The organism is Glutamicibacter sp. AGC84 (assembly GCF_053543575.1).
This window is the reverse complement of record NZ_JBLVOC010000018.1, coordinates 15,652-72,475: the sequence shown is the minus strand read 5'-3', so window position 1 is coordinate 72,475 and position 56,824 is coordinate 15,652. Positions and strand designations below refer to the sequence as shown.

The 56,824-nt window shown below is 62.4% G+C and carries 51 protein-coding genes and 4 pseudogenes; 21 read left to right on the top strand and 34 right to left on the bottom strand.

From position 1 onward, the window contains the following. Positions 1-330 precede the first annotated feature (330 nt). On the top strand, positions 331-534 hold the full coding sequence (locus tag ACNPN0_RS12265; RefSeq protein WP_105658961.1) for a cold-shock protein: 204 nt from the start codon (positions 331-333) through the stop codon (positions 532-534). 247 nt (positions 535-781) lie between these two features. Here the strand turns inward: ACNPN0_RS12265 and ACNPN0_RS12260 are convergent. Further along, positions 782-1,007: pseudogene (locus ACNPN0_RS12260) on the bottom strand (IS3-like element ISAar44 family transposase); the annotation flags it as partial. Positions 1,008-1,059: 52 nt separating this feature from the next. On the opposite strand from ACNPN0_RS12260, the pseudogene ACNPN0_RS12255 reads away from it, so the two are divergent. Then, positions 1,060-1,369, top strand: a pseudogene (locus tag ACNPN0_RS12255) (IS1380 family transposase); the annotation flags it as partial. 711 nt (positions 1,370-2,080) lie between these two features. On the opposite strand, the gene ACNPN0_RS12250 reads toward ACNPN0_RS12255, so the two are convergent. Next, the gene (locus ACNPN0_RS12250; RefSeq protein WP_448937171.1) at positions 2,081-2,392 is read right to left on the bottom strand and encodes a MerR family transcriptional regulator; all 312 of its coding nucleotides are present in this window, start codon (positions 2,390-2,392) and stop codon (positions 2,081-2,083) included. Positions 2,393-2,519: 127 nt separating this feature from the next. On the opposite strand from ACNPN0_RS12250, the gene ACNPN0_RS12245 reads away from it, so the two are divergent. Then, positions 2,520-2,954, top strand: coding sequence for an Hsp20/alpha crystallin family protein (locus ACNPN0_RS12245; protein ID WP_448937172.1), 435 nt, complete (start codon positions 2,520-2,522; stop codon positions 2,952-2,954). 426 nt (positions 2,955-3,380) lie between these two features. Further along, positions 3,381-3,620 (top strand): hypothetical protein, encoded by a 240-nt coding sequence (locus tag ACNPN0_RS12240; RefSeq protein WP_448937173.1) that lies wholly within the window; start codon positions 3,381-3,383, stop codon positions 3,618-3,620. 885 nt (positions 3,621-4,505) lie between these two features. Here the strand turns inward: ACNPN0_RS12240 and ACNPN0_RS12235 are convergent. Continuing rightward, positions 4,506-5,314, bottom strand: a pseudogene (locus ACNPN0_RS12235) (sortase). 314 nt (positions 5,315-5,628) lie between these two features. Further along, on the bottom strand, positions 5,629-5,874 hold the full coding sequence (locus tag ACNPN0_RS12230) for an LPXTG cell wall anchor domain-containing protein (protein WP_448937174.1): 246 nt from the start codon (positions 5,872-5,874) through the stop codon (positions 5,629-5,631). Between the two features lie 656 nt (positions 5,875-6,530). Here ACNPN0_RS12230 and ACNPN0_RS12225 point away from each other — a divergent pair. Further along, entirely contained in the window at positions 6,531-6,965 is a 435-nt protein-coding gene (locus tag ACNPN0_RS12225) for a hypothetical protein (protein ID WP_448937175.1), read from the top strand. Positions 6,966-7,087: 122 nt separating this feature from the next. Here the strand turns inward: ACNPN0_RS12225 and ACNPN0_RS12220 are convergent, their stop codons facing one another. Beyond that, positions 7,088-8,050 carry a cation diffusion facilitator family transporter gene (locus ACNPN0_RS12220; protein WP_332489439.1) on the bottom strand — a complete coding sequence of 321 codons (963 nt, stop codon included), beginning with the start codon at positions 8,048-8,050 and terminating at the stop codon, positions 7,088-7,090. Continuing rightward, positions 8,047-8,478, bottom strand: coding sequence for a transporter substrate-binding domain-containing protein (locus ACNPN0_RS12215; protein WP_332727624.1), 432 nt, complete (start codon positions 8,476-8,478; stop codon positions 8,047-8,049). Before ACNPN0_RS12215 ends, ACNPN0_RS12220 begins: the two co-directional genes overlap by 4 nt. A gap of 350 nt (positions 8,479-8,828) precedes the next feature. On the opposite strand from ACNPN0_RS12215, the gene ACNPN0_RS12210 reads away from it, so the two are divergent. Beyond that, the gene (locus tag ACNPN0_RS12210) at positions 8,829-10,058 is read left to right on the top strand and encodes an MFS transporter (RefSeq protein WP_448937176.1); all 1,230 of its coding nucleotides are present in this window, start codon (positions 8,829-8,831) and stop codon (positions 10,056-10,058) included. A 233-nt stretch (positions 10,059-10,291) separates the two neighbouring features. Here ACNPN0_RS12210 and ACNPN0_RS12205 read toward each other — a convergent pair whose 3' ends face one another. From ACNPN0_RS12205 to ACNPN0_RS12185, 5 genes are all read right to left on the bottom strand, one after another. Then, positions 10,292-11,179: an ABC transporter ATP-binding protein gene (locus ACNPN0_RS12205; RefSeq protein WP_448937177.1), complete on the bottom strand. Its 888-nt coding sequence runs from the start codon at positions 11,177-11,179 to the stop codon at positions 10,292-10,294. Then, entirely contained in the window at positions 11,176-12,276 is a 1,101-nt protein-coding gene (locus ACNPN0_RS12200; protein ID WP_448937178.1) for a FecCD family ABC transporter permease, read from the bottom strand. Before ACNPN0_RS12200 ends, ACNPN0_RS12205 begins: the two co-directional genes overlap by 4 nt. Next, on the bottom strand, positions 12,273-13,382 hold the full coding sequence (locus ACNPN0_RS12195) for a FecCD family ABC transporter permease (RefSeq protein ID WP_448937179.1): 1,110 nt from the start codon (positions 13,380-13,382) through the stop codon (positions 12,273-12,275). Before ACNPN0_RS12195 ends, ACNPN0_RS12200 begins: the two co-directional genes overlap by 4 nt. 5 nt (positions 13,383-13,387) lie before the next feature. Continuing rightward, positions 13,388-14,263 (bottom strand): siderophore-interacting protein, encoded by an 876-nt coding sequence (locus ACNPN0_RS12190; RefSeq protein WP_105658956.1) that lies wholly within the window; start codon positions 14,261-14,263, stop codon positions 13,388-13,390. Positions 14,264-14,406: 143 nt separating this feature from the next. Continuing rightward, on the bottom strand, positions 14,407-15,396 hold the full coding sequence (locus tag ACNPN0_RS12185) for an ABC transporter substrate-binding protein (RefSeq protein WP_133833967.1): 990 nt from the start codon (positions 15,394-15,396) through the stop codon (positions 14,407-14,409). A 133-nt stretch (positions 15,397-15,529) separates the two neighbouring features. On the opposite strand from ACNPN0_RS12185, the gene ACNPN0_RS12180 reads away from it, so the two are divergent. Together ACNPN0_RS12180 and ACNPN0_RS12175 are read left to right on the top strand one after the other, a co-directional pair. After that, positions 15,530-17,278 (top strand): ABC transporter transmembrane domain-containing protein, encoded by a 1,749-nt coding sequence (locus tag ACNPN0_RS12180; RefSeq protein WP_448937180.1) that lies wholly within the window; start codon positions 15,530-15,532, stop codon positions 17,276-17,278. Beyond that, positions 17,275-19,056: an ABC transporter ATP-binding protein gene (locus ACNPN0_RS12175; protein ID WP_448937181.1), complete on the top strand. Its 1,782-nt coding sequence runs from the start codon at positions 17,275-17,277 to the stop codon at positions 19,054-19,056. The genes ACNPN0_RS12180 and ACNPN0_RS12175 overlap by 4 nt, the downstream gene beginning before the upstream one ends. A 209-nt stretch (positions 19,057-19,265) precedes the next feature. Here the strand turns inward: ACNPN0_RS12175 and ACNPN0_RS12170 are convergent, their stop codons facing one another. The 3 genes from ACNPN0_RS12170 to ACNPN0_RS12160 form a co-directional block, all read right to left on the bottom strand. Continuing rightward, positions 19,266-20,309 carry a hemolysin family protein gene (locus ACNPN0_RS12170; RefSeq protein ID WP_448937182.1) on the bottom strand — a complete coding sequence of 348 codons (1,044 nt, stop codon included), beginning with the start codon at positions 20,307-20,309 and terminating at the stop codon, positions 19,266-19,268. Beyond that, positions 20,306-21,652 (bottom strand): hemolysin family protein, encoded by a 1,347-nt coding sequence (locus ACNPN0_RS12165; RefSeq protein WP_332502756.1) that lies wholly within the window; start codon positions 21,650-21,652, stop codon positions 20,306-20,308. The genes ACNPN0_RS12170 and ACNPN0_RS12165 overlap by 4 nt, the downstream gene beginning before the upstream one ends. Positions 21,653-22,313: 661 nt before the next feature. Next, positions 22,314-23,102, bottom strand: a complete 789-nt coding sequence (locus tag ACNPN0_RS12160; protein ID WP_105658950.1) for an SDR family NAD(P)-dependent oxidoreductase — start codon at positions 23,100-23,102, stop codon at positions 22,314-22,316. Positions 23,103-23,389: 287 nt separating this feature from the next. On the opposite strand from ACNPN0_RS12160, the gene ACNPN0_RS12155 reads away from it, so the two are divergent. After that, positions 23,390-23,968 (top strand): hypothetical protein, encoded by a 579-nt coding sequence (locus ACNPN0_RS12155; protein ID WP_105662355.1) that lies wholly within the window; start codon positions 23,390-23,392, stop codon positions 23,966-23,968. Further along, positions 23,965-25,551, top strand: coding sequence for a GMC family oxidoreductase (locus ACNPN0_RS12150; RefSeq protein WP_105658948.1), 1,587 nt, complete (start codon positions 23,965-23,967; stop codon positions 25,549-25,551). The genes ACNPN0_RS12155 and ACNPN0_RS12150 overlap by 4 nt, the downstream gene beginning before the upstream one ends. A 17-nt stretch (positions 25,552-25,568) precedes the next feature. On the opposite strand, the gene ACNPN0_RS12145 is transcribed toward ACNPN0_RS12150, so the two are convergent. From ACNPN0_RS12145 to ACNPN0_RS12135, 3 genes are all read right to left on the bottom strand, one after another. Beyond that, entirely contained in the window at positions 25,569-26,369 is an 801-nt protein-coding gene (locus tag ACNPN0_RS12145; RefSeq protein WP_448937183.1) for an IclR family transcriptional regulator, read from the bottom strand. A gap of 95 nt (positions 26,370-26,464) precedes the next feature. Further along, positions 26,465-26,785, bottom strand: coding sequence for a putative quinol monooxygenase (locus ACNPN0_RS12140; RefSeq protein ID WP_448937184.1), 321 nt, complete (start codon positions 26,783-26,785; stop codon positions 26,465-26,467). A 191-nt stretch (positions 26,786-26,976) separates the two neighbouring features. Continuing rightward, positions 26,977-27,321 (bottom strand): cold shock domain-containing protein, encoded by a 345-nt coding sequence (locus ACNPN0_RS12135; protein WP_448938917.1) that lies wholly within the window; start codon positions 27,319-27,321, stop codon positions 26,977-26,979. 97 nt (positions 27,322-27,418) lie between these two features. Between ACNPN0_RS12135 and ACNPN0_RS12130 the strand changes: the two genes are divergently transcribed. Further along, positions 27,419-28,651, top strand: coding sequence for a glutaminase (locus ACNPN0_RS12130; RefSeq protein WP_448937186.1), 1,233 nt, complete (start codon positions 27,419-27,421; stop codon positions 28,649-28,651). 10 nt (positions 28,652-28,661) lie between these two features. On the opposite strand, the gene ACNPN0_RS12125 is transcribed toward ACNPN0_RS12130, so the two are convergent. Continuing rightward, complete coding sequence (locus ACNPN0_RS12125) at positions 28,662-30,548, bottom strand: glycerophosphoryl diester phosphodiesterase membrane domain-containing protein (RefSeq protein WP_448937187.1); 1,887 nt, start codon at positions 30,546-30,548, stop codon at positions 28,662-28,664. A gap of 178 nt (positions 30,549-30,726) precedes the next feature. Here ACNPN0_RS12125 and ACNPN0_RS12120 point away from each other — a divergent pair, with 178 nt between their 5' ends. Next, a complete protein-coding gene (locus tag ACNPN0_RS12120) occupies positions 30,727-30,987 on the top strand; it encodes a GlsB/YeaQ/YmgE family stress response membrane protein (protein ID WP_448937188.1) in 261 nt (86 codons plus the stop codon). Between the two features lie 88 nt (positions 30,988-31,075). On the opposite strand, the gene ACNPN0_RS12115 is transcribed toward ACNPN0_RS12120, so the two are convergent. Together ACNPN0_RS12115 and ACNPN0_RS12110 are read right to left on the bottom strand one after the other, a co-directional pair. After that, positions 31,076-31,375, bottom strand: coding sequence for a hypothetical protein (locus ACNPN0_RS12115; protein ID WP_448937189.1), 300 nt, complete (start codon positions 31,373-31,375; stop codon positions 31,076-31,078). A 284-nt stretch (positions 31,376-31,659) separates the two neighbouring features. Beyond that, entirely contained in the window at positions 31,660-32,208 is a 549-nt protein-coding gene (locus tag ACNPN0_RS12110) for a MarR family winged helix-turn-helix transcriptional regulator (protein WP_448937190.1), read from the bottom strand. Between the two features lie 171 nt (positions 32,209-32,379). On the opposite strand from ACNPN0_RS12110, the gene ACNPN0_RS12105 reads away from it, so the two are divergent. Next, positions 32,380-32,859, top strand: a complete 480-nt coding sequence (locus ACNPN0_RS12105) for a hypothetical protein (RefSeq protein ID WP_448937191.1) — start codon at positions 32,380-32,382, stop codon at positions 32,857-32,859. A gap of 134 nt (positions 32,860-32,993) precedes the next feature. Then, positions 32,994-33,476, top strand: coding sequence for a hypothetical protein (locus tag ACNPN0_RS12100; RefSeq protein ID WP_448937192.1), 483 nt, complete (start codon positions 32,994-32,996; stop codon positions 33,474-33,476). A 645-nt stretch (positions 33,477-34,121) separates the two neighbouring features. Here ACNPN0_RS12100 and ACNPN0_RS12095 read toward each other — a convergent pair. Further along, positions 34,122-34,625 (bottom strand): DUF3253 domain-containing protein, encoded by a 504-nt coding sequence (locus ACNPN0_RS12095; RefSeq protein ID WP_448937193.1) that lies wholly within the window; start codon positions 34,623-34,625, stop codon positions 34,122-34,124. A 330-nt stretch (positions 34,626-34,955) separates the two neighbouring features. Then, a complete protein-coding gene (locus ACNPN0_RS12090) occupies positions 34,956-35,432 on the bottom strand; it encodes a hypothetical protein (RefSeq protein WP_448937194.1) in 477 nt (158 codons plus the stop codon). A gap of 279 nt (positions 35,433-35,711) precedes the next feature. Here ACNPN0_RS12090 and ACNPN0_RS12085 point away from each other — a divergent pair, with 279 nt between their 5' ends. Continuing rightward, a complete protein-coding gene (locus ACNPN0_RS12085) occupies positions 35,712-36,629 on the top strand; it encodes an LLM class flavin-dependent oxidoreductase (protein ID WP_448937195.1) in 918 nt (305 codons plus the stop codon). A gap of 125 nt (positions 36,630-36,754) precedes the next feature. Here the strand turns inward: ACNPN0_RS12085 and ACNPN0_RS12080 are convergent, their stop codons facing one another. Then, on the bottom strand, positions 36,755-37,456 hold the full coding sequence (locus ACNPN0_RS12080; RefSeq protein WP_448937196.1) for a FadR/GntR family transcriptional regulator: 702 nt from the start codon (positions 37,454-37,456) through the stop codon (positions 36,755-36,757). 168 nt (positions 37,457-37,624) lie between these two features. Here ACNPN0_RS12080 and ACNPN0_RS12075 point away from each other — a divergent pair, with 168 nt between their 5' ends. The 5 genes from ACNPN0_RS12075 to ACNPN0_RS12055 all read left to right on the top strand — a co-directional run bounded on the left by ACNPN0_RS12075 (position 37,625) and on the right by ACNPN0_RS12055 (position 42,484). Further along, the gene (locus ACNPN0_RS12075) at positions 37,625-39,073 is read left to right on the top strand and encodes a four-carbon acid sugar kinase family protein (RefSeq protein ID WP_448937197.1); all 1,449 of its coding nucleotides are present in this window, start codon (positions 37,625-37,627) and stop codon (positions 39,071-39,073) included. Positions 39,074-39,101: 28 nt separating this feature from the next. Beyond that, a complete protein-coding gene (locus ACNPN0_RS12070; RefSeq protein ID WP_448937198.1) occupies positions 39,102-39,995 on the top strand; it encodes an NAD(P)-dependent oxidoreductase in 894 nt (297 codons plus the stop codon). A gap of 58 nt (positions 39,996-40,053) precedes the next feature. Then, a complete protein-coding gene (locus ACNPN0_RS12065; protein ID WP_448937199.1) occupies positions 40,054-41,433 on the top strand; it encodes a GntP family transporter in 1,380 nt (459 codons plus the stop codon). A 20-nt stretch (positions 41,434-41,453) separates the two neighbouring features. After that, positions 41,454-42,281 (top strand): class II fructose-bisphosphate aldolase, encoded by an 828-nt coding sequence (locus ACNPN0_RS12060; protein WP_448937200.1) that lies wholly within the window; start codon positions 41,454-41,456, stop codon positions 42,279-42,281. Between the two features lie 65 nt (positions 42,282-42,346). Next, complete coding sequence (locus tag ACNPN0_RS12055; RefSeq protein WP_448937201.1) at positions 42,347-42,484, top strand: hypothetical protein; 138 nt, start codon at positions 42,347-42,349, stop codon at positions 42,482-42,484. Positions 42,485-43,020: 536 nt separating this feature from the next. Here the strand turns inward: ACNPN0_RS12055 and ACNPN0_RS12050 are convergent. From ACNPN0_RS12050 to purU, 10 genes and pseudogenes are all read right to left on the bottom strand, one after another. After that, positions 43,021-44,469, bottom strand: a complete 1,449-nt coding sequence (locus tag ACNPN0_RS12050) for a PepSY-associated TM helix domain-containing protein (protein WP_448937202.1) — start codon at positions 44,467-44,469, stop codon at positions 43,021-43,023. 39 nt (positions 44,470-44,508) lie between these two features. Further along, entirely contained in the window at positions 44,509-45,711 is a 1,203-nt protein-coding gene (locus tag ACNPN0_RS12045; RefSeq protein WP_448937203.1) for a Dyp-type peroxidase, read from the bottom strand. Then, a complete protein-coding gene (locus ACNPN0_RS12040) occupies positions 45,711-46,283 on the bottom strand; it encodes a copper chaperone PCu(A)C (protein ID WP_448937204.1) in 573 nt (190 codons plus the stop codon). Before ACNPN0_RS12040 ends, ACNPN0_RS12045 begins: the two co-directional genes overlap by 1 nt. A gap of 386 nt (positions 46,284-46,669) precedes the next feature. After that, complete coding sequence (locus tag ACNPN0_RS12035; RefSeq protein WP_448937205.1) at positions 46,670-47,578, bottom strand: hypothetical protein; 909 nt, start codon at positions 47,576-47,578, stop codon at positions 46,670-46,672. 238 nt (positions 47,579-47,816) lie between these two features. Continuing rightward, on the bottom strand, positions 47,817-49,040 hold the full coding sequence (locus ACNPN0_RS12030) for an amidohydrolase family protein (protein WP_448937206.1): 1,224 nt from the start codon (positions 49,038-49,040) through the stop codon (positions 47,817-47,819). A gap of 148 nt (positions 49,041-49,188) precedes the next feature. Beyond that, positions 49,189-50,231: pseudogene (locus ACNPN0_RS12025) on the bottom strand (M14 family zinc carboxypeptidase). A gap of 102 nt (positions 50,232-50,333) precedes the next feature. Continuing rightward, positions 50,334-50,828 carry a hypothetical protein gene (locus ACNPN0_RS12020; protein ID WP_448937207.1) on the bottom strand — a complete coding sequence of 165 codons (495 nt, stop codon included), beginning with the start codon at positions 50,826-50,828 and terminating at the stop codon, positions 50,334-50,336. Continuing rightward, a complete protein-coding gene (locus ACNPN0_RS12015) occupies positions 50,821-52,368 on the bottom strand; it encodes a sodium/proline symporter (protein WP_448937208.1) in 1,548 nt (515 codons plus the stop codon). Before ACNPN0_RS12015 ends, ACNPN0_RS12020 begins: the two co-directional genes overlap by 8 nt. After that, entirely contained in the window at positions 52,365-52,493 is a 129-nt protein-coding gene (locus ACNPN0_RS12010; protein WP_400341641.1) for a hypothetical protein, read from the bottom strand. Before ACNPN0_RS12010 ends, ACNPN0_RS12015 begins: the two co-directional genes overlap by 4 nt. A gap of 295 nt (positions 52,494-52,788) precedes the next feature. Next, positions 52,789-53,661, bottom strand: coding sequence for a formyltetrahydrofolate deformylase (gene purU, locus ACNPN0_RS12005; RefSeq protein WP_448937209.1), 873 nt, complete (start codon positions 53,659-53,661; stop codon positions 52,789-52,791). 450 nt (positions 53,662-54,111) lie between these two features. Here purU and ACNPN0_RS12000 point away from each other — a divergent pair, with 450 nt between their 5' ends. Further along, a complete protein-coding gene (locus tag ACNPN0_RS12000) occupies positions 54,112-54,780 on the top strand; it encodes a GntR family transcriptional regulator (RefSeq protein ID WP_448937210.1) in 669 nt (222 codons plus the stop codon). Positions 54,781-54,807: 27 nt separating this feature from the next. Here ACNPN0_RS12000 and ACNPN0_RS11995 read toward each other — a convergent pair whose 3' ends face one another. Beyond that, positions 54,808-56,679 (bottom strand): BCCT family transporter, encoded by a 1,872-nt coding sequence (locus ACNPN0_RS11995; protein WP_105662331.1) that lies wholly within the window; start codon positions 56,677-56,679, stop codon positions 54,808-54,810. Positions 56,680-56,824 lie beyond the last annotated feature (145 nt).

The window sequence follows — 56,824 nt, the reverse complement described above, 5'->3', positions numbered from 1 at the left end:
AAAATTCCTATTGTTTCTCCCTTGGATTTTTAATAAGCGCTTCCTCGGAATTTTCCCATGAGAGCGAATCGCGTCACTTGAAATATTCGTCCCCGCTTCCGTGGTGGGGCAGTCGGTTTGAAACTGCGTTTCTATAGAACCTCTTCGACCGCTATTACATGCGTCTCCAGTGAATTCTTACCCAGAACTCAGAATTCGATGTTCTGGATCTCCAAGCTATTCATGCTTGATTAAGTGTCACAAGATGTAACAAAAATAATGGCTTCAGTGTTGCTACGGTGGCACAAGCTCAAATCGCGGCATACCGCGAATTACGATTTAGGAATACACATGGCTACTGGCACTGTAAAGTGGTTCAACTCCGAAAAGGGCTTCGGTTTCATTGAGCCTTCTGATGGATCCGCTGACGTTTTCGCGCATTACAGCGCAATTCAGAGTTTCGGATTCAAGAATCTTGAAGAAGGACAATCGGTCGAATACAAGCTTGAATCCGGTCCAAAGGGCCCTCAGGCTGCGGACATCCAGGCACGCTAAGCGCCTCTAGGTCGATCATCCCAAAAGCGGGACAGGCGGTCGACGGATTCTAACGGTCGTTGCAACATCCTGAACAATCAGGCGTTGCAACGACCGTTCTTTTTACGCCAAAGATCAGCACCCAGCAACCCGACACGTTCCTGAAGAGCAAGACCAACACCGGGCTATACGTAACGCTTCGATCAGGAGCCGGACCAACGAAAGATTTCAAGCCAAGCGAGACCAAGGAGGATTATATAGCCTACAGTTATATTCCTTCCAAGCACTTGACCGGCTCATTGATACGCGCCGCTTCAGGTATCTGAAGCTTTTTCCCGGACCTGCGTGGTCCAAAACGCTCTGGATATTCCTCCCTGCCTTCTGCAATGCGGCTGATCTCCGGTCGTCAACAAGCCCAATCACGCGAAATGAACGTAAGCAGGCATACGGAACCCAACCCCCAAATGGCGATGGTGCCCGTTAGACGACCAAACCGGTTATCTAATAACGACCAGTAGTCATTGACTGACACTAAAAGATGAAAAGGTGAGCGGAACAGGCATCCCGACCCGACTCACCGGTCCATCTCTGGTCTTTCAGGCGGGACTTTCTGTTCTGACCAACCTCCTGAACGCGGGAGACTTCTGCAGGATTCTCGCAATTTGTACCAGCCACCGCGACGCACCGTCCAGGAATCATCCTCGGCTCATTGGCTCTGTCCTTGACGGCTGGCGGCGAGCAAGCCACAGACATCGACCAGCTACGAGCCGCGCCAGCGCTCTTTGGCTCAGTAGCGTCGGAGGCCACGTTCAGCCGATTCGTGGGCGGGATCAACGAACAGCCAGAAGCTTTATCCTAATTCTGGAGTCCTCACGTGCCCGGAAGAGGTCTCTGGCGGATTCCTCGACGAGCATCGGCACGCGCACTGCCACGAGTTCGTCGACTTTGAGCCGTCGTGCCAGTAGGAGAGCATTGCGGGCATCGGTTTTGGCTTTGTCCCCGGAGGGCGCAGGGGCTTCGACGGGGCCGCGACGGACACCGGGTAGTTGATGCCCGCGAGGGTACGGGCGAGGCTGAATCCGTTAGGGTCGGCTTCGTTGGTGACCGCGACGGGTCCGTGGTCGGCGATGATCCTGGCGATCCAGGTCGTAACGGCCTCGTTCCCGCCGGGTTTCGCTTCGAGGGTTTCACCCGCGTGGGTGTCGGGGGGCTGTTGCGCGGATGGATCGTGCGTGCGCATCCGGCCCGGTCGCAATACGCTGGGTAGACATTAGGGCCTCCGCTTCATGTCGGCATCCCCGAGCCGTTGTCGGGGACAATCCGCTAATCTGCACCGTGAGGCCCTGAACCGCAATACTACTGACGAAAAATCTCTTGCTCATGGGGTCTAGGCCACCGCGCAAATGCTGCGTTTGGTATCGATGACCAGCCAGGCGACTTCGCTACCGTGACCCTCGGTGAAGGAACAGCATTGCTTTTTCATATTGCGCATTAGCGACATTCTCGCAAATGCGGGATCCACTGATTCCGCTTATTCGGGTGTCCACTATGTCAGGATAGCCCCACTTTAGGTATCAACCCCATAGCTCGGCTGAGCTGCGAGTCTCTCACGTAAGACCCTGTTATCGGCTTCCAGCTCCAATATGATGCCAATGCCCGCCAAATTCACCCCCTGGTCGACCAGCTCAGAGATTCGCTGCAACCGCACAAATTCTTCGGCGCGATATCTGCGCGTGCCCCCGCTGGTTCGTGCCGGGGTGATCAAACCGCGCATTTCATAGAGCCTCACGGTTTGCACACTCACCCCCACACTCTGGGCAGCGGCAGCAATGGAATGCGACCCGGCGGCAAGACTGGATCGTGGCGAATTTTTTGTCATTTTTTACCTTGCGTAGCTTGCACATCCTCAGATTCTCATGCTATAAAATCTACATCGTCAGGCATAGATCTGGCGGGAAGTGATTTGCACCATCACATAGTGTCACACCAGAAAGGAATGAGTTAAGATGATGCAGACCGAGGTACTTCGCGATTTTGACCGCCTAGTGCAGCGAGCTTTCAACACCCAGCTCAGTTCCGAACCTGTGCATCCAATGCCGATGGAGGTTTGGAAGGACGACGTGGGATTTCATGCTGAGTTCGATCTGCCAGGGATCGACGCCCAGCAGATCGACATGGCAGTGGAAAAGAACATCCTGACCATTCGCGCTGAACGAGCCAAGCCCGAAGGCCGACAGCTCATCACCGGATCAGAACGACGCTGGGGCTACTTCACTCGGGAACTCGTGCTCGGGGAGCACTTGGATACCGAAAGCATCCAAGCTTCTTACGTAGATGGGGTACTGCGGCTGGATATCGCCGTCGCCGAAAGCGCCAAGCCACGCCGGATTCACGTCGCAGTCGGCCGAGGCAAGCAGAATCGCAAGGAAATCACCGGCTAACTTAAAAAATGCCCCGTCGGGGCGTGCGCGGAGATGATGCACTATGTCTGCCTTCATTGATTCGGTATGCAATCCGCTGGTCATCAATGACGAGTTGCTTCTGGCCATATACGAGCTCGAACTATCCAAAGCACCCCGCCAGCACCAGCCGCCTCGATCGCTTTTACTCACCGCGACCGTCGATGTTCCGCGGCCCAGTCGGCGGCGCCCGGAAGGATCGAGCGAAACCCGAACAACTCGCCGCACTGTGCGCCGGTCGGGACCCGTTTGGGTCTATTCGCGGTCACCACCGGGAAGCCCTTGAGGCCCCGGGAGGATCTCAAATAGCGGTGGATCAAGGGTGCGTCCGGACTATCCCGGACGCCCCCTGCCGGCACTAGCAAAGGCGTTCATTACAGATGCTGCACTCCAGAAAGGATTAGCACCTTGCGTGAATCATCGCTCAACTTCAATCTCAACGACGAGCAAATCGAAGATCTGACAACAGCACTGTGCACCTACCGGGACCACTTCGCCGAACTCCTGGAGCTGAACTCCGATGTGGAAGGGCCACAGGCCCGCGAGAACAACAAGTACTGGCAAAACAAGGTTCGCCATGTCCAGGAAGTGATCGACAAGGTCAGCCACTCCCTCTATGGGGCCCCGACCTTGGAGAACGACCACTAGATGGAGTTCCCCGTGATGCTGTAGACACGATCTGACGGATTAGGAGCATCGGTCCCGGGTAGGTTCGGTGATGATCATAGTAACGAAGCCAGGCGTCGCCTTCCTCCAGGAGCCAGTAGTGCTCGAGCGTGGGGCATAGACACTTCCGTGCAGAATGGTGGGTACGGAAACCCATATCCTGCCGGAGGTTTACGTCTAATTCGAGTGTTCTCAACGTCCCGATGCGCTGCATTCTAGGAATTCCCGCTGCGGACTTTAATCAGCGTCTGATCCAGTAGAAATCCCAGTTCCCTATTCTGGATATAGACTGGAAATATTGACTCCGTACTACTTGTCCTTCTGAGGCCTGGGCTATGGTCGAATCGTGAACTAGCGAGCTCACATAACTGAATAACCTTTTAGCAAGGTCAGAGAAGCGTTCCAGACAACCCCCGTCTGGGGCGCTTCTCGTATCTTGTGTACGCGAAAAGAGCCGAGCCAGAAAATATTTATCTTTGCGGGCCTCGGTACATTTCCATCTAGGAGAATCTTTGAGAACTATTGAGATCTGCGCACACGGTCGTAAATGGGAAGTCAGCTTCGACGGTTGGTACCAAGGCAGTTTCGGTTCCTTCCAGGAGGCGTTCGAAGCCGCTGTCCGGCTTCGAACAGAGAATGAGCACACAGAACTTGTCGTGCATGGTGAAGTGCCGCCCATCTAAGTACCGCAAAATAGCATCAGCAGGTACCCTCTTTGGAGCAATCCAATTCCGCGGAGAGATCTGCGGGCATATCGCAGTGCCAAATCTGAGATGGTCTGCTCCGGCAGGCCAAGAGCAGGTATCCATCGACTTCAGGGAAGAATATAGCCTGCATCCTCGCACCATGGACTAGGGCATTTAGTCCTCAGGAGCAACCGGACAGCGCCGCTAGTAAAGTCGAATTGATCCGCTCATGGGCTTCCGCCAGTGCCATACGTTGACGCTTAAGCTCCTCCGAATCCATCCCTGGCACGTAGGTTAGAGCAAGGTGGAACTTCATTGCTTCTTGCAGTGAGTTCTCATCAACGCAGTCGCCATTCCATTGATATGGGGCCACCGAAGGGTGTTGACCCGGATAATGCCCGTAATCAGGAACGACTACGGCAGCTCCGGTATCCAAAGCCGCTTCGAGCCACCCGGAATGCGTACCGAATCGATTAACCCACCAGTGGAATCCAATAGCGTCGACGCTCTTCCCGGCGTCCGCCGGAGTTGGCAGTACACGTTCGGCTGTGACGATAATCCGATGTGAGTTTACTCCGATTGGGGTACACGTCACCAGTGAAATCAAATCGCAGTCTGCCTGTGGCCTGAGTAGGACGGTTTCGGTGGAACGCACTACAGAACGATCAACTGCCCGGTAAACCAATGTCCGGCTATACAGATCTATTTTGATCTCATCCGTCAAGGCAACCTTATCGAGATAGGTAAACATGCCGCTTGTGGCAAACCACGATGCCCAGTTATCACTGAATGGGTTCCTTGACCGCCTGCCGGTAAGACAGTTCCTTCGAGATGTCCAGCGTCTTCCAAGAGGACATCTTCGGCAGTCCCGTGATAGGCCGGGATCTTGACGTCGATGCCCGGGAATCGTAGACGCTCTATCAGTCCATCGTCATTTGGATCAAATAGATCCCAAAATGGATCATTAATTCTGTGGGTCTTCTTCTGCACTGCAGCGAACGGATATGCAATTCTCGTGCCATCAGCGAACGCGGAGTTCTATTGCTGCGGTTCACGCAGCTGTTCTTCCTCTATATGGGGGCCAACGAATCGATAATTTCTACATGGCAGTCGGTATGCTTAGTCTGATCGAGGGCGGAGTACCACGAAGCCGCCGATGGATAAAAGGCCATACAGCGCCCCGAGAACGCTATGGAAGCAATAATCCCCGATAGTAGTGGCACATGCTTTTTGGCTGCATGCCTGCCAACGGGCTTTGACGCACTCTTGGGTCGCGTGGGTTGTCCTTTCATCGGGTAGAACGTCTAAGTCATAGGCTGAAAAGTTCCTCCACGAACAGTTGAATTGATAGGTGAGGCACCCTTCTGCGATAACGGCGGAATACTGCCACGCTGCTCACGACGCTTGCGATCTGTCGCCAGCAGAACATCTCCAACGACCAGCACCAGGCCGGCACCGATGAACGGTGTGGTTACGGAGCTACCAGTCAGGGGCAGCTGCAATGGCAGAACTTGATCGTTAGAGACCGATACTTGGGCGGCCTGTGCCACCGTCCTTTCATTTACCGTTACCGGAATAGAGGTCGCATGCAGCTTGTACCCATGGGGCGCTCTGTAAAATTCCCACGATGGATCAGTGGCCCGCCGGAGTTGAGGGGCGAATTCCCGAACATACCTCTAGACGATAGCGAAATACCCTTTCGCGCAGCTTATCGGTACATCACACAAGGCGCTAACGGCCGAGATCTGTGTACCGTGAGTTCGTCATCACCACCATCGACGATGTGCGCTATTTGCACGACGACTTACAGAAAGTTGGGAAATTGCTGCATATCGGACCTGATGTGAGTGCAGAATTACTTCGATCCACAGCTTTAAGAGGCGAAACAGGTAAGTGCCCATTCGCTGGTCATTCAATTCTTCGACTCTACTTATCCGGCCAATATCGTCCTGCCAAACGCATATTTCTACACAACGGTTTGCGCAGGGACATGCTCTTTGAAACCCTGCGAATTGCACCGCCTCGGGCATGTGCCAACATGAGGCTCCGCCCGGCGATTGGAAACGGGATGTATTATTTGAAGAACACTCCACGATGATCACCGAGCGCCAAAGGCGAAACCCGGGGAATTCCGCGGCACAACGCCGCAGGACTTCGTGGGCGGTCACCTTTCGGAGAGCTGCCATCAGCGGAGGATCACATGAACATGCCTGAACGACATATGCGCGCCATGCAACGCGTCGAAAAACTTTTGCATTGCCCCGAGGCCAGAACCCATCTCACTGCCTACGGCTGGATGGAAGGCATGCCCGTGGTCTTCGCGCAACGCACTGATCCAGTGGATGAAGTCATGGGCTTCGTATCGGTCCATGGCCGGGCTGTACTCATGGTCCTTGACGATGGCCAAACCGATGACCTGCAGCTATGGCACATCACGGTACCCAGCCCGCTGTTTCCCAAAGTTCCCCACTTGCCAGCTGGAACCACCATCAGCGAACTTTGCTCCCGGCAGCACACGGAGAAACTGATGCCCTTTCGCGTCGCTTTCTGGTCCCATAGCGCGGCAATCCATGAGATTCCCTGCTTTGTGCGCAGCGACTGGCCTGGCCAAGTAGCCACGTCGCCCACCGATATCGGCTAGTCCGGCGGGGTAGCCCAGGCGGGCTGCTGGCCCCAGCGCCAGCACCCTGCCGCGCCCCGGATTTCCTCGCCGGATCGCCGTGCTTCCACTGCGCTTCAGCCGAGGGGCCTGATCCTCGGTTTTCAGTCCTGCTTGAGGAACTCAGGCAGCTCGGGAACTATCGTCACCACCACGTCATATGCTTTCCAGTCGGTTCCCTCTAGCACTTTTCGCGCTTCCTCGGATTGGGCAAGCGTCACGGTATCGGATTCCGGAACGATGAACGCTTCCGTGTGCTGGACCTGGCCGAGTTCGCGGACCCTCAATCCCGCAGTGCGAACCCAATCCAGGGCATGGAGCTGTTCCTCCATGGCCGGGATCAGCGGGTGCGGATCCGTGCCGTCGACACCTTTGGAACGGCGATCCAGCAAATCCGAGGTTGCGGACTTCGTGCTGTCCCAGCCGTCCTTGAGAATGCCAGCAGCGATCACCAGCGCCGCGGTAGAATCCAGCCACCACAACCCAACGCCGATTCCGGCGACACCGACGATCGAAGCAGCATTGGTCTGCCAGTCGGCCTTGGCCATCTTGGAGTCGGCGTAGAGCAGCTTATTGTGCAGCGGTTGGGCAATCTTGATTTTCAACCGTCCCAGCACCACGGCCGGTGCCGCGATCAGTGCCATGACCGCCATCATGATCCATCCTTGCCATACCGTATGGCCAAACAGGTTCATGGTTCCGATGGTCGGGTGCTCCAGTTTAACCAGAGCCGATACCGATTCGTACGCGAGCATCGCGCCGACGACCAGCAACGCCACTCCTGCGACCAGATGCCCGGCTCCCATGGACCGGTGGTAGCCGTAGGGGTGCGAGCGCCGACGAGCCCTCCGGGTGAACTGCAGTGATGCCAAAAAGGCCAGCTGCGGCAGGACTGAGAGCATGTCTTCGATCCACGCTGTGCGCATGGCCTGCGAATTTCCCACCACTAGTGCCACAAGGGTAATGGTGAGCGCCGTGTATCCGATGCTGATCCACTCGAGCTTCGCAGCGCGCGCCATGAGTTCGCGTTGCTCGGGAGGCAAGTGCGTTCCGGCAGCGTTTTTCATGGCATCTCCTGCGTCTGGTCCAGGAAGTACTCCAGCTCGGACAGGAAAGCATTTTCGCCTGGAGGCACGAGCAGGACTATTTTCCTTTCCTTGCCCTTGGCGTCAATGGCGGTCGTGTAGGGACGAGTGACTCCAGCCTTTTCCGACCACGGCGTCTTGGAGGTGATGCCTCCCGCCACCAAATCCAGCTGGCCTGCTTCCAGCTGCTTCACTAGCTGTTCTTCGCCACCAATGGTCCATTGGATTTCGGCACCTGCATGCTGGGCAAAGTCTTCTATGAGCGCTGGTTCGGCGCCCTGGGGTACTCCATCCCGGATTTCCACGAAATCCGAAGCAGGAGATACTCCGGCCCGAAGTGTCCCGGAACGAACCGTGTCCAGGGTTCCTTCGGGGTCCACCGGCACCGCTGGGAAGCAGGCTGTCGCCATGAAGACGCATCCAAGAGCCGCTGCTGCCTTCACTTGCCGGGTGCGGGACGAACTGTGCCGGAACATCATTCCTCCTGAGCTTGATCGGCCGGGTTGGCCTCCAAACTACTCCGAGGACTCGTGCTGCAATGCAACGCCCGGGAAATATCGGCGAACTCTCAGCTCGCACCTGCAACCTGCCGAAGGAGAATTCGCCCTGGGCAAGTGGATCCAGCCCGGAGTGCGGCCGGCAGGGATTCCCGTTCAATGACACGAATGCCGGATCGCTGCCCGGCCCGTGCCACAATCCGAAGTGGACAGTAGCGCCGAGCACCAGTTGGCGCGTCCTATGCGAGGAGGCATCGGCGGCAGTGCAAGCCAAAATGGAACAGGTCCAGCAACGGACCAATGCGGCCTGGATCATCATCGTGGCCTCCGGCGTGGTGGCCGGCCTGCACATCTGGAAGCTCGCCCCCGCGCTGACCGTGATCCAGGACGAACTGGGCTTCTCGCTGATTTTCTCCGGCGTGCTGCTGGGCGTGGTGCAGGTAGCCGGCATGGCCGGCGGCCTGGCCGTTTCCCTGCTTTCGGAAGTCATCTCCCAGCGCCGCACGCTGATCCTCGGCTTGCTGCTGCTGGTGCTGGGCAGCACGCTGGGCGCTTTGTCCCCCAGCGCGCCGCTGCTGCTGGCCACCCGCGTCCTGGAAGGGGCGGGCGTGATCATGGCTACCGTCATGGGGCCGGGGCTGGTGCGCCTCCATGCCCCCATCCGGAACCTGAACATGGCTGTGGGGTGGTGGGCCGCCTACATGGGCATGGCCACCTTCATCGGGGTCTTCTCCACGGCGCTGGTGCTCCAGCACCTTTCGTGGCACCTGTGGTGGGGCATTCTCGCGTTCATCACCCTGCTGCCGATTCCGCTGATCTTCAAGTTCGTGGGTGCGGATGAACCCGCCGGATCGGCGGCCCTGCGCGAGGCCGCCCAGCGCATCGCCATCACCGCCCGGGCATCGCGCGTGTGGATCAGCGGACTGATTTTCGGGTGCTACACGGTGCAATGGATGGCAGTAGTGGGGTTCCTGCCCACCATCTACGAGGAATTCGGCTTGGATCCGGTGGCCGGTGGTTTGGCCTCGGCCGTAGTGGGCGGGCTGAACGCGGTGGGCGCGATCATCTGCGGAGGGCTGCTCCAGCGTGGGGCCAATGGGCGCACGCTGCTGCTAGCCGGTTTCGCGCTGATGTCCCTGGCATCGTTTTGCACCTTCGCCTTCGACTACCCGTCTGGGTTGCTGTGGATCCAGATGATCTGCGTTGGCTTCTTCTCGCTGGCCGGAGCAGCCATCCCGACCACCATGACCCGCGTGGTGGTCGACCTGGCTCCGCCCGGCGGTTCGGCCCCTGCCTCGATGGGCTTGACCCAGCAGATCTTCAACATCGGCAATTTCAGCGGTCCGATGCTGCTGGCATCCATGGCGACACTCACCGGCGGCTGGAATGCCACCTGGTTGCTGACCACAGGCTTCGCGCTGCTCGGGGCAATGCTGACCTTGCTGCTTTCGCGCAAGAACTCGCCCTTCGAGTCCGCTCGGCGATCACGGTAGCTGATGCCAGCCCGCGGCGCTTGACCACTGCACAAAAGGCTGCGGGAACTACCCCGTCAGCCAAACTTGCGCACCAAGAGCCCCGGCTATCCGGACCGGTTCCCAAGCAGTCAGGAAGCTCGTATCCAGCCCGGTTCATGGGATGGTCTCTAAACTCCCCCACCAAGGCTCAAGCGACCGGGTTCTTGCCCATGGCAGCATCTTGCGCCGTGGGCCATCCCGGATCCGAGCTATCAATCGACTGATTTCGGCGCGGACTCGTGACGCAGCCTGCCGGGGACGGTGACCATCATCGGACCGGATGTCACCGGATCGGGGTGAATCTCGCAGTGCACGCCAAATGCCTCGCCAAGGCTCTGCGCCGTAATGACATCTTCTGGTGCGCCGGAAGCCAGTATCTTTCCGCCACGCATCATCACCACGGTGTCGGCATATCGCATTGCCTGATTGATGTCGTGCAGCACCGCGACCACGGTTTTTCCCACATCGCGTTGCCGGGCGAACAAGTCCAGCAGCTCCACCTGATGGGCGACATCCAGGTAGGTTGTCGGTTCATCTAGCAGCAGAATAGGTGCTTGCTGGGCCAAGGTGGTTGCAGCCCAGATCCTCTGGCGCTGGCCTCCGGAAAGCTCGGCCAGCCGTCGGGTGGCCAAGGGAAGGGTTCCTGTCGCGGCCAAGGCAGCGTGAACCGCCGCTTCGTCCTGCTCGCTATGCTGGGCCAACAACCTCTGATGCGGGAAACGACCGCGGGATACCAGCTGGGCAACGGTAATCCCCGAGGGCGCAATCGCCTGCTGGCTCAGCAGCGATACTTCCCGCGCATAAGCTTTGGGCTTGTAGGATGCGATGGGGATGCCATCCAGCAGCACGTGGCCGGCCATGGGCTTCAGTAGTCTGGCCAGGGCGCTGAGAAGCGTGGACTTGCCGCAGCCGTTGGGGCCGATGATCGCGGTGAATTTGCCCGCTTCGAAGGACGCATCCAGGCAATCGATGACTGGCTCATGTCCATAGCCCAGTTGCAATCCATGCACCTCAAGCTGAGGCGCAGGTTTCCCCGCTTCCATGCCGGCGGTTTCAGCGTCGACTGCCTGCTGCTCGGGTTCGGTTCCCAGTGCGCTCATCCGCGACTCTCCCTTATCAATAGCCAAATCAAATACACCCCGCCAAGGCAGACAGTCACAATGCCGACCGGCAGCTGAATCGGCATGAAAGCTAAGCGGGCCGCTGTGTCCGCCGACACCAGCAGCAACGCTCCGAAGCATCCAGCCGGAACGAGGTCCAGCTCGGCACGGCCGGTCAGCCGGGCCGAGATCTGCGGGGCTACCAGCGCTACAAAGGCGATCGGCCCAGCCGCCGCGGTGGCCACCGCCACCAGTCCCACGCCCACGACAACCATCGACGCGCGCACCAGCTTGGCATTCACGCCTAGCGAGATGGCCAGCGGGTCCCCGCATTCCAGGATCCGGGCGTGGCGTTGCAAGAGAACCGCAGCAAGCGCGAAAATGCCGACGCCCAGCAGCGAAGGACCCACAACGGTATTGCTGACCGAGTTCAGCGAACCGGCACCCCACACCGCAGCAGACAAGGCCACCTGGCGTTGAGCGGCCAACAGCATGAACGTGTTAGCCGAGGCCAGCATGGCACCAACACCAATACCGACCACAATCAGCCGGAACCCAGTAGTCCCATTATGGCTGGCGATCATGAAAACCAATGCCGCCGCGGCCAAGCCGCCGGCAATGGAACCAACGGCAATCTGTGCGGCACTCGAGGTGGTGAAAAGCATCAGCGCCAGCGCCGCGGTATAGGCCCCTGAACTGAAGCCAATCACGTCCGGACTGCCCAAGGGGTTCCGGGTCAACGATTGAAAGAGCGCACCCGAGATTCCAAGCGCGAAACCGAAAACCAATGCCAGGAGCACCCTAGTCAGCCGCCAGTCTCGGACCACCACTTCATAACGGTGCTCGGAATATCCCAGCAGAGCCGGAATCACCTGGTCCATCGGCACGCGCACATCCCCGAGGGCCAGGGATATGAGCCCAACCAGCAGTCCTCCCAGAGCCAGTGCCGCGCCCACCAGCAGCGAGGCGCGATCCAGCCGCCAACGCCAACGGCCACCACCGACCTGCATTTCCCGTCGCCCGGTGGGTACCTGAGCAGCTTGCACAAGTGCACCGGCCGCCTTGGCCGGCGATGCGACCAGCGGCTTGGCGCTCATAGCGTACTCGCGTTCTTGCGCCGGGCCAGAACCAAAAGCACAGGTGCACCAGCAAAGGCGGTGACGATTCCCGCCGAGACCTCCGCATGGGGCAGGATCACCCGGCCCAGGATGTCAGAACCAAGCAGCAGCACAGGGGCCAGGACCGTGGTAAAAATCAAGATCCAGCCCTGTTGCACGCCAAACAGCCAGCGCACCACGTGAGGAATCATGAGTCCGACAAAACCAATCGGGCCTGCCAGCGCGGTAGCCGCGCCGCAGAGCAAAGTCACCGCGGCGATGACCGCGATCCGCACCGGGGCGATCCGCACGCCCAGCGCCTTCGCCGGAGCATCCCCCAGGGCAATCGCATTCAGCGATCCGGCGCAGCACAGCGAGATGACCAGGCCCATTGCCACGAAGGGAGCAACCAGCAGCACTGCGGGCAGCTCGTGGCCGTTGAGGTTTCCAGCGGTGTATACCCGCATCATGTCGAAAATCTGCGGGCGCAGCAGCACCAGCGCGGTGGTGATCCCCGAAAGCACCGCGCCGAAGGCCACACCGGCCAGCACCAAGGTGGATGGGTCGGCGGCGCGCCCACTTTTCGAGAGGGTTAATCCGTATACCGCCAAGGTTGCGGCGAGCGCACCGCCCAAGGCCCACCAGATGGCACCGAGCACACTCAGCGAACCGAAAGCAAAACTTGCCATCACCAAGGAGAATTGGGCTCCGGCGTTGACGCCCAGGATGCCTGGATCCGCCAGCGGGTTGCGGGTCAGCGCCTGGATCAGGGCCCCGGCTACACCCAATGCGACCCCGGCCAGAACTCCCAAGACCGTGCGCGGAACCCGCAACTGACGAATGACCTGCGCTTCATCGGTATTGAAGGAAGGACTGGTCATGGTCTGCCAGGCCACCGGCAGGTCGATATGGCGGCTGCCGAAGGCCAGCGAGCACAACACCATGAACGCCAAAAGCGCCACCAGACCAAGAAGCCAGACCAGTTTGGCTCCCGGCGAACCCACCAGCACCCGGCGAGGCTGGACGGCATCGGTACCGGCCGCGCTGCCCGGTGGTGCTGCACTGCGTGGAGCCGGCAAGAGCCCGGGGTCCCGTGTGGTTGCCACCGTGCTCAGAGCCCCAGGCGTGCAAGTTCGGACTCGTATGCGATCAATGCCTCGTCGTGGTCTTCGAAGCTGTCCCAGAGGGCATCAAGGGCCTCCTTTATACCGGCATCCAAGGCATCCCACTGGGCACGCCACTTCTCGGCTTGCTCGACCCAGTAGCCAATCACCTTGTATTGGGTGCTTGGCCACCGCAGTTCCCGGTGCAGCATCTTGCGGATCTCACGCAGCGCAGCGGATTGCCCGGCCACCCAGACGTACGGGCGGGTTTCCGATCCGGCCGCCGCCTCAACCGCCTTGCGTGCCACCTTGGGCAACACGCTGGGGGCCACGCCGTTTCCGGCCACAATCCACTGCACGCCCAGGTTCGGCAAACCCGACAGGTCCAGGCGCGAGGCCTCATCCGGGATCTCCACCACCAGCTCGGTGCGCACCTGTTCACCGGTCAGTTCCACCAGCCGTACCGCGGCCGGCAGCCCGGTCAGGTCGCAGATCAGCACCTGCGAGGTTGCTTCCGGCGGGCAATCGTACAGCCCGGTCGGTGAGTTCAAGCCGATCCGGTCTCCTGGTTCGGCGGCCAGTGCCCACGCGGCGGCAATGCCTCCGTCATGGACCACGAAATCGATATCGATCCACCCCTCGCCGCAGTCGCGGATGGTGTAGGTGCGCATTGGCGCGTCCGGCTGCCCCGGAGGCGTGCGCCAGGTATCCCCATCGGCTACCGGAAGGCACAGCAGGCTGCGGTCCTCGGTATGCGGGAAAAACAGGCGAACATATTCGTCGCCGACCCCCGTGCTGGTGAAGCCCTGCACCGCGAAGCGCAGCCGCTTCAGCGTAGGCGAGAGCAGGCGGGTGGATTGCACGGTTGCTTCAAAAATTTCCATGAAAGGATCCTGAATCTGGGGGCGTCGGCTGCTTGAAGTGCGAACGCAGGAGGGGTGGTTGAGCTGCGCTCAGGCGCAGGCAATGGCCGTATCCGTCCGGCCGGGAAACTTGACGGGGCCGGACGGATGCGGCCATGGCTGGATTATCCGGCGAGGTCGCTGCGGACCTGCTGCAGGAACGCTGTGGCGCCCGACGGCGAACCGTAGGCCATTTCCATGTTGTAGGTGTAGATCCGCTCATTCTTCACAAAGGGCAGATCCTTCCAGTAGGGCGACTTGGCCATGGAGGCGATGGACTTGTCCAGCTCGGCCTTCGCATCCTCGCCAACGCCGGTGGACATCCACACCGCGTCCACGTCCTTGAGCCGGTCCAGTTCCTCCAAGCTCAGCGACAGGCCTTTTTCGCGGCTCAACTCGGTGGTCTCCAGGCCAATGGTGTCAAAGACTCCGCATTCGAGGTAGGCGTAGCAGTCGACGTTGACCTTGCCATCCCAGTACCCCAGGGTGGCGACGGTCAGGTCGCCGTTTCCGGCTTCGTCGATAGCGGCTTTGGCTTCGGCACCCGCCTGCTGGTAGTCCTGCAGCCACCGGTCGTACTGGGCCTGCCGGTCGAGGTCCTTGGCGGTCCGCTCGAAGTGCGACTGCCACGTTTCGCCGTCAAAGGCGTTGGTCGTGTAGGTCGGGGCAATGGCCGCGAGCTTCTCATGCACCTCGGCGTCATACCCTAGGCCGTTGAGGATGAAGTCCGGGGCGGCGCCGAGGACGCGCTCGTAGTTGAATTCCGGGTAGTTGGCGAACGGGGTGACCCCCTCCAAGGCTTCCTGGTCGAAGTAGTCCGGGAAGGTAGTGAAGCCGGAGTCGCCGCGAATCGGCTGTTCAGCGGCCAGCGGCACCTCCAGGATGGTCAGGATATCCACGTCGGTGGTGTAGAAACCCAGGGCTGCGGCGGGTTGCTGCTCCAGCGAAACTTCGTGGCCTTGCGGGTCCACGGTCTTCAGCGGGGTTCCTTCGGCCGCCGGGGACGATGGCGCCTGGGAGGCCTCGGAGGACTGGCCGCAGCCGGTCAGGGCCAAGGCCGTGGCGGCAAGCAGCGCGGCTGGGGCCAACAAAGTGCGAGTGATCTTGCGGGTCATGCGGGTGATCCTTAAACGGTCGGCCGCCGGGTGCGTGGACTGCGAGGTCCCACGGAGCGCACCACAAATCGGCACTTAGCATAGGCTAAACTATGTGAGTTACGAAAATAATTAATAGCATATTATGGGTAGCATGTCCTCATCTATGCTCACCGGGCGCACTCTGCTGCGCGGCATGCTGCGAGCCGAACGCGGCCGCATCATCGGCGCCATCGCCCTCCTTTCCTGCTGGACAGCGGGCGAAGCGCTTGTCCCCGCGCTGGTCGGTGTCACCATCGACCACGCCATCGCCGGGCAGAGCTTGCCGCTGCTGGTGGTGTGGCTCGCCGCCCTCGGCCTGTGCTTCCTCATGCTGTCCTCCGGCTACCGCTTGGGTGCACGGCTGGGCAACTCCGGAATGAACCGCCAGGTGCACCTGATGCGAACCCGGATCGCCGAGCATGTCATGGACCCCGGCTATCGGCCTGCCACCGCACGGATGCCCGGGGAAATTGCTGCCATCACCTCGGTGGACACCACCGTCACCGCGACGATCATCCGCCAGGCTTCCCTGGGCTTCAGCGCCTTGGCGGGCCTGCTGGTCTGCGCCGGATACCTGCTCTGGGCCAACCTCTGGGTTGGCCTGGCGGTGCTGGCCATCACGCCACTGGGCATGGCCGCCCTGCGCTGGCTGACCCCCAGATTGAGCCGGGCCAGCGACCGGTTGCAGTCCGATATCGCCGCATCCGGCGCGGCGGCCGCCGATCTCATGGCAGGAGTCCAGGTACTGCGTGGCATCGGCGGCCAGGACCAGGCATCCGAGCGCTACCGTGCCGCCAGCCGCAGCGCCGCCACCGCGGGGGTGGCCTCCGCTTCGGCCACCGGACGGATCGAGGGCGCCCAGGTATTGATCTCGGGGCTGGTGCTGCTGTCCGCCGCCAGCCTGGGCGCCTGGCAGGTTGCTGAAGGAGCCATGGGCATCGGCACCTTGCTGGGTGTGCTGGGCGTGGCCCAGTTCTTGTCCACGCCGCTGGGCACCCTGGTCTCAACGGTGGAAGCCGGCACCCGGTCCATCGCCGCGGCGGATCGCGTTGCCGCATTGCTGGCCGACGGCGGGCGGCAACCCGGAACCCGGCGTCCGGCAGCTGAGCCGGATGCAGCACTTGCCTTGGATGTGCCCGGGCTTGGCGAACGCCCGCTGGTTTTCGTGCCCGGCAGGTTCACCGTGCTGGTCTGCGCCAACGACAGCATGCGCCACCGGCTGGCCAAGCTGCTCAGCGAAGGCTCGGAAAATCCTGGCACCGCGGCAGTCCGCGAAGGTACAGCGGCGGCGGCTGCCGCGCGGCTACTGGTTGATGGAATCGACGCCGCGCAGATCGATCCCGCCTACCTGCCGCAGCTGCTGCGCATGGCCCCGCATCAGGCGCACCTCATCGAGGGCAGCGTGAAGGAAAACATTGTGGGCGACGCAGCGCTGCCCGACCCGCAGACCCTGCAGCTGCTGCTGCGCGCCAGCGGCGTCGACGAGCTGCTGGGCACGCTGCCCGATGGGCTCGAACACCAGGTCCAGGGCCGTGGACATAACCTTTCCGGCGGCCAGCGTCAACGCATCGCACTGGCCCGCGCATTATCCGGCGGACCGTTGGCGCGCGTGCTGCACGATCCAACCAGCGCAGTGGATTCGGTCACCGAGGCGAACATCGCCCAGGGCCTGGTCCAGCTGCGCGCGCATGCCGCCAGCAATGGAGCCGGGGCAGGCACCTTGCTGGTGCTGAGCACATCCCCCACCCTGCTGCATGCCGCAGATGAGGTGCTTTTCCTCGCGGCCGATGGAAGCATCACGCGTTCCACCCACCGCGCACTTGCAGAAAATACGACCTATGAAAAGGTGGTCGGCCGATGAGCGCTGTTCACGACCGGGCAGAACCCTCTGCTCCCGCCCTGCCGACCGCCAGCGCCGCTGCGGCCTGGCGGGCACTGCAGCGAACGCTTCGCCCGCACCGCCTGCTGATCACCTGGGCATCCGTGATCACCCTGGCTGCCTCCGCAACGGCCATGGTCCCGCCGTTTGCCATTGGCATCCTGGTGGATGCGCTGGGCACCGGCGCACCGGGCTCCGCCCTGGTGTGGTGCCTGGCCTCCATTGCCGCCTCCTTGCTCGGCGGCGCGCTGCTGACCTGGTACGCCCGGGTGCTGTACGCGCGCATTGCTGAGCCGACGGTGGCCACGCTGCGCGAGGACGCGGTAGAGCACGCGCTCCACCTGGAGTCGGGAATCCTGGAGCGCGCCGGTGATGGCGAGCTTGTCTCGCGTGTCTCGGATGACTCGCGCCTGATCTCCCAGGCAGTAGCCTGGCTGCTGCCCGCGTTGTTGTCCGCCGGCACGCTGCTGGTGCTGTCGGTTCCAGGGCTGTTCACCCTGCACTGGGTGCTGGGGCTCACCGGGCTGATCGCTGTCCCGATGTACCTGCTCTCGCTGCGCTGGTACCTGCCACGCAGCGCACCGCTCTACCGCGAAGAACGCGAGATCCTCGCTCGACGCACCAATACCTTCTTGAACGCATTCCATGGCCGGGCTATGCTGCATTCGCAAGGCTGGGCGCAAACGCAAATCGATGCCCTTGAACACGCAAGCGACGATTCACGCCACGTCGCGGACCGGGTTTTCCGCATGCTGACCCGCTACTTCGCACGCAACAACCGGGCCGAATTCATCACCATGGCCGCGCTGCTGACCTCGGGGTTCTTCCTGGTCCAGGCCAATGCAGCGACGGTTGGCGCTGTCACCACCGCGGCTCTGCTCTACCATCGGCTGTTCGACCCGATCTCCGAGGTGGTCACCTTGTTCGACATGCTCCAGGAAGCGGGGATCGCGTTGCGCCGGGTGACCGGAGTGTTGCTGGCCGCTCGGCGCACCCCGCTGGCCAGATCCGCGGTTCCCTCAGCTTCTTCCCCTGCCGAGGGACTGATTCTAAGTGGTGTCAGCCACCGTTTTGAGACCGGCCCGCAGGTCCTGGGCAATCTCGACCTGCATCTGCGCGATGGCCAGTGCGTCGCCTTGGTTGGTTCGACCGGCGCCGGGAAATCCACAGCAGCCAAGATCTTGTCCGGCGTCATCGAGCCGAGCTCAGGCACCGCCGCGTTGGATGGAACCGCGCTGGCCGCCCTGGACACCGCGACCCTGCGCCGCAACATCGCATTAATTTCGCAGGAGACCCATGTCTTTGCGGGAACTGTCCGGGAGAACTTGCTGCTGGGATCCACGGCGCCGTGCACCGATGCCCGGATTCAGCAGGCGTTGGAAACCTGTCACGCTGGCTGGATTAATGCACTGCCCGAAGGCCTTGATACCCTGCTCGGCTCCGATGGGCATCAATTGACGGCCCACGAACAACAGCACCTGGCGTTGGTCCGCATTGCACTGCTCAACCCGCGCATCATTGTGATGGATGAGGCCACGGCCGAGTCCGGATCCAGCAATTCGCGGGTGCTGGATGCGGCTGCCGCCGCGCTGGCTGCCGGGCGCACCGCCTTGGTGATTGCCCACCGGCTTTCCCAAGCGCGTTTGGCCCACCGGATCATTGTGATGGAGCACGGTCAGATCATTGAGGATGGCAGCCATGAGGAATTGCTGGCAGCCGGTGGGCGCTATGCCCAGCTCTGGGCCGCGTGGGAAGGATAGTTCACGTTCTCCTGGCAGCCATGTTCAGTCCGACGTCGAATAGCTGCTAGCTACGGGCTTCGCACCGCTCGGGGCGGCGCTGGTGCTCTCGCGCAGGATTCCCCCTATGCCAAGGCGCCGTGATGCCCTGGACGAGCAGAGCTGGAGGCCCGAGATGTCCCATCCTGCCTCCAGCCCCTGCCCGGTGCTTTATTGTCCGGCTTGCGCGGCTAGCTTGCGCTGCGGTGCTCGTCCCTGATCTGGCCGACCAGCTCTGCGAGCATGTCTTCCAAGGTCACCATGCCGGTGACCTTGCCCGTTTCGCCATCACGCACCAGGGCCAAATGGGCTCCGGAGAGCTGCATTTCCTGCAGCGCGGTGCGCACGCTTTGCTGCTGCCCGAAGGACGGCAGCTCGCGGATGCCGCTGCGCTGCAGCGGCTGCGTCCGGGCTTGCGCGTCGGCGCCGAGCACGTCCTTGACGTGGACATAGCCCACCGGGGTGCCGGCGGCGTCCACCAGCGGGAAGCGCGAGAAGCCATGCGCGGCCGCCGCCTCGATCTGCTCTATCGTGGCGTCCACCGGCAAGGTCTGCACCTCCTCGAAGCTGATCGCCACGGACTCGATGCTCCGGGCATCGAAGTGCAAGGCTCCCAGCAGCAGCTGCTCGTCATGTGCATCGAGCAGGCCTCCCTCCCGGGATTCGGCCACCATGGAAGAGACCTCGTCGCGGGTAAAGGTGCTGGCCACTTCGTTCTTCGGAACGACGCCGAAGATCCGCAGCACCAGGTTGCCCATGGCATTCATCAGCCACAGCACCGGGCGCAGCACCTTGACCAGGATGACCATGCTCGGGCCCAGGATCAGCGCCATGCGCTCGGGTCCGGCCAAGGCCATGTTCTTGGGCACCATCTCGGCGAGCACCACGTGCAGGTAGGTCACCGCGATCAGCGCAATCGCGTAGGACAGCGCGTCGATCATGCCTGCCGGAACGCCGATGGCTTCGAAGGGCCCGGCCACCGCGTACTTCACCAGCGGCTTGGTGACATAGCCCAGCGCCAGCGAGCAGACGGTGATGCCCAGCTGGGCACCGGCCATGACCAGCGAGACGTTCTCGATGGCCCACAGCGTCATCTTGGCGCTGCGGCTGCCTTCCATGGCCTTGGGCTCGATGATGCTCCGGCGTGCGGAGATCAGCGCGAATTCGGCGCCGACAAAGTAGAAGTTCGCTGCCAGCAGCGCGACCGTCACCAGAATTCCCATAAGGTCGCTCATCGCGCGTCCTCCCCTTCTGCCTGCTCGGACACCGTCACATCGACACTGGCGATCCGCTGCCCATCGGTGGCGTGGATGGTGAATTCAAGTTCCTTATGCGGTCCACCGGGCTCGCCCGGGACCACGAGGCGCACGACATCGCCCACCTCGCCGAACTTGCCCAGCTGCACGGTCAGCAGTCCTGCCAAGGTCTCGTAGTCCGAGTCCTCGGGGATCTGGCAGCCCAGCAGCTCATTGGCCTCATCCGGCCGCAGTGCCGCATCCAGCCGCCAGGAGTTCCCGGAGAGCACCTGGATGGTGGAATCCTCCGGGTCGTGCTCATCGCGCACTTCGCCGACGATTTCCTCCACGAGGTCTTCCAGCGTGAGCATCCCGGCGACGTCGCCGGTCTCGTCGATCAGTACCGCCAGTTGCAGCCCGCCGTTGCGCATCTGGTCCATCAGCTCATCGAGCTCGATGGTATCCGGGACCAGGAAGGCATCTTCTGCACTGTCCCCGGCCGCGGACTGCTGCCGCTGCGCGTAGGGGATGGCGAGCAAGGCGCGGATGTGCACCATGCCCAGCACGCGGTGCCCGCCCTCGTCCACCAGCGGGAAGCGGGAATGCCCGGTCCGCGCGGCAAGCTCCAGCACTTCGTGCACCGTCTCCTGGGCGGTCACGGTGATCATCCGCGATCGGGCGGTCATCACATCATGGGCCCGGCGGTTGCCGAAGGCCACGGTCCGGCGCAGCATTTCGGCAGTTTCCGAGGGAAGCAGTCCCTCGCGGGCCGAGTGCCCCACCAAGGCCACCAGTTCCTCGGCCGAACGGGTCGAGGCCAGCTCTTCTTGCGGCTCGATGCCGAAGCGGCGGACAATCCAGTTGGCGTTGCCGTTGAAGAATGAAAGGAAGGGCTTGGTCACGACGCTGAAGCCGCGCTGGAACCCCACCACGGCCTTGGCAGTTTCGAAAGGCTTGGCAATGGCCAGGTTCTTGGGAACCAATTCGCCGAAGACCATGGTCAAGATGGTGGCCAGGATCAGCGCAATGGCAATGGAGACCGAGCGGGCCAGGGTTTCGTCGAGGCCGAAGTCCTGCAGCGGCCCGACGACCAGGGCCGCGATGGCCGGCTCGGCGAGGAAGCCGATGCCGAGGTTGGTCAGCGTGATGCCCAGCTGGGCGCCCGAAAGCTGGGTGGACAATGTTTCCATGCCCTTGAGGACACCGGAGGCACGGCGGTCGCCGTTCGCGGCGGCCTGCTTGACCTGATTCCGGTTAACCGTGATCAGCGCGAATTCAGCGGCAACGAATAATCCGCAACCGAGAATGAGGAGAAGCGCTATGAGTAGCGAGATCCATTCCAATTACATGCACCCCCTGACCTGCGGAGCCTGGCCGGCATGCCTTCCGGGCAGAGGGTTGGAACTATGAGATCTACTGTCGCCTGAAGCGTCCATCATTCCCTTCCGACCGGAGTATCTTCCTCCGGCCTGCTGTGTTCCATCAATTATCCGGCATGCTGCGCGCCAAATTGGTTGAACCGTACAATTGTTTGCCCAATCCCCTGCTCTTGCATAGAGATTTCACAAGATTACCGGCAGCCGAGCTGATCGGCCATGCCGGAGATTCAACAAACCTGTATCTTCGGTTCAGATCCATTGGCTTCTTTTAAGTCCGCGAAATACGCTGGTCCGGCGCATGGCGCCCAAGAAGGAGAAGCTCTATTTCCGGGCGCTACCGTCTTCGGCGGCTCCTGACGGGCGTGGCTCACTGGCGTATTGCTCTTAGCTTCTTCCAACGACCTGGACACGCAGTTCAACTAGGCCGAAGACCCGCAGAATTTCGTCATCGTCAGGCACGGATCCCAAGAATGCGGACGTCGAAGGGCTGACTACCGCTTGCTTGAAGATGCGCAAATGCCTGGGCGGTGGGCACTGAGCCGGCCGCTTGCCGGCTCACCCAACAGCGAAGAGGTTCGCCGCGGAGCTACAGTGCTCCATGACGAACCTCGTCAATGCCCATGCGTCAGGAGAAGTTGATGCCGCCATCGATCAAGACAGTCTGGCCAGTCATGTGGTCCGAGTCCGGCCCTGCCAAATAACTCACCAACTTGGCGACGTCCTCCGGCTCGGAAACACGGCCAGCCAGAATGTTGTCCACCTGCGCCTGCAGGGCACTGCCCCTCGGGGTTCCTTCACGCGCCGTGAGCCGCTCGTCAATCAGATCCCACATCGCGGTTCCCACCACGCCCGGCGCATAGGAATTGACGGTGATGTTGTGTTTGGCGAACTCCATGGCGGCCGCTTGGGTCAGTCCTCGCACCGCCCATTTGGTGGCCGAATACGAGGCGAGGATTGGAAACGGACGGAAAGCAACGATGGATGCCGCGCCAATGATTTTCCCGCCGCTGCCCTGCTCAATGAAGCGCTTGGCCGCCAGCTGGTAGGAATAGAAGACGCCTTTGATGTTCACGTCGAGCATGCGGTCCAACGCCTCGGGTTTCACGTCCAGGATCTCGTCAACCTGCGCAATGCCGGCGTTGGCCACGAACACCGTCAGGTCGCCCAAGGCTTCGGTGCCCTCCTTGATCATCCGTTCCACGTCTTCGGGGTTCGACACGTCTCCGGCTACCCCGACCGCACGGCGCCCGCGCTGCTGGACGGCGGCGATGACCTCATCCACGTTCTCCTGGGCTCCAGGGACATCGGCAACGATGATGTCCTGCCCATCATCAGCCAGGCGCTCGGCGATGGCCCTTCCAATCCCTCGTCCTGCTCCGGTGATGAGTGCGACCCCTGCGGTGGATCCTGCCATGGTGATTCCTCCTGTTAGATGCTGCTCGGACTTTGAAGCGGCCCCTTGGCCCGTCGAGTCTGCCCAGCTTGGGGCCCGCGCTCGCTCCGGGGATAGCTTCGTTCTCGCAGAGCGATAATGCCCGCAACGTGGCGCCGAGCGCGTTGCCGGGCCATTCTCACTAGCCGATAACGACGCTGGCAGCACTGTGACGTGCACTACATAATCCAAGTAAGGCTTCACTGCCGGTTTCCCTGCAGAATCAGCGCAGGAACTGACCTAACCGTCTAATAATCGAGGTGACAACAATGGTGTTCCCAGCAAAATATTCATCTCTCAACGCCCTGGAGCTCTCGGATGAGGCTCGGCGGATCTTGACCCGGATCATTCGGGTTTCGTTTCCGCACCCGCAGTTCCCGGATGGGCCCTACGAGCGCATGACAGAGAAAATCATCGAGGCTTCAGCCGAATCCAGCTGGTTCCGCATGGCTTTGACCCAGGGCTTGATGACCCTCGATACGCTCAGCGAAGAGCATTTCCTGGATCTTCCCGATGACCGTGCACTGGCGGTGCTCAAGCGCATCGCGGATCTGGAGTTCTTCGCCTTCATCCGCCGCACCGTAGTCCTCAATTTCTACGATGACCCCGAAGTGCATCAGGCCCTGGGCTACGAAGGCGAATCCTTCTCCAAGGGCGGCTACGTGAACCGCGGTTTCAATGATCTGAATTGGTTACCCGAACCGCGCATCGAGGAAAGCGGAGAGCCCGTACAAGACCAGGGCCCGCTTCCCTACGCCGTGAAAGCCTACGCACCGGAAACCAGCAGCAAGCCCGTGGACAACGTCCTGGGTGATTCAGGAATCCTCGAGGAAGGGACAACCCGATGAGCACCGAAGAGCAATCGGCAGTGCACGACCATGACGACGACTCGGTAGTTGTCGTCATCGGCTCCGGCGCCGGCGGCGGAACTTTGGCCCATGAGCTGGTTTCCAAGGGCGTCAAGGTGGTCATGCTGGAGGCCGGCCCGTATCTGAAGAATGAGGACTACCACCAAGACGAATGGGCCGCCTTCAACCAGATGGCTTGGCTGGATCCGCGGACCACCTCGGGGTCATGGCGCGTGGCCCGCGACTTCCCCAATCTGCCGGCCTGGATCGTCAAGGCGGTCGGAGGCACCACCACCCACTGGTCCGGGGCCACCCCGCGATTCAAGGCACATGAGTTCAAGGCGCGCAGCACCTACGGCCGGGTCGACGGGGCCAACCTGCTGGACTGGCCCATCACCCTGGACGATTTGGCACCGTACTACGACCGTGCCGAGCAGAAGATGGGCAGCACCCACCGCCACGGGCGTCCCGCGCTGCCGGCCAACAACAACTACAAGGTTTTTGCCAATGGAGCCCAGCGCCTGGGCTACCGCCAGTATGCCACCGGGCCCTACGCAACCAATGCCGAACCCTACGACGGCCGCCCAGCATCCATCCAGGATGGGTTCAACTTCCAGGGCGACAAGAACAAATCCAAATGGTCCACAATGGTCTCGGAAATCCCGAAGTCGCTGCGCACCGGCCTGCTGGATTTGCGTCCCGAATCGCATGCTGTTCAAGTTACCCATACTGCTGCCGGCAAGGTGGACGGAGTCATCTACATAGATTCCGAAGGGAACCCGCAGCGCCAAAAAGCACGCATCGTGGCGGTGGCCGGCAACGCCATTGAAACCCCTCGCTTGCTGATGCTGTCAGCTTCGCCGCTGTTCCCCGATGGATTGGCGAACTCCTCGGGCCAGCTGGGCCGCAACTACATGCGCCACACCACCGGCAGCGTCTATGCCAAGTTCGACCAGCCGGTGAACATGCACCGGGGCGAGACGATGGCCGGGCTGATTGCCGACGAATCCCGCCATGATCCGGATCGCGGATTCTGCGGTGGCTATTACATGGAAACCATCGCGTTGGGGCCGGCGTTCCTCGCCAGCTTCGTGGAGCCCGGCGGCTGGGGACCGGAATTCACTACGCTGCTGGACGACTACTTGAACACTGCGGGCATGTGGATTACCGGTGAGGATATGCCGCAGGAAAGCAATCGAATCACGCTGAACAACACGGTGAGCGACCGCTTGGGCCTGCCGGTGCCGAATGTCCATTTTGACGACCACTCCAATGACCTCGCCATGCGAACGCACGGCTACCAGCAGGGTTCGCTGCTCTTCGAGGCAGTGGGCGCGCGGTCCACGCACCACACTCCCCCGTACCCGTCGACGCATAATCTCGGTACGGCGCGAATGAGCCAGCGTCCTGAAGACGGGGTGGTCAACGCTTTCGGCCAGGCCCATGATGTTGCGAATCTGTTCATCTCCGATGGCTCGCAATTCACCACTGGAGCCGCGGCCAACCCGACCTTGACCATCGTGGCGCTGGCCATCCGCCAGGCCGAGTACATCGTCGAGCAAATGGCCCAGGCCAAGTTGTAGGCTGTCCGGGCACCTCGTTAGTCGGCGCAAGCTGCGCCTAGCATCGAGGTGCCCCGCAGCGCGCGACTCACCCGCGAAGCCACATCGCGCAGCAGGACGGAGACGTCTCGGTGGCGGGTCTGGAATTCGGCCGGGTCCATGGAAACTGCCACCGATCCGATGACTTGCCCGGCGCCCGTGGTTACCGGGGCGGCCATGCAGGAGGCGCCTCGGATGAATTCTTCGCGTTCGATGGCAATGCCGGTCTCGCGTACGGCGTCCAGTTCTGCGGCAAAGACCTGCGGATCGCAGATGGTCGCGGAGGTCATCCCGGGCATGCCGTGCTTGTCCAGGTAGGCGTGGCAGCGTTCGGCATCCATGGCCGCCAACAGCACTTTGCCGAAGGCGGTGGCATGGGCACCATTGTTGAACCCGAAGCCCATGGGGGTGATGCGCGGGCGCATTGGCGACTCAACGACGTGGGCCACCACGATATCTTCTCCGCGGTGCACTGCGTAGTAGGCGGCGGCATCGGCCCGCACATGCAATTCGCGGATCAAGCGCGCCACCGAAGGCGGGGTGCCTACCTGCCGGCGCAGCGAGTTATCCAGGGCGTGAAGCTTGTAGCCCAGGGCATAGAGCCCTTCATCGCGCAGGTGGACCAGGTGGCCCGACAGGGTCAAGGTCTTGAGCAGGCGATAAACGGTAGGCAAGGGCATCTGCAGTTCTGCAGCGATCTCCTTGGCAGCCATACCCCGGTTATGCGCGGCCACCACGTCCAGCAAGGCGAATGCTTTTTGAACTGAAGCAAGGCCAGCTAGTGAATCGTTATATCCCATAACCCCATCTTGTCGAGGTGAGCTGGGAACTTCAATATGAGTCGCAGCTGCCGCTGGCCTTGCCCCAGCAATTTCAGGGTTCATCGCAAAAGTTGCTAGCTGATTTCCAATTCGCCCATGCGGTCCCAGGTATCGCCTTCGATCTGCCGGCTGACAATGCGCGGAGTTTCAACCAGGGCCGGCGCCATGTCGATCATGGCCTGCTTGAAGTGGTCGCTGCCCACGTGGTCTCCAGCTGCGTCGTCCTGGAAGGCTTCAACCAGAACGAATTCGTTGGGGTCTTCAAGGCTGCGCGACCAATCAAACCAAAGGTTGCCTGGTTCCGCACGGGTTGACTCGGTGAAACTGCGCACCAGATCCGGCCAGCGGTCTGAGAAATCCGGCTTGACTTTGAATTTAACGACAATAAAGTACACGATGACGTCCTTTCGGTAAGCAGCACATCCCTGCAGAAACAGGGCCTACTGCCAGTTTCCCCGGTGCCACGCGGCTGGGCCTATACGCATTATCGACAGGCGAGAATGCGGCAATCCCAAGAGGACAACAGTGTCCTGCAGCAGCCATCCTGTCCGCGGCTCCAGGCGCGATAGTGGCAGTGAAATCCAAATCAGAGCAGCCTCAGCAGCGAGTGGTTGCCGGCCAGATCCTCATCGCCCATCACGGCATCCTTCGGTGGTCCCGCTTCAATCTTGTATTCGACTGATTGGCCTTCTTCGATGCTCATGAATCCGAAGCTCTGAATTGCACTGCAATGCGCGAAGGCATCGGCACATCCGCCAGAAGGCTGGATGAATCCGAAATTGCACGCATGATCAGCCTGCATTTCATGATCTCTCTCCTTATGATCGGGGCCAGCTTTCTGTCCCCATAGAAGTCCCCGCACGGCAAAGCCCTGCGCGGCTGAACATCCCAGAATTCCAGCAACTTCTGCAGGCACTTTCTGACCGGCCATGAGCATGGGTGCACGGCATGCGGCGCTCTTGCCGATAGGGTGGGCCGTAACCGGAACAATGGCAGAATCCGCCCGAGATCCAAGAGGAAATGGCACCATGAAGAATCCGATTCCCGATTACCTCCACGAAGTGCTCGATGCGCTGCGCGACGACACCTCCGGGCAGCGCGCCGGCTACATTCCCGAGCTGGCCGACGCCAATCCGGATTTCTTCGCCCTGGCCGTGACCACCGCCATGGGCAGCACCTATACCGCCGGGGATGCCGGGATCGAGTTCACCATCCAGTCCATTTCCAAGCCCTTCGCCTACGCAGCGGCCATCATGGACCGCGGGCTGGAGCATGTGCTGGAACATATCGGGGTGGAACCTTCGGGCGAGGCCTTCAACGAGCTGTCGCTGGAGGCTGGCACCAATCGGCCGAAGAACCCGATGATCAATGCCGGGGCCATCGCCGCCCACGGCCTGATGGTCGGCGCCGACGCCACCGGCGAGCAGCGCGTTGACCGGGCACTGGATTTGTTCTCCGCACTGGCCGGGCGCCGGCTGCGCATCGACGAAGCGGTCTTCAACTCGGAGCTGGGCACCGCGGACCACAACCTGTCCATGGCCCACATGCTGCGCAAGCACGGGATCATCGACGATGACCCGCATGAGGTGGTCACCGGCTACACCCGCCAGTGCTCCATCCTGGTCACCGTGGCGGATCTGTCGGCGATGGCCGCCACCTTGGCCAACGGAGGGGTGCAGCCGTGCACGCACGAGCGGATCATGGACGAGGCCACGGCCCGCCAGGTGATGTCGGTGATGGCGGTGGCCGGAATGTACGACGGGGCCGGCGACTGGCTGACCCGCGTCGGGATCCCTGCCAAGAGCGGGGTGGCCGGCGGGCTGGTGGGCGTGCTGCCGGACCAGGTGGGCATCGGCGCGTTCTCGCCGCGGCTGGATTCGCACGGCAACAGCCAGCGGGCGCGGCGGGCCTTCGAGCGGCTGTCCACGGACATGGGCATGCACCTGCTGGCCCCGAGCCATGGCCGCCTCGATGTCATCGATGTGCAGCGCGGCGGCACGCGCGAAACCTTCTCGCTGCAGGGCAACGTGCAGTTCACCGCTGCTGCCGAACTGATGGATATCATGTCCGAGTCGCGTTTCGACGGAGACGTGCACGTGGATATTTCCCGGGTGTTCTCCTTTACCGATGTGGCCCGGCGAATGACCTTGGAAGGGCTGCGCCGGCTGCGCAATGAAGGGCGGCGCGTGTTCTTGCATGATCCGCTGCAGTCGCTGGCGAATCCGGATTTGGGCGATGGCACCTATCCGGAGACGCCCTGAGCACCGGAATCTAGCGGAAGATGTCCAGGTACGCCAGCGCGGAACCCACCCGGTACTCCGCGGCGGGGTTGTTGGCCACCAGGTAGCGGTCCCGGATGGCCAGTTCCACGTTGTCCGTGACGATGCCGTCCACGCCGAGGCCCAGCAGCTCGCGGATGGTGGACTCGTCATTAACGGTCCAGGCATACACCTCCCGGTCCAGCGCGTGGGCCTGGTCCAGGAATTCGCGGGTGAAGGAGGCCTGCTCCAGGGTGTAGAAATCGACGTTTGCCTTCGGCAGCCCGCCCACGCTCATGGCCACGGTCAGCCCGACCCGCAGCTCGGGGCGTTTCGCCTTGATTTCCTTGACTGCCCGGGGACTGAGCGAATGGTAGATGTTCTGCGTGGTGGTCCCGGTGGCATCCAGCTGCGCCAGGAAGCGCTCCAGGTAGCCCTTGGATTCGTGGCCGGTGACCTTCAGTTCCACGAGCACCGGGATGCCCAGCGCATCGGCGTGCTCCAGGTACTCCTGCATGGTGGGGATGCGGTCGGCGAAGCCGCCTTCGCGCACGGTGACCTTCCGGACTTCGGCCAGGGTCATCTCGTGGATGTTCCGGTTCACCCCGGCGACCACCAGCAGGTTGGTATCGTGGCTGGCTACGAAATGCCCGTCCGCGGTTTCCTGGAAATCGGCCTCGACGATGTCGGCCTGATGCGTTGCCGCGGCTTCCAGGGCTCCCAAGGTGTTTTCCACCCCGCCCGCCGAGTAGCCGCGGTGGGCCAGGATCTGCGCGTCCCCGGCTCCCGTTGCGGTCTGCCCCAAGGCAGGGGATGCGGCAAAGCTCGCTGAAAGCACCAAGGCCGCGGCCGCGGTCCCGGCGGTGGCCTTCAGTGCGCGCGACTGCGCGCTGCGATGCCGCTGCGTGCGTTCCTGCAGGGTGACGGGCAGTGCCAGGTGCTCGCGGCTCAGGGCCACCACAATCTGGATCGCCACTACGGTCGCGGCTCCGATCAGCAGGAAACCGAGCGTGTGGCCCACGCCGATGCACAGGGTCGCCACCAGCGCGGAGTTCTGCACGCCGAGCAGGTTGGCGGCCAGATCCGAGGTCCACACCAGCGCCTCGACCAGCAGCGAGGCGCACAGGGCGCAGACTCCCAGCGGGATCCCGATCAGCAGCAGGTAGCGCAGGCTGTTGCGGTGCGTGGCCTTCAGGCTGGTGCCCAAGGCAGCCAGCGGCCGCTTCGGCCCGACAGCCAGCAGCGGCAAGGTGAGCACCAGGCGGAGGTTGGCGTAGATGATCGCCCCGATCATCAGCAGGTAGATCCCCGTGCTCAGCGGCGCTTTGAGGTACTCGCGGGTCACGAAGGGCGGGATACCCACACCCTGGATCAGCACGGAAGACAGGCCCAAGCCGCCCAGCGGCAGGGCGAGGAAAAAGTACACCATCATCAGCGGCGAGGGGTAGGACAGCATCCGGCCAAGGCAGTCGGCGGTCTCGCGGCACTCGGCCCGCAGGTTGGGAGGCTTCCCGGATTGCTGGCGGTTGACCATCACGATCAGTGCCACGAACTGCACGCTCACCGCGCCCAGTGCCAGCACCGCGATGGCCAGCAGGAGCAGCACCGAGACCGGATGGGCCAGCAGCACGGTGTAGGTCCGGTCGGTGACGTTGTTCAGCTTGCTGATTTCCAGCGCCAAGCCGAAGAGGTACTTGATCGCAGGGATGACCAGCAAGCCATTAGCTGCCTGCAAGGTGGTGATCACCGCCAGGTAGCGGAAAACGCGCACGTGCCCAAGCTTCAGCACGCGCAGCAGGAAACCGAGGATCTGCCTCAGGGCAGGCAGGCCGCGGCCCGAGGGCAGCGCAGCGGCAGGAAAGTTCTGCCTGTCCTTGCGCGATGAAATCCTTGGGTCCACTGCTTTGCTTTGCCTTCCCGCCCGCCGGGTACACCTCGGCGGCTCCTTGCAATTCTATCGCCGCCACGTGCCGTTCGCTGTGCGCCTGCTGGATGGCAGCTGCGGGTAGCTTGCTGGACAAGGGGCGAGTGTCACCGCCAACGGGCAAGACCCAATACGAACTAGTCGAGAAGAACCCATGGATATTTTAAGTTGGATCGTTTTGGGACTGATCGCCGGTGCTATTGCCAAGGCCATCAAACCCGGAGAGCAGGGCGGCGGACGGCTCGCTACTTTGCTGCTGGGCGTCGTCGGCGCAATCGTAGGTGGCTGGATCGGCTCAGCAGTCTTCGGCGAAGGCGTGGACCAGTTCTGGTCCCTGTCCAGCTGGGTCCTGGCCATTGGCGGTTCGCTGATCGTACTAGTCATTAGGGGATTGCTCACGCGCAAGCGTGCCTAACTGCACCTGCAGAGCAACGGTCCACCACGGAATAGTGGTGGACCGTTGCCGTGTGATGAAGTGCCTCTCGCATGCCTGCGCCGGATGCTCATTGACGAGAATCAGATTCAAGGTCCCGATCCCGAGCCGATTCAACCTCAGGGCCAGTGTCCTCTTCCTTGGTGGAAGACTCGCTCTGTTCGAGCTCGTCAGTACTGTGCTCGTGAATTCTCTCGCGTAGACCCTCAACTTCCTGGGCCCGTCCTTCCCAGTAGGCCGGCTCTAAGCCGAAGCCATTAGTCGCTTCTTCGGCCATCTTCTTGAAACCATCTCGATGGTCCTCCAGAGCGTTATTCAGATCTTCGAACTCAGCATGACTGACACTTACATCGACGTGCTTTCGTGGCATTTGCATCACCCTAACTTGTTAGAAAGGCTAAATACTTTCTGGTTTCGTCTAACTTACGCGTCCAAGTTGCCTACGACAGCTACCACAAGGTTTTCCTCAGAAACCTGCCCTCAGAAACTCAGGATCTAGGCCCCTCGCGCGTCAGACGATCACTCACTTAGAGCACGCGGAGAATCAAAAACACTGAAGGAAACTAAACGGGCAAGCATCCCTTGGTCGGGCTGCTAACTAAGGTATCGGTCAGATCTTCCAGCGCGGATAAAGCGGTGCTTTGCGCTCTGCACCTACCGGGAAGACGCGGTGCTCTCCGCCATCTGAGATTTCCCCCTGGAAGGCTGGCTTGTCTCGTCCTCGATCTCGACGCTTCGGATCATGGCCTCCAGGAACTTGGCAACCGCAACCCGCTCGGCCTCGGAGAGCGTGCCTACGGCATCCATCATCTGCTCATGCATCCGATGCAGCGTTCCTCGAACTTCCGTATCACTGTAGTCAGTGGGCACAATTCCCACAGACCGCCGATCTGCAGGATGCACAATACGCTCGGCATACCCATCGCGGCATAACCGGTCGATCAGTACCGACACCGAAGCATTGGAGATCCCCAGTTCCTCAGCAAAATCCCGCTGGCGGGGAACCAGCCCCTTGCGGTGCGCGGCGAGCAGGAAGCGCAGCGCGGACATATCGGTCTCATTCATACCCATCGAACCGCGGGTCGCAGCTCGCATCTTCCGCTCCGCCTCACGGTACTTGCGCATCAGATTCAACAAATCCACCGTTTCGGGCACCGCACGGCCCTCGCCGTACCAATACCCGCTGGCTTGATACCTACTCATGAAAACTCCTTCCGCCGGATGCGAACGCCATGCCCGCAACCCCCGGGGTTCCAATGCCCTTATTCGCGAGGTCCAGCTTGCTCAACACAGAAAAAATCATGTAACCTATCTAATAGTTAGCTTGTCTAAAGATATTCTACTACGAAACAGCTATCAGTACCGGAGTGAAAGATGAAAGAATTCTTAGCAGTTCCCGTAGAAACAAAGATGCATGACACCAATGCGTGGACCACTCGAATCCACAAGATCGCCGCCTTCGCCTCTGAGCAGTGTCGGGGCCGGGACGCGGTGCATTCGGCAATATGCACCATTACCGGGTCCCCGGAGCAGCTGGTCGTAAATTTGACCTGCACCGCGAAGAGTGAACGGGACGTTTCCTCGCTAATGCAATACGTCAACGACACCCTCATGCCGCAGATGGAGACAGCGCTCGGTGTCCGATTCGAGGTGAAGAATCTGCAGTTCGCCGTCGCCGGCAGGGAGAACTTGCTCGCGGGACCAGAGCACGCGCCCGAAGCTGAAATCCCAGCACATTGGCTCGATCAGCCTTTCGCTGCACCTTCGCAGGCCCCCACCACTGGGTTAGGGTTCGAACCTAGCGGATCGGGAAGTGAATCAGATGGATCCCATGCAGATTTAAGCATGGCCTAGAACTTGCAACATCCGCCGACCGCCTAGAGCGACAGCACCAAGTTAAAGGCACCTCTCTGAAGCGCACCTCGCTGCGGAGTCTTGCTTCTATATCGTTATTTTCATGCGCAGCGCAGGAAAGGGAAGTATCTAAAATGCCAGGTAGAATCGCACGAACCCGAACCGCAGTCAGAGTCGCTGATTTTCTCGCCACCCGTGAAGGCAAGTCCCACCTGTCCGACTACGGTTGGGCGCAGGGAATGCCTATCGTCATGACGCAGCCTGCCGAATCGCTCAACGATGCCATGGGAATGGCATCGATCCATGGCCGCGCAGTGCTGGTTGCCATGCTCGATCCGCGGACCGAAGAACTGCACATGATGCATGTCACCGTCCCCCAAGCAGTACTGAAAGTCACCAAGGCCTGCGCTGATCGACTCACCATGGAAGAGTTCTTCGAACGCCTGGCGACCGAGCTCATTGCGGAGTTCCGCGTGAAATTCTGGAAGAACACTGCCGTCGCCCACAAGATCCCAGCCTGCCCCGCAATGCAGTCGCGAACCATCTCACAGGCTCGATATCCTCTCCCAGAACGCTGCCACGCAGAAGCGCCCGTCGCGGCGGACACCAGCCAGTAAGCCCTTCAGCCCACCCCTCCTGGTTCATTCTCATGGCTGGCCAATCCCCATGTTGTGCTGGACCGCTAATGGTCCAGAACCGGGCTTCTTCTGGGGGCTAGTTGTTGGCCTCGGTCCTCTATCCAGGGTTGCGGATACCAGGATCCAGAACAGCCAAGAAGCCACAACAAAGTGCACAAAGCGTGATGGCATCACCCACGAGGCGATGACGGTCCCCTGTCGTCGCCTTCGCACCTGAGTCTCCTGCCTGCCAGTTCCCTCTCAATGACGCATTTTCGTGAAAAGCATTAGGAAGTGCTCACCATCAGCACGTAAAATTACCTGGGACGCAGCGTCTACTTCAGTCAGCTTCCTCCTTTCATCGGAGCTCCGGCAGTTGAACATTTAAGGACGGTTTCCAGGAGCTCAGCGAAAAAGTTCATCCTCTACCGGGTTATGCTCAATATTGGTCTCGAAGACGACAGCTACTGCCTCTATAAAGCGCTCCAGCAATACGGTCGACAGTTTAGCGACCACAGCCGGCTCATGGTTACCGAGCACGGCGTCTAGAGGGACGATTCCTTGCCTGAAGCACTCCCTCTGCACCGGGCATGAAGACCACGGTGCCGGCATATTCTCGATTCTTCCCCTAGAGATCGAGCAATCTCATTCGCCTGGGTGTCGGCGTCTAATCCGAATTGGGCCTTTGACACCGTCAGCTTCGACGGGCTCGCCATTTTGAGTTGCAACGACTTCACCTTGCGCGGCTAATGCCGCCGCAATCTGGCGCACCTGGCCCATGTACTTGCGCCACCCTTCGTCCGGCCCGCCCACTATGCGTGCAACATCACTCGGGCAGATCGACGTGTTTACCCTTTGGCTCAGCAAGCTGCGAATGGTCGCGCGAATTCGCTCTCCCATTGAATCCGATTCCGGATCCTCCCACCACGGCTGTCCACGTTCGCCCAGCGCGAGCTTGGCATTATTCACACGCTTCCTAGCGCCGATTTCGCCTTGCTTGACTGCCCGGCGGGCTGACATCAGCTCGTTGACCAACTCTTGTCGTAGTTTCGCAGGGATAGAGGGATCACTGGCTCTCCACCGCCGCCCCTTGATTATCAGGTAGCGCCCGTCGGTGGTGGTTTTTACTGGCTTCTCTGAAGGTCCCATCTTATACCCCATCTCCATTCAAATTCCGGCTCCCGAAGCGCACCATCGCGCTGATCGCATCCTATGGCGAATGAGTCAACTACCAGAGAATTTGTTTCCTATAAATCGTCGAAAATTAACTTGATGAAGGGCAATTGCATTCGCGGACTGCCGCAGGGTTACAGCTGTGTGATAGCTGCAGGGCTTCGGCATTTTATCTTCGTGGCTAGTGCCAGATAGGCGCTGGCACTCCCCCGACCTCTGGGATGCTCGCTTGGTTTCGGAGCACGCCAACTACTCATCAAATGCTTCCGATACCCGCTCCGATCATGGTTTGGCTGATGCCGGGTTCTATTTTTCCCCGAAGGCAGGGGTCGTTACGGCGCATTCCACGCGTTCGCCGGGTGTGCCGGTTTGCGCCGCGATCTCCTTTACCCCGTCGAGCAGGATCCGGCAGGTGGCGGTGCTGCCCGCGGCAGGCGTAGCCGCGATGGCTGCATCCTTTTCGGCGGTGATGACGCTCTGGGCAGTCCAGGTCGATTCGCTGTTCTTGCCAGCACCGCCGGTGGTGGCCACCGCTTCCTCGGTCACTTCGGCCGAGTCTTCGCCGCGGCTGGGCGAGTCCAGGTAGGACACACCGTTCAGCACATCGGCGGCTTCCCCGCTAACTGTCACTTCGTAGGTCACGGCCCAGGCATCGGAAGTCGCCTTGTCCCAGTCTTCAACAGCGCCGCAGCCAGTCAGGCCCATGCCCAGAGCAAGCGCCACAGAACTGGCCGCCAGCCATGTCGAAGTGCGATTGATTGCCGAACGGGAAGTGCCGTGCATGGTTTTCCTTTTCCGAGGTTGACGCAGATTCTGTTCTATCAACTTATCAACAGTAGATCGGTGCCCGTCCCCTATATTCAACATGGAGAATGATCTAAGCGCTCTCGGCTTCGCCTCTGGGTGAAGACGTATATCGCCAGCACCTCTCGGGTCCCGCGTCTTGGATGCCCCGCTGCCTTGTGCAACGCGGTAAGCTCACTGACTGGACCCTCGCCGTTGAAAGGACATGATCATGCAGCTGCAGATTGCCCAGGAGAATCGCAAAGAAAGCCGGCCTGCATGAGGCTTTCCATACTTGACCAGGTCCCCCTCACCGAGCATGCCACCACCGCAGGACAGGCCTTGTCCAGCGGCCTGCAATTGGCTCAGGATGCGGAAGCGCTGGGCTACCACCGCATCTGGTTTGCCGAGCACCACCACTCGAAATCGTTCGCCAGTGCCGCCCCGGAAATGATGACCGCGCTGGCTTTGGAACGCACGGAGACCATTCGGGTCGGCACCGGTGCCATCTTGCTGCCGTACTACCAGGCGCAGAAGGTCTCCGAAGCCATGGGCCTGCTGGCCGCCGTGCACCCAGACCGGGTGGACATCGGCGTGGGCCGCGCTGCACTCTCGGACCCGCATTACGCGCAGAAGATTGCCGCCCTGGTGCATGATTTGGACGCCGTCCATGAGCCCTCGGATACCGAACCGGCAGGCCGCGTCTGGGTACTGGGCGCCGGCGGTTCCACCGCGCCCTTGCCTGGAATGCTCGGGGCGGGCTACGTCCATGGGCACTTCCTGCGCCCTGCTGGCGGCGAGCCTGCCACCCGGGCCTACCGCGAGGCCGCGGCCAATGCAGGGCACGCCGCCCACACCGTGCTGGCCGTTCGCTTTGCCACTGCCGCGACCGAAGAGAAGGCGCAGGCACTGGCCAACGCGCTCTTGCTCTGGCGCGTGCGCAAGGACCTCGGCCACGATGGACCGATCCCCTCGACGGCAACGGCGGCGAGCCACCCGTGGAATGCGCAGGAACGGGCCCGTGCCGAGGAGCGCAGCCAGGCGCTGATCGTAGGCACACCGGACCAGGTCCGCGACCGGTTGCTGGCCTTGGCCGAGGAGCACGGCGCCGATGAGCTGATGCTCAATACCTTGGTCTGCGACCCGGCAGACCGGTTGGATGCCTATCGCCTGCTCGCCGAGAGCTTCAACGCCTGAGCTCGGCTTCTGCGTCATTGCCATGCATCCCGGTCTACTGCTCATGGCCCAGCACACAGGGATGCACTCCATATCCCTGGACACCGCGTTCCCACCAGGGTGCCAAACGGCAATTGGCCCGATGGCTATCGATTGAGCACGAAGGTGTTCAAATCATCCAGCGTTTGCTGCATGTGGTTGTCCATGGCTTGGCGTGCTTGGGAGCTGTCGCGCCGCTGTAGCGCAACGAGGATCTGCTCGTGCTCGGCGATGGCGTGCTGCTGGATCTGCGCGAAGGCGCTGGTTTCGCGCCGCCGGGAAGAGAGCACCCGGCCCAGCGGCTCGTAGAGCGCCGAAACGAAAACATTTCCCGAGGCCCGCAGGATCACGTCGTGGAATTCCAGGTCTGCTTCGACAAAGCTGTCCAGATCCTCGGCCGCGTGTGCTGCGCGCATGGCTTCGAGCAGTTCGCCCATTGCTGCTAGCTGCTCCTCGGTGATCCGCGAGGCGGCCAGCTCGCAGGCGCCGGTCTCCAGCATGCGGCGCAACTCGATCAGCTGCACGGCGGCCGCGGCCGCCCCCACGCCGGCGGTTGTGGCGCGCACTACCGCCTCCAGCGAGTTCCACATGTTGACCGGATTCACATAGGTCCCGCGGCCCCGTTCGACGCGGATGATGTTCTGCGCCGCGAGTGTCTTGATCGCTTCGCGCACCGTCATCCGGCTGACTTCCAGGGTCTCGCAGAGTTCCAGCTCGCCAGGAATCAACTCGTCAACCGACAGTTCACCGCTGACTATACGGTCCAGGACGCTGTCGGCGACCTCTACGACCAATGATTTCCGGGCCATGCTTCCTCCATCCCCGGGACAATTCATCCCGCCAAAGACTTGTCCAGTCTATGTCCCGCAGGCAGTTGCGGCTGACCGCGATCCATGTAACACTAATCGTCATGACAGATGTCTGACATCTTACCTATGATGCGCAGACGTTGCCCAATGACGAAGGAGTCCTTGACCATGCTTGAGTCCGAGTTGCTCGCCGGATACCTCCCGGAGCGCGAGATCGAGCCCGCGAAAATCGCCGAGGCCGCGCGCTCCACCGGCAGCGTGCTGGTGGTCCTGGATGACGACCCGACCGGAACCCAATCGGTCAGCAACCTTCCGGTGCTCACCCGCTGGGACGTCGAGGACTTCCGCTGGGCCTTCGACCTGCAGCTGGATGGCGAACGCCCGCTGGCCGTCTACGTGCTGACCAACACCCGCTCCTTGGATGCCGCCGACGCCGCGCTGCGCAATGAGCAGGTGGCCCGGGCCGCCCTGCAGGCAGCGGCGGAAACCGGCCTGTCGGTATCCTTTGTCAGCCGCAGCGACTCCACCTTGCGCGGGCATTTCCCGCTGGAAACCGACACCTTGGCCGCCACCGCGGCGGCCGTGGATCCGGATTCCTCGGTGGATGCCGTGCTGATGGTTCCTGCTTTCGGCGAAGCCGGGCGGATCACCGTGGCCGGCGAGCACTACATGCGCACCATCGATGGCCAGGTCGCCAAGGTCAGCCAGACGGAGTTCGCCAAAGACGCCACCTTCGGATTCAGCACCAGCTACCTGCCGGACTACGTCGCCGAGAAGACCGCCGGGCGCATCGCGGCCAAGGACGTGATGGTCCTGGACTTGGACACCATCCGTTCCGGCGCTTCCTCCATCGCCGGCCGCCTGGCCGAAGCTTCCAACGCGCAGGTGGCCACCGCGGATATCGTCACGGAAAACGACCTGCTGGCCTTGTCCGAAGGCCTGCAGCAGGCCGAAGCGGCCGGAACCCGCGTGCTGTGCCGCGTGGGCCCGCCCTTCGTGCGTGCCCGCATCGGCCAGCAGCAGCGCCAGCCATTGTCCGCCGAGGAGATCTACGCGGGCAACGGCGCCGAGCGGCGCACGGCCGGCGGGCTGATCGTGGTGGGCTCCCATGTGGGCGTGACCACCCGCCAGCTGGCCGACCTGACCGGCCGGCACTCGAATGCCACGGTGATCGAGCTGGACGTCCCGGAAATCCTCGCCGACGGCTCCGAGGCCTACCTCAAGGGCAAGGCCGCGCAGATCAGCGCCGCCCTGGCCACCCAGGATGTCATCGTGCACACCTCGCGCAAGCTGGTGAAAACCGATGACGCGGCGCAGTCGCTGGAGATCGCCCGCACCGTGAGCGCTGCGGTGGTTTCGGTCGTCAACCTGATCCTGCATGCCACTCCCCCGCGCTTCGTGATCGCCAAGGGCGGGATCACTTCCTCGGATGTCGCCGCCCATGGCCTGGAAATCCGCCATGCGATCGTGCGCGGGCCAATGCTCCCGGGCATTGTCTCGCTCTGGGAATCGGTGGACGGACCAGCCGCCGGAATCCCCTACATCGTCTTCGCCGGCAACGTGGGCGACGACAGCTCGCTGACCGCCGTCACCGCCAAGCTGAGCGCCACTTTCTAACCATCTTTACAATTTCCTGGAGATCCCAATGAGCACTACCAAAGTTGCAGTCCTCGGCCTGGGCGCCATGGGCCTGCCCATGGCAACCCGCCTGGCCACCGAGCTGGAAGTCAACGGATTCGACATCTCGGCCGAACGCATGGCCCTGGCCAGCCAGTCGGGCATCACTACCTTCGCTTCGGCCCGCGAAGCGGTCACCGGCGCTGATGCACTGCTGCTGGCAGTACGCAACGGCGAGCAGCTGGATGCCGTGCTCTTCGGCGAGCAGGGCGTGGCCGGGCAGCTGAAAACCGGCGCGGTGGTCATCCTGACCTCCACCGTTGGCCTAGAAGCAGTGCCCGCCACCGCCAAGCGCCTGGCCGAACTGGGCTTGGGCCTGGTGGACGCGCCGCTCTCCGGCGGCCCGGTGCGCGCCGGCGAAGGCGACCTGCTGATCGTGGTCGGCGCTGAGCCGGCGCAGCTGGAGAAGGTCCGCCCGGTGCTGGAGCTGCTGGCTTCCACCCTGAGCATCGTGGGCGACAAGCCCGGCGATGGCCAGGCCCTGAAGACGGTGAACCAGCTGCTGTGCGGCGTGCACATCGCCGCGGCCGCGGAGGCCCTGGCCCTGGCGGACAAGCTCGGCCTGGACCAGGCCACCACCCTGGAAGCGCTGCAGGCCGGCGCCGCGAACTCCTTCATGCTCGGCAACCGCGGCCCGCGCATGCTCGAGGCCTACTCCGAGGATGGCGCCGAAGTGCTCTCGCGCCTGGACATCTTCGTCAAGGACATGGGCATCGTGACCTCCGCGGCCCGCTCCCTGCACCTGTCCACCCCGGTGGCTTCGGCGGCCGAACAGCTCTACCTGCTGGGAGAAGCCCACGAGCTGGCCGCGGCCGACGATTCCGCAGTCATCAAGGTCGTAGCCCCGAAGGCTGCCCAGTAAAGTCATCAGCGCGCGGGTTCGACACCCGCGCACCGCGTCAAAGGAGACGACACAACCCATGAGCCCGCTAATGCTGCTACTGATCGCAGTGGCCGGAGTGGCCCTGCTGCTGCTCGGCGTCATCAAGTTCAAGATGCCCGCCTTCATCGTCCTGCTGCTGGTCAGCATGCTCGTGGCCCTGGCCGCGGGCATCCCCATCCAGGAGGTGGCCGGCCTGGTGACCACGGGCATGGGCGGCACGCTGGGCAGCGTGGCCGTGCTGGTGGGCCTGGGCGCGATGCTCGGCAAGGTCATCGAGATTTCCGGCGGAGCCCAGGTGCTTTCCACCCGCTTCACCGCGCTCTTCGGCCCGCGCCGGGTGATCGCCGCGCTGACCACCGCGGCCTTCCTGCTGGCCATTCCGGTGTTCTTCGACGTGGGCTTCATCGTCCTGGTGCCGATCATCTACGGCTTCGCCAAGGCCCTGGGCGTTCCGCCGGTGAAGATCGGCCTGCCGGTGGGCGCAATCATGCTGGCCATCCACGTAGTGGTTCCGCCGCATCCGGGTGTCGTCGGCGGCGCTGAGATCCTCGGCGCCGACATCGGCTGGGCCACCATCCTGGGCCTGGCGTTCTGCGCCCCGCTGGGCGTCTTGAGCTACTTCGTGGCCAAGCGCATCAACCGCCGCGAGATCCCGATGCTTCCCGAAACCGCCGAGCAGTTCGAATCCTTCGGCGCGTCCGGAGCCGGCACCACCCTGGCCAAGACCAAGGCCCCGACCTCGTCCATGGTCATTTCCATGATCCTGCTGCCGATCCTGATGATCATGCTCGGCACCGTGGGCGGTTCGCTGGTGCCCGCGGAATCAACTGCCGCGAATATCCTGGGCTTTGTCGGATCCCCTGCTGTCGCGCTGCTGGTCACCGTGCTGGCGGCCTACTACCTGCTGGGCGTGCGCAGCGGCTGGACCAGCGAGCAGACCGGCAAGGTCATGGACTCGGCCCTGGCCCCGGCGGCCATCGTGATCCTGGTGACCGGTGCCGGCGGCGTGTTCGGCAAGGTGCTCACCGAATCGGGCATCGGCACCGTGCTGGCGCAGTCGCTGTCCTCGGCAGGACTGCCGATCATCGTCATGGCCTTCATCCTGGCCGCCATCCTGCGCGCCTCGCAGGGTTCCGCCACGGTCGCGATCATCACCACCACCGGCCTGCTGGCCGCAGCGGTGGAAGCCGGCGGCTATTCCACCGTGCAGACCGCACTGGTCCTGGCAGCGGTAGGCTTCGGCGCCTTCGGCCTGAGCCACGTGAACGACTCGGGCTTCTGGATTGTCACCCGCTTCCTGGGCCTGTCCGTGGCCGAGGGCCTGCGCACCTGGACCGTGCTGACCACGGTGCTGGGCGTGGCCGGATTCGCGCTCACCGCCATCACCTACGCCATCATCACCGCTGCAGGAGTGTAATCATCCCGATGCTCACCCCCATGAACCAGATGGTCGCCCAGGCCATTGCCGCAGGGCACGCCGTCCCGGCTTTCACCTGCTACGACTTCACCACCGCGCTGGCCGTGGTCGCCGAGGCCGAAGCCCAGGACCGCGCGGTCATCCTGAACGTCGCGCCGAAGGCCGCCGGGTCCACCGCGGGCCTGCGGCTGATCTCGGCCCTGCGCACCCTGGGCGAGCAGGCCAACGTGCCGGTGGCGATCCAGCTGGACCATGCCAGCGACGCGCAGCTGATCGCCCGCGCCGTGCAGGCCGGCGCCACCGCGGTGCTGGCCGACGGCTCGGCCGGGACGCTGGAGGAGAATACCGCCTTCGTCCAGCAGGTGCGTTCGCTGATCGGTCCGGACGTGGTGCTGGAAGCCGAGCTGGGCGCGCTTCCCGGCAATGAGGACAAGGCCTTCGAGCAGAGCGCCTCCCAGCTGACCGATCCGGCGCAGGCGGCCCGGTTCGTCCAGGACAGCGGCGCGCAGCTGCTGGCCGTGGCCATTGGCAATGTCCACGGCCGCTACAAGGGCGAACCGAAGATCCACTGGGATGTGCTGGAAGCCATCCACGCCGAATCACCGGTGCCGCTGGTGCTGCACGGGGCGTCGGGCATCGCGCCCGCGGACCTCTCGCGCTCCATTTCCTTCGGGGTGGGCAAGGTCAATTTGAACACCGAGCTGCGCACGGCGACCCTGGCCGCGCTGGCCGGGCAGCTGGATGCCCGCCGCGCCGATGGGCAGAACATCCTGGGCCTGCTCGGCGACTGGGAGCGCGCGGTCACCGAGGTCGCTTCGGCGACGTTTGCCGCGCTGCGCGCCACCTAGCTTGCTGCCGTCGGCTCATCCGGTGGCGGCGTGCCGTCACGATCCTCGCGCAGAAGGCGCTGGCCTTGACTGGATCCCCCGCCATGCATAATGTCAGCGTCAGCCAGGATTACCTGGTCGATATCTTTGTCGCCAACAGCAGCCAGCTGCAGACCGAGATCGTCGCCAAGCGGCCGTCTCGGCCACAGGTGGCTCACTGTTGAAGTGAGCTGATCCTCGGTGAGCTCTGGGCAGCTTCGCTGCACCCGCGCTAGCGCTAACTCGCAATCAGGTGAGTTCCCCCGAACGAATATGCCGCGGCGGCCCCTTCGTCTGTCCCCGAGCGCTTTTGCAGCATTCGCTTGGAATGTGTTGCCTGCGCAGTGATGGAAAAATTGCAATCCTTAGTGGACATCGTAATTTTCATTCGCGATTTCGGACAAAACCGTAGCGCGACTGCTCGCTTTCCTCTCCCCACAAGACAATTCCACTGCTCCTGGCATGCCTGTCCCGGTGGCCAGATCCTTGGAACCCCTCAAGCCGAGGCCCATGAGGTGCTTGACCTGCCGAATTGCGGCCGGCCCTTCATCGTCCCTTCCGAACTCGCCGCTGTCACGAAGCCAGCTTCGTGATCCGGCTTCGCAAATGGCCTCCCTGGGCGCGCACTTTACGGTGCATCAAAATCGTTCAGTTAAGGAGGGGCAGTGATCCGCGTGCAACGCACACAGAACACTGCCCAAACACCACTGAGGCCAGCTTGCTACTCTGTGGCCGGGCGTTGGCTCCCAACTCCATGAGTCCAGCCAATGACCAAGTCTGCGAGCAGGAACAAGGCCAGGCTGATCCCCATCAGGGGCAGGAAGACGCCGACGGCAGCTGCAGCCAGCAAGACCAGCAGGTTGCCCCACCACGGGGCGCGGGCTAGGCCGCCACGTGCAGGTGCTTTGCCCATGCGTTGTCCCGGGTTCTTCGTTGGGCGGCGCTTCCACCACATCGCATAGCCCAGCACCACCATGGAGGCGATGGCAGAGGCCACCAGGAACAGCAGGATCTGGTTGGGCAGTCCGAACATGGAGCCCATATGGATGTCGATTCCCCATCGCGAGAGTTTCGCTGCGAGGTTGAACTCGCTGAAATCAACTCGGTCAACGACGTCCAGTGTTTGCCCATTGATGGAGACAGCGTCGACTTCGGTCGGGTAGGACCGCTGGATCTCTTGGACCACCCACGCCTTGCCGTCAGCGGCTGGCGGCTTGATCTCAACCAGTCCCGTATTGACGTTGACTTCCTTGGCGATCGAGAGCATGGTGTCGAATGCCGCCGGGTTCACCGATTCGCCGGTTGGCGCGGGCGCTGTCCCGTGGTGGTGGGCGTGTTCATCACCTGTGCTGCTCTCCGCGGCAGACAGTCCAGTGTCCACCGAGGGGGTGCCCCAGTTCAGCGCGGCGCGCAGCTCACTGACGTTGGCGCCACCGTAGGTCGACCAGGTGATGCCGGTGGCGGAGAGGAAGAATGCGCCGAGCAAGACCCAGATCCCAAGCGATCCATGCCAGCTGGCCAGGCGCCGGTAGCCCGTTGCCTTGGCAGCGGGGCGGATGAGGTCTTTTTTGCGCTTGGATTTCCTGATGCGCAGAATCCACAAGGCAAGTCCTGCCAGGGCGATCACTCCCAGCCAGGAGGCTGCCAGTTCGCTATACATGCGCCCTGGCTCGCCGAGCTGCAGGTTGCGGTGCAACTGGTCGATCCACGTTCGCAGGGGCAGCACTCCGCTGGTTCCGTAGGCGGTCAAGTCACCGCGGATTTCAGCGGTGGCCGGGTCGATGAAAATAGCCCTGGTTTCGCTGGCTCCCAGGTTCTCATCCTCATACATCACCCTAGTGGTATCACCGGGGTGTGGTGCCGGTCGAACCGCCACCAGTGCATCACCGCTGCCCATGTAGGTGTTAGCCACCTCTACTTGATCGGCGAGCGGCAAATAGGAGTCGGCTAGCGGCGCGCGCAACTGATCGGCATAGACAGCCTGTTCGATTTGCGGAGTAATTGCATATAAGGCGCCGCTCACGGCGGCGACAAGGATAAACGGGCCGATGAAGATTCCCGCATAGAAGTGCAGCCGTAGCAGCAGCTGGCCGAACCATCCTTTTCTGTTGGGTTTCGAAGTCCCGGTCGGCGGCTGGGATTCGGGGGACGTGGTTTCCAGAAGAGTCATGAGGGATCCTTGGGGGCAAAGTAGGACAAGTATCGGCGGCTAAGCTGCGAAGAGAGTTTCACCGATGAACCCTCCTTCAGCGCAGCCCTTCGGAATCAGGAAGACGGCCGAGCCGATGGGAGTCGTCCACTGGTTCAACGCATCGAGGTCCGATAGCCGTTGCTGCATCGGGGTGTATTGTTCGGCCACGCTCTTTTGGTAGGACACGAAGATCAGCCCGGAGTTGGAGATCTCGTTCCCGGTAGGTGGCTCGTCGTAGTTGTATCCGCGCCGGAAGATCCGCTCGTTCGTGTTCTCGGAACGGGCTCTGCGGATGTGCGCGTGTGCGGCGATGACCGTGAATCCCAGAGCGTTGGTCGCTTCGAAATCCGGCTCATCGTGTTCCTTGCTTCCAGTGGTCGGTGCCCCGTTGCCCAGGGTCCGCCCGACACTGAATTCCCGGCCAGAACGGTCCAGCTCATCCCAGGTATCAACATTCATTCGGATGCGCCGGATGACCATCGTGGTGCTCCCATCCGCGTTCCACACCACAGAGTTGAAATCCTCCGAACCTGGAACGGGATTCACGGTCCCGTCGACTTGTCCGAACAAATTCCGCATCGTGGTGCCGCTGGCTTCGGATCCCCGGGACCGGCGGAACCCGGATTGCACCCATTTCACCGAGGCAAACCGGCGGGCATCCTTGAGCATCATCCTCTGGGCATGCGCAACGGACAATGGATCATCCGAGGCGATATGCAGCAGCAGATCCCCATCGTTCCAGCGCTCTTCGAGCTCGTCGATCTTGAACTCCGGCAGCGGCTGGCTTTCGCCGGCCGATGAGCCGGCGAGTTCCATGAGCTTCGGACCGAATCCGAAGGTCACGGTGAGCCGTGCGGGAACAGTGCCCAGTTCCGGTTCGGTGTCTGCCAAGGCCGCCTGGCCTTGGGTGAGCCTTGCCGCGTCATCGCTGAGCAGACGGAGCAGTCGTTGCAGGGACTCGTGGTCAAGGCCATCACGCAAGTCCAACGCGACGTAGCTGGCGTGGGCTTGTGGCTCCGTGGTGATTCCTGCCTGGTGTGCGCCGTAGAACGGAATCACGGCTTGTCCGTGCAGCGGCTCCGAGCCGCCGGCCGGCGCCGCTGCACTGGACAGGGAGTCGATCCCCAGAGCTGCGATTGCTCCCAGTCCGACTGCGGCGCCGCCGAACAGAATTCCTCGCCTGCTTGGGCCTTGTTTGGCGGGTGCATCTACGTGTGGCATTAGTGATCGTGGGCGCTTTCGGATTCGGAGTCGTCCTTGTCCATCTCGCCATGATCCATGCCCTCGTGCTCGGAGCCGTCATAGTTTTCATTCGCGCCGGCGAAATCCTTCACCGGGGCGGTGATCTCGGAGCTGGTACCATCGGAGAATTCCAGGCTCATGTTCACGACGCTGCCGGGCTTGAGCGGTTCGGCGAGGTCCATGAGCATGATGTGGCTTCCCCCTGGTTCAAGATGCAGTTCGCCGTGGGCGGGAATGGTGAATCCGCCAGTTTTTTCGCGCATCACCATGGCCCCGGATTCGTTGGGTACCGTTTCGTGCAGTTCCAGATCGCTGGAGGCCGGGCTCGTGACCGAGGTGATGGTGATGTCCTGGCCTCCGGTATTTTGAATCGTGCCGAATCCCGCCGACATCCCCTCATCGATAGCCTTCACCCATGGATCTTTCATGGTGACAGAGGCGCCAGCCGGAGCCGGGTTGCTGTTGGCAGCAGGGGTGCCGGCACAACCTGCTAAGGCGATCAATGCGGCTGCGGATAGGGCGGTGGTGCGCAGGGCAAAAGAGGTTTTCACTGTTAATCCTAGGAAAATGAGAGAAGCACGAATAGCGCGCTCTGAATTATTGCTGCTGTGGTGCCCGCAACCACCGAGGCATGGTGCCGGTGGGCAGGACGCATGGTGCTGGGCACAGCAGAGGAGAAAATAGCCCTGATCGGATAGGGCTTGCGAAGCTGGGTCGGTTGGCCGCTGAAGTTCTAGCCGGAGCGCGCAATGGAGTCCGGACAGGCAATGCCTATAGAAAGAACTCAGAAAGATAGGTTCACCGGCATGCTTTCAGGCAAGCCAGTGCGCACGAGCATAGAAACTTGTCCCGGGATGGGGCATGTCAGGGTCCGATTCCGGGGCCTTTGAAAGCAGGAGCGGACAAGCCGCAGGCCTAATGGACTGCAACTGGTGCCTTACACCTTAGCCAGTGCGGGTGGGCCTCTGCGAACGACAGACGTTGCATACACAGCCACTGTGCAGCCAGGGATGTCGCGCGGTTCGGCAGGAACTGGTTGCGGTCGCACTGGTTGAATGGCGAAGTTGACCAGTCGCCAGAAGAGTTTCCAGGTGAACAGGCTAATGATGTCTGAAGCGGCGATGAGTAGCTGCTCGCTGCGGTGAAGCACCAGAACTGTTGCGAACCCAGCAAGGAAGTGAGCCAGCAGCATGGTGCCATCGCTGTGAATTGCCATGGTGGTACTTGCCGAGCCGGTCGCATCGACCGCCAGGGACATCCCATGATGCGCGTGGATGCCTTGCCCTGCGGATGAAAGAGCGGAATGCCCGGCTCCCATGGAGAACAGGAGATGGAAAAGCACCTGGCTGAACCCCACCATCATGGACAACCGCCAGAAGGTGAACCGCTTGCTGCTGAGCAAGATGCAGACCATGAGCGACAGAGACAGCGGGAGCGCGACGTTCAGGATGCCCGGTATGGCTCCGCCCGCAAGCACGTGGGAAGCCAGAGAAACAAACGTCGCGAAGAACGCGGCGGCGGTGCCTCTGAGAGCACGTGACGAGCGGGAGGATTTTTGCACACCACCAGTATTACAGATCGGTGACTGTATTTCGACAACGTGTAAAACTGAAGGCGGGAACGTTTGGCCATTCAATGCCGGGCAGTTACGTGGATCACCTCGGATTTCATCGTGCTTTCCACCGGGGAATTGGATAGCGGGCCCAATCTGCACACCGGAAAGCAAGATCCGCGCAGCACCATGGCCCTGAGGAATGCCCACGCCGCTCCCCGCTGCGTGCGCCAATCGGCGGTGGACATTGGCAAGGTAGCCCTGCGTCGCTGGGTTCTCCCTGTCCAGATCCATGCCGGAGGCCTCAGGGCGAACTCGCCGCTGACAAGCTCACCGGGACCAAAGTTCGGAAGAGAATTGGGAGCGGCTCGAGATCCCGGCCAGGCTGCAGCGCAGCCAATTCCGCGACTTATCGAAGCACGCCGTGGACTCTCTGGTGGGTGCCGCAATCTTGAATGCACGGGTGCACTGCTGGAATGCAACTACGCGGTTGAGTTCCGCCGACAAGTTCCACGCGAACACCTGCTCGATCTCAGTAGGGCTCGCTTACGGACAGCACCTTCAATCCCTCGGCCACCACGCGCCCGTCGTGGATGACCGTGCGGTCGGTGCCCCGGTCCATCACGGTGGAGGCAATGCTCTGGCCATCCACCAGCACCAGGTCGGCCCGGTCTCCCACGGCCACCCCCGGGCGGTCGGCCACCGAAGCCAGGCGCGGCACCGTGCGGTCCATGATCGAGGCACCGCCCATGGTGGCCACGGCCAGCGCATGCCCGATCAGTTCGTCCTGGCGGAAGCCGTTGACGAAAGCCAGCTGCCAGGTCCGGTCCAGCAGATCGCAGTTCCCGTAGGGGCTCCAATAGTCGCGCTGCCCGTCCTCCCCCAAGCCGAAGCGCACCCCGGCTCCAACCAGGTCCACCAGCGGCAGATGATTGGAGGTGCTGGGCGCAACGGAAGTCAGCGAGATGTCCAGCTCGGCGAAGGTGTCGATCAGCCGGCGGCTGGCAGCCTCGCTGACACTGCCCAGCTCGTAGGCATGGGACAGGTTGACCCTGCCCTGCATGCCCAGCGCCCGGGTGCGTTCGGCAATCAGCTCTGCCGAGAAGACGGCGAGCGCACCGGGCTCGTGCAGGTGCACGTCGATATCCACCTGGTATTTATCGGCCAGCCCGAACACCACGTCGAGGTGGCGGACCGGGTCGCGGTCCAGTGCGCAGGGGTCGATGCCGCCCATGGCATCCGCACCGGCTTCCAAAGCGTCCTCGAGATGCTTCACGGTACCCGGCTCGCGCAGGATCCCGGCCTGCGGGAAGACCATGATCTGCACCTCGGCCTCGTTGGCGAACTTCTTTTTCGCGGCCACCACGGCCTCGTATTTCTCCAGCTTGGAATCCACATCCACCTGGGCGAAGGAACGCACCCGCGTGGTGCCGCGGGCAATCATCCGTTCCAGGGTTCCGGCCACGCGCTCGGGCAAGCCGATTTCGGCATCCCGCCAGTTCTCCCGGTCGTTGCTCATCATGCCCCACACCCCCGGGCGTCCAGTGTGCTCGCGGAAAGGCAGTCCGATGCGCGTGGAATCCAGGTGCACATGCACGTCGGAGAAGGAAGGAAGAAGGATGCGCCCGCGGCCATCGACGTCCGCCAGGTTGCGCACCTGCTGCGGGTCGTGCGCGGAGATCGCTGAAATCTTGCCGTCGCCAATCAGGATGTCGCTGGGCGGACCGCCCCAAGGGCGGGCATTGCGGATGAGCATGGGTCAGCTTCCTTGCCGGTATGGACAGTGCTAGTAGAAACGTACCGTATGCGCCCCTAGGGCCGGCAGCGCTTCGGGCCGAGCGCGGTTCTCCTGCTCCAGGCAGGACAATGGCGGGCCCTTGCGGGCCCGCCATCAACTGGAGCGGCTATTCGTCGGCTTCTTCTCCGGGCAAGGTCGACTGCTCCGGCAGGCTGTCCCAGAACGAGGTGTCCATGGTTTCCACGGAGCCATCGGCTACCGCCTTGATGGTGCTCTCCAAGGTGAGGATGGTCTGCTGGCGCAAGTAGCCATTGGATTTCTGTCCCAGGACATAATCCGGGTTGCTGTGGTCGCTCATGCCGCGCATTTCGAAGAGCAGGGTGGAAATGCCGTATTCGGCCGCGATGCCATTGCGCGCAATGGTGTTGGCGGTCCCGCCCACGTACTTGCCCAAGTGGCCCCAGCCGGTCCGGTCGACATTCTGGTAGACCACTGCGCCCAGGCGCTTGGAACCCTCCCGGACTTCCTCAGGCACGTCCGGGGTCGTCGGGTAGAGGATCGAGCCGGACACCAGCTTGCCATCCACTGCCGAGCGGGTGCCCTGATGGTGCAAATCGATCATGTAGTCGATGCCGTAGGCGGAGAGCACGTTGTTGTGCAGCGCCTGGATTTCCGGCTGCGTCTTGGCCACGTGGTCCCGGTTGATGTCCACGTTGTTGGCGTTGTAGCGGGTCAGGTGCCGGTCCCCCGAGGCGATGTAGTCATCGAGCGGGAAGTCCACATCGCCCATGGCGCCATCCGGGTTCAGCATCGGCACCACCAGGATGTTGACGTCCGCGAGCACCTCCTTCATCCGCCCCGAGCCCAGGTGCTTGATGACTTCCAGGGTCCCCTCGGTGGTCAGCTGCTCGTTGCCGTGCTGCTGGGTGAGGACATGATCGTGGGATTTTCCGGGTTAGAAAGGTACTTGGCCAGGAACAGATCGCGTCCCTTGGCCGATTGGCCGATGACTTCCAGTTCCATCGCCGATTGCTTGGCATCCTGCTTGCGCAGTTCGGCGGCCATCGATTCGTGCGTATGCAGGATCGAGGTGTTGATGGTTTCATTTCCGGTGTAGTCCGGCCCGTTGCCTACAGCGTTGGCCGGGACCAGCCCCAAGCCGAGGAACAGTGCCGAGCCGGCAACGATGCAGGAGCCCTTCTTCAGCATCCGGGCGGGGAACTGCTTTGGCATATTCTTCATTGAATCTCCGATGTCTTCCTGTGATGGGTTGGATCTTGGTCATTGCGCCGTCCTCCGGCGTTTCCGGTCTCAGCTGCCGATGAAGAAGTAGCCGCCGTTCAGTCCATCCACCATGACGCGGTAGGACTTTTTCTCCAGGCTCGCTTCGATCACCCAGTTGGGTTTCCAGATCTTGGCGACACTGCTCTTTTCGCGGATCCCGCCGCGCCAGGCCAGCCGGGCCCGGCGCAGCGCCGCGGTGGACAGCAGGGCCTTGGCCCGCCGGCGTGCAGTGTCGAAATCAATGGTGTTCCACTGCGGGTCAGCTACCCGGTCCAGCACTTGGCCGGTTTCCGCATCTTCGGCTTGCCACGGATCGCAGACGAAAGCCTTGCCCGAGTAGTAGTCCACCAAGGCGTGCGCCTGCCCGGTCCGTCCGGCCAGCTGCGGAACCTCGAAGATGAACCCCGCAAAGGGATGGTGGCGCAGCTTGGCCGACTCGACTCTCAGCCCTGGCGCCTTGGCGGCAAGAATGCGCTGCGCGTCCTGGTCATCAACCAAGGTTTTCAGCACCAGCTCATTCATCGCGGGCCGCCATTTCCGCCTGGCTGGCCAGCAGGGAGTCCTGGCCCATGAGCATCTTCTTCGGGATTGGGCCGATCTTCGCGGTCTCGTCCAGGGCCCGGCCAATATGCTCCGGCACGGGATGCGACTTCTGGCTGGCCAGGCTGCCGATGACCATGGCCGCGGTGGAGGCCAGGATGCCGGTGACCATCGGATCGATGCCGGTGGCATCCGGAGCCCCGGACACCTGCCAGAGCACCGAGACCAGGGTGCCGGCAAGCATCGAGGAGATCGCGCCAACGGTATTGGCCTTCTTCCACCACACCGCGCAGATATAGGAAGGGACGAAGGCGCTGCCCAGCACGGTCGTTGAGAAGATCACCACGGCGGCCACCGCTGGCGGCTCGAATGCCGCGATGGCGAAGCCGATGATGGCCAGGGCCAGCACGGTGATCCGCGAGACCCAGACCATCTGCGCATCGCTCATCTTCTTGTTGATGAACCGGGCGTAGATGTCCTGGCTGGCGATGGTGCCGGCCTGCAGCAGCAGGGCATCGGCGGTGGACATGATGGCTGCCATGATCGCTGCCATGACGATGCCCACGGCGAAAGTCGGCAGTACCGCGTCGGCGACCTCGAAGATCGCGGTTTCCGGGTTGGCCAGATTAGGCAGCAGGATCAGCGCGAACAAGCCCACCAGGTAGGGGCCGGGGATGAACAGCAGGTTGAAGGCCAGCGAGTAGGCTCCGGCGGTGCGTGCCACCGAAGGCTTCTTCATGGCCATGTGGCTGACCACCACGTGCGGCCATCCCATGTAGCCGATGGAGAAGACCAGCAAGGCACCGATGATGACGCCCCATTGGCCCTGGTAGCCCAGGTCCGCTCCCCACATGGTCAGCAGGTTGGGGTTGATGGCGCCCACGGCCTCGTTGCCCTTGGTGAACCCGCCGATGGCGATCAGCGTGGCAACCAGGATCCAGACCATGCCCACCACCATGATGATCGCCTGCACGAAGTCGGTGTAGGCCACCGCGAGGTAGCCGCCCAGGAAGGTATAGAGGACAATCACTCCGATGGCGATCGCCAGGGCCACCGGGAAGGAGACCCCGGTGACCATTTCCAGTCCGCGGCCGCCGGCGATGAACTGGGCCAGCACGTAGAAGAACATGCAGAACAGCGCCACGGGGGCGGCGATGAGACGGATCCACTTCGAGGGGTAGCGGTGCTCCAGGTATTCGATGGAGGTGATGGAGCCCAGGATCTGGGAGATCTTGCGCATGCGCCGGCCCAGGACCGAGAGGTTCAGGATGCCGCCGCCCAGGTCGCCCAGCGCGTACCACATGCTGAAATAGCCCTGGGTGTAGCCCATGGATCCGGCACCCATGAACATGTAGCCGGACATGGATGAGCTTTGCAGGCGAAGCGCGGTGACGCCGGGGCCGAGGCTGCGCCCGCCGAGCAGGAATCCCTCGGCATCTTGCTTGCCGCGCTTGAGCGCCCAGAAGCCGATGCCGGCCATGGCGATGAAATAGATGATCAGGAACAGGATCTCGATATTCACTGCTGCTCCTGCGCATCTTCGCGCTTCCAGCCGCGGCTGAGCCACAGGAAAACACCTGTATAGATCACCCAGAGGGCCGGAACCCCGATGATGACCATGGTCGTGAACGCCGGTAGTCCAAACATCGACACATTCCTTCTGGGAGCCGCTGGTTCTGATTTCATGAGCTGGGTCACAAGCACCCGCTTGATCCATAGCCTTGCATAGCCCCAGTAGCCAAGACAAGGATAATTCCTAGGTTAACTTGGGAAAACTTCCGCGCCCCTGCATTCGACCGCACGACCATCCCCGCCTCGGCGCCTCCGGTCAGGCGCCCCCGGTCCCAAATGGCGGGCAACAGCAAAGGCCCCGGCCGGGTTCGGCGGGCATCGTCATATGATGTCCATCGAATCCCCGCCGGGGCCTGTGGCCCGGAGGGTGCTAGCGCAGCACCACGGTGCGCGAGCCACTGAGGAAGACCCGGTCTTCGCAGTGCCAGCGCACCGCATCGGACAAGGCTTTGCACTCGGTATCGCGTCCGGCGGCCACCAGGTGCTCGGGCGCGTAGCTGTGGTCCACTTCCTGGACGCGCTGGGTGATGATCGGCCCCTCGTCCAGTTCCGAATTCACGTAGTGCGCCGTGGCGCCCACGGTCTTCACCCCGCGCTCGAAGGCCTGGTGGTAGGGCTTGGCCCCCTTGAAGGAGGGCAGGAACGAATGGTGGATGTTGATGGCCCGGCCGGTGAGCTTGCGGGTGAGGTCATCGGAGAGCACCTGCATATAGCGGGCCAGCACCACCAGATCCACCTCGAAGCGCTCCACCAGGTCCATCAGCTTGGACTCGGCCTCGGGCTTGGTCTCAGGGGTAACAGGAATGTGGAAGAACGGGATCCCGTTCCACTCGACCTGCTGCCGGTGGTCCGGGTGGTTGGAGACGACGGCCGCGATCTCCACCGGCAGCTCCCCCATCCGGGCGCGGAACAGCAGATCGTGCAGGCAGTGGCCGAACTTGGAGACCATCACCACCACGCGCTTCTTGTTTCCAGCCGGGCGCAAACCCCAGGTGGCCTGGTGCTCATCGGCGAGCTGGCCGAGGCCCGCTTCGAGCTCCGCGATCTCGGCGGGGATATCCTCCGCCGCGGCGACCTCGAATTCGATGCGCATGAAGAGCGTCCCGGAAAGCTGGTCGTCATGCTGCTTGAGCTCCCGGATGTCGCCATGGTGCTTGAGCAGCAACCCGGTGACCGCATGCACGATGCCCGGGCGCTCGGCGCAGGTGAGGGTCAGGACATACTTGTTGTTCGGTTCGGTCATCGTGCCGCTCCTTGGTTTCGCCGAGATGGCATTAGCTTCGCCATGGCTCGTAGTGGTTTTTCGGGGAATTTTCATGCGGTTGCACCTGGCTTCCGCGCAGTGCTCTGCGCCGCGGATTCAAAGCCGTCCGGCCTGGGTTTTCCCAGCGGAACTGCGCGCTGCCCCTGCCTTCGGAAGCAGCTGCGGGCAGTCCCGCCAACCTCTGGCCGGATACTGATATATCAATTGATGATCACAATACTATGTGTGCTTCAGCACAGCGTCAACAACTTTTCCGGCGGTTCTTCCTGGCGCCTTTCCCAGCGCCCCCAGTACAGTTTTCCGCTCTGCCGTTTGCCGGCAAGCCAAGGGCTGTTGAGCGCATCGGCGCAGGAAAAGCGCCTAAATCGAAGCCGGGGCGATACTCTTTGTGTGTCGGCAATTGATTTTTGAACAGTGATAGAGAGCGATATGCCAAGGCCCAACGAACTGACCAGCGTCGCCACCGAGCAAGGCTCGATGGCTGATCGAGCCTACAACGCATTGCGCGACCGGCTGGTGCTGCTCGAAATCGCTCCGACGCACCCGATCCACGAGCCTCAGCTGGCCGAGGAACTGGGCATTGGGCGCACCCCGATGCGCGAGGCTCTCAAGCGGCTGGAGACCGACCATCTGGTGGTGTCCTATCCGCGCCGCGGCACCTTCGCCACGGCCGTGGATTTCCACGAGCTGAACTACATCTCCGAAATGCGCCAGGTGCTCGAGCCGCTGGCCGCGCGCAACGCGGCCGCGAACAAGGACCCGCAGATCCGCGAGCAGCTGGCCGGCTACCTGCAGCAGATCGATGCCCTGGATCCCGCCCTGGACCAGCGTTCGCTGCTGCTGCTGGATGTGCGCATCCACCGGCTCATCTACAAAGCGGCGGCCAACAAGTACCTGGAGGAAACCCTGGTGCGCCTGGATAATCTGGTGACCCGGATCTGGTGCCTGGTCATCGACCAGATGCCTCCGATCGCAGAGCACATTTCCGAGCATTCGGCCCTGCTGCGCGCCATCCTCGACGGCGACGCGCAGCTGGCAGCGCGGCTGGTCTCCGAGCATGTGGCCCACTTCGAGCAGGCCCTGCGCCGCGCCCCCTAGCTGGATGCCGGGGACGCGAACCGGCCGCTAGCGGCCGGCGCCCTCGGGTTCCAGATCAGTTTCGGGCCGCGGCTGCGGTTCGCGCACCGGGGCTTCCAGCTCCTGGGCCACCGGCTCCGGCCGGTCTCCAGCCGGCAGGCCCGACGCGGCCACAATGGAGTTCTCCCTGGTCATCAGGCTGAACTGCTCGCCTTCGTGGCGGTCGATTCCGTCATCCACCGCCTGCTCCAGCACCTCCATCGCCACCTTGCCGCGCAGCACCAGCGGATCACGGCACAGGTCCTTCCACAGCGCCACGCACAGCAGCAGCATCACCAGCACGAAGGGCAGCGCCGAGACGATGGTGATGTTCTTCAGCCCGTTCAGGGCCGCCGCCGGATGGTCCCCGCCGGCCAGCAGCATGACCGCGGCCACCGCTCCCACCGAGACGCCCCAGAAGACCACCGACTTCTTCGAGGGCTCCTGCGCGCCGCGTTCGCTGAGCGCGCCCATCACGATCGAGGCGGAGTCCGCCCCGGTGACGAAGAAGATGGCAATCAGCACCACGGCCAGAGCCATCAGCGCAATGGAGAACCATTCGGGGAATGGCAGTGCGCCCAGCAGCTCGAAGAGCACCGAGTTGAAGTCGATGTCCGGGGCCCCGTCCACCATCTGGGCCAGCGCCTGGCCCATATCCCCGTTGCGCTCGGCCCGCTCCTGCAGGCCGATGGCGCCGCCGCCGAAGATGGCGAACCAGAACAGCGTGACGGTGGAAGGTACCAGCAGCACCCCGGTGACGAACTGGCGGATGCTGCGCCCGCGCGAGATCCGCGCGATGAACAGGCCCACGAACGGGGTCCAGGAAACCCACCAGGCCCAGTAGAAGATGGTCCAGGAGGAAAGCCAGGCGGCCATGTCGCCGTCCCCGGAAGCCGCGGTCCGCGAGGCCATTTCCGGCAGATCCGCGATGAAGGAGCCCACCGCATTGGGGATCACGTTCAGGATGAACAGCGTCGGCCCGCCGATGAATACGATCAGCGCCAGGATCACCGCCAGCACCATGTTGATATTGGAGAGCCACTGGATGCCGCGCTCGATTCCGGAGACGGCCGAGGCCACGAACAAAGCGGTGAGCACCGCAATGATCAGCACCAGGACCCCGGAACCCACCGAGGACAGCAGCCCGGCGGACTGGATGCCGCCGCCGATCTGCAGCGCGCCGAGCCCCAGCGAGCAGGCCGAGCCGAAGAGCGTGGCCAAGATGGCCAGGATGTTGATCGTCTTCCCGCCCCAGCCGTGGACGACCCTTTCGCCGAAGATCGAGGTGAACATCGAGGAGAACAGCTGCGGGCGGCCCAGCCGGAAGCTGCCGTAGGCCATGCCCAGCCCGACAATCGCGTACATGGCCCAGGGGAACAGCGTCCAGTGGAACATGGTGGTGCCCATGGCCGTGCCCACCGCGGCCGAGGTCTGCCCGCCCACGGTTTCCGGCGGCGGGGACATGTAGAAGTACAGCGGTTCGCCCACCCCGTAGAAGACCAGCCCGATGCCCATGCCGGTGGCGAACATCATCGAGATCCAGGAAACCGTGCTGAACTGCGGCTTCTCCCCGTCCTTGCCCAGCGGGATGCGCCCGAAGCTCTTGGCCGCGACCACCAGCACGAACAGGGTGAAAACGGTCGCGGCGATCACGAAGACCCAGCCGGTGTTCGTAATCACCCAGTCGAGGGCCTTCCCGGCCGCGGAGCCCAGCCCTTCGGGCGAAGCGAAGCCCCAGGCGATGAACGCCAGGGCGAGGAGTCCGGCAATGCCGAAGACCCAGTAGTCGGTGCCGGAGGACAGGTATCTTCTGGGCCGGCGCCGGCGAGCCGAGTGCAGCTCGCTGACCAGGTCGTTCACGGGTTGCTCAGTGCGTTTCATTTCGGTTTCCTTCAATAAAGGCAATAGGTGGCGGGCCGGCAGGGGAATGCGGGCGCGCCGAATCAGCCGGGGTCCCGGGGTTGCTCGTGAGTGGTGGCCGGGGCCGGCAAATCGGCCGGGCTCAAGAGCCGGCCGGAAGTGCGCC

Excerpts from the sequence above, each read along its gene's own strand:
- ACNPN0_RS12265 (WP_105658961.1), top strand. The coding sequence starts at position 331 with ATGGCTACTGGCACTGTAAAGTGGTTCAACTCCGAAAAGGGCTTCGGT.
- ACNPN0_RS12250 (WP_448937171.1), bottom strand. The coding sequence starts at position 2,392 with ATGACAAAAAATTCGCCACGATCCAGTCTTGCCGCCGGGTCGCATTCC.
- ACNPN0_RS12245 (WP_448937172.1), top strand. The coding sequence starts at position 2,520 with ATGATGCAGACCGAGGTACTTCGCGATTTTGACCGCCTAGTGCAGCGA.
- ACNPN0_RS12225 (WP_448937175.1), top strand. The coding sequence starts at position 6,531 with ATGCCTGAACGACATATGCGCGCCATGCAACGCGTCGAAAAACTTTTG.
- ACNPN0_RS12220 (WP_332489439.1), bottom strand. The coding sequence starts at position 8,050 with ATGAAAAACGCTGCCGGAACGCACTTGCCTCCCGAGCAACGCGAACTC.
- ACNPN0_RS12215 (WP_332727624.1), bottom strand. The coding sequence starts at position 8,478 with ATGGCGACAGCCTGCTTCCCAGCGGTGCCGGTGGACCCCGAAGGAACC.
- ACNPN0_RS12205 (WP_448937177.1), bottom strand. The coding sequence starts at position 11,179 with ATGAGCGCACTGGGAACCGAACCCGAGCAGCAGGCAGTCGACGCTGAA.
- ACNPN0_RS12200 (WP_448937178.1), bottom strand. The coding sequence starts at position 12,276 with ATGAGCGCCAAGCCGCTGGTCGCATCGCCGGCCAAGGCGGCCGGTGCA.
- ACNPN0_RS12190 (WP_105658956.1), bottom strand. The coding sequence starts at position 14,263 with ATGGAAATTTTTGAAGCAACCGTGCAATCCACCCGCCTGCTCTCGCCT.
- ACNPN0_RS12185 (WP_133833967.1), bottom strand. The coding sequence starts at position 15,396 with ATGACCCGCAAGATCACTCGCACTTTGTTGGCCCCAGCCGCGCTGCTT.
- ACNPN0_RS12180 (WP_448937180.1), top strand. The coding sequence starts at position 15,530 with ATGTCCTCATCTATGCTCACCGGGCGCACTCTGCTGCGCGGCATGCTG.
- ACNPN0_RS12175 (WP_448937181.1), top strand. The coding sequence starts at position 17,275 with ATGAGCGCTGTTCACGACCGGGCAGAACCCTCTGCTCCCGCCCTGCCG.
- ACNPN0_RS12170 (WP_448937182.1), bottom strand. The coding sequence starts at position 20,309 with ATGAGCGACCTTATGGGAATTCTGGTGACGGTCGCGCTGCTGGCAGCG.
- ACNPN0_RS12160 (WP_105658950.1), bottom strand. The coding sequence starts at position 23,102 with ATGGCAGGATCCACCGCAGGGGTCGCACTCATCACCGGAGCAGGACGA.
- ACNPN0_RS12155 (WP_105662355.1), top strand. The coding sequence starts at position 23,390 with ATGGTGTTCCCAGCAAAATATTCATCTCTCAACGCCCTGGAGCTCTCG.
- ACNPN0_RS12150 (WP_105658948.1), top strand. The coding sequence starts at position 23,965 with ATGAGCACCGAAGAGCAATCGGCAGTGCACGACCATGACGACGACTCG.
- ACNPN0_RS12145 (WP_448937183.1), bottom strand. The coding sequence starts at position 26,369 with ATGGGATATAACGATTCACTAGCTGGCCTTGCTTCAGTTCAAAAAGCA.
- ACNPN0_RS12135 (WP_448938917.1), bottom strand. The coding sequence starts at position 27,321 with ATGGCCGGTCAGAAAGTGCCTGCAGAAGTTGCTGGAATTCTGGGATGT.
- ACNPN0_RS12130 (WP_448937186.1), top strand. The coding sequence starts at position 27,419 with ATGAAGAATCCGATTCCCGATTACCTCCACGAAGTGCTCGATGCGCTG.
- ACNPN0_RS12120 (WP_448937188.1), top strand. The coding sequence starts at position 30,727 with ATGGATATTTTAAGTTGGATCGTTTTGGGACTGATCGCCGGTGCTATT.
- ACNPN0_RS12115 (WP_448937189.1), bottom strand. The coding sequence starts at position 31,375 with ATGCCACGAAAGCACGTCGATGTAAGTGTCAGTCATGCTGAGTTCGAA.
- ACNPN0_RS12110 (WP_448937190.1), bottom strand. The coding sequence starts at position 32,208 with ATGAGTAGGTATCAAGCCAGCGGGTATTGGTACGGCGAGGGCCGTGCG.
- ACNPN0_RS12105 (WP_448937191.1), top strand. The coding sequence starts at position 32,380 with ATGAAAGAATTCTTAGCAGTTCCCGTAGAAACAAAGATGCATGACACC.
- ACNPN0_RS12100 (WP_448937192.1), top strand. The coding sequence starts at position 32,994 with ATGCCAGGTAGAATCGCACGAACCCGAACCGCAGTCAGAGTCGCTGAT.
- ACNPN0_RS12095 (WP_448937193.1), bottom strand. The coding sequence starts at position 34,625 with ATGGGACCTTCAGAGAAGCCAGTAAAAACCACCACCGACGGGCGCTAC.
- ACNPN0_RS12090 (WP_448937194.1), bottom strand. The coding sequence starts at position 35,432 with ATGCACGGCACTTCCCGTTCGGCAATCAATCGCACTTCGACATGGCTG.
- ACNPN0_RS12085 (WP_448937195.1), top strand. The coding sequence starts at position 35,712 with ATGAGGCTTTCCATACTTGACCAGGTCCCCCTCACCGAGCATGCCACC.
- ACNPN0_RS12080 (WP_448937196.1), bottom strand. The coding sequence starts at position 37,456 with ATGGCCCGGAAATCATTGGTCGTAGAGGTCGCCGACAGCGTCCTGGAC.
- ACNPN0_RS12075 (WP_448937197.1), top strand. The coding sequence starts at position 37,625 with ATGCTTGAGTCCGAGTTGCTCGCCGGATACCTCCCGGAGCGCGAGATC.
- ACNPN0_RS12070 (WP_448937198.1), top strand. The coding sequence starts at position 39,102 with ATGAGCACTACCAAAGTTGCAGTCCTCGGCCTGGGCGCCATGGGCCTG.
- ACNPN0_RS12065 (WP_448937199.1), top strand. The coding sequence starts at position 40,054 with ATGAGCCCGCTAATGCTGCTACTGATCGCAGTGGCCGGAGTGGCCCTG.
- ACNPN0_RS12060 (WP_448937200.1), top strand. The coding sequence starts at position 41,454 with ATGAACCAGATGGTCGCCCAGGCCATTGCCGCAGGGCACGCCGTCCCG.
- ACNPN0_RS12050 (WP_448937202.1), bottom strand. The coding sequence starts at position 44,469 with ATGACTCTTCTGGAAACCACGTCCCCCGAATCCCAGCCGCCGACCGGG.
- ACNPN0_RS12045 (WP_448937203.1), bottom strand. The coding sequence starts at position 45,711 with ATGCCACACGTAGATGCACCCGCCAAACAAGGCCCAAGCAGGCGAGGA.
- ACNPN0_RS12035 (WP_448937205.1), bottom strand. The coding sequence starts at position 47,578 with ATGGATCTGGACAGGGAGAACCCAGCGACGCAGGGCTACCTTGCCAAT.
- ACNPN0_RS12030 (WP_448937206.1), bottom strand. The coding sequence starts at position 49,040 with ATGCTCATCCGCAATGCCCGCCCTTGGGGCGGTCCGCCCAGCGACATC.
- ACNPN0_RS12020 (WP_448937207.1), bottom strand. The coding sequence starts at position 50,828 with ATGAATGAGCTGGTGCTGAAAACCTTGGTTGATGACCAGGACGCGCAG.
- ACNPN0_RS12010 (WP_400341641.1), bottom strand. The coding sequence starts at position 52,493 with ATGTTTGGACTACCGGCGTTCACGACCATGGTCATCATCGGGGTTCCG.
- purU (WP_448937209.1), bottom strand. The coding sequence starts at position 53,661 with ATGACCGAACCGAACAACAAGTATGTCCTGACCCTCACCTGCGCCGAG.
- ACNPN0_RS12000 (WP_448937210.1), top strand. The coding sequence starts at position 54,112 with ATGCCAAGGCCCAACGAACTGACCAGCGTCGCCACCGAGCAAGGCTCG.
- ACNPN0_RS11995 (WP_105662331.1), bottom strand. The coding sequence starts at position 56,679 with ATGAAACGCACTGAGCAACCCGTGAACGACCTGGTCAGCGAGCTGCAC.